The sequence below is a fragment of the Vibrio sp. 661 genome (assembly GCF_033339315.1).
Classification (GTDB): Bacteria; Pseudomonadota; Gammaproteobacteria; order Enterobacterales; family Vibrionaceae; genus Vibrio; species Vibrio alginolyticus.
Genome location: NZ_JAWOUJ010000026.1, coordinates 1 through 44,715, shown reverse-complemented (window position 1 = coordinate 44,715; position 44,715 = coordinate 1). Strand labels below are relative to the sequence as shown.

The window sequence follows — 44,715 nt, the reverse complement described above, 5'->3', positions numbered from 1 at the left end:
ATCAAAGATACAGATTTCGCGAAAGAAACGACGGCAATGACCAAATCACAAATTCTATCGCAAGCGTCAAGCTCAATCCTTGCGCAAGCGAAACAAGCGCCAAACTCAGCGCTAAGTCTGCTAGGTTAATTTCAAACCTAAGACGAGAACCTCATTGGCTCGTGGTGAGAGATGAGCGAGTAAACCCAGCTTCGGCTGGGTTTTTTTCTGTCTTTTGGGCCCCCAGGATTTCTGCGAATCACGACATTAGAGCTTCATCACATTTCAGTAAGCCAAAGAAAATAATCGCAAAAAATTGAAAATTTCTTCTAAAGGATATTCATCGGTCGCCGTTAAAGGGACTGAGAGAAATGAGATGTACCTAAGTGAGGTGAGAGACACGACGGTACATTCACTAAAGCCTTAAGGAGATCAATTATGGCGATTAACGTTAATACTAACGTTTCTGCGATGACTGCACAGCGTTACCTAAACCAGGCAGCTGACGGTCAACAAAAATCTATGGAGCGTTTGTCTTCGGGTTATAAAATCAATAGCGCGAAAGACGATGCTGCAGGTCTACAGATTTCAAACCGCTTGAATGCACAAAGCCGTGGCCTAGACATGGCAGTGAAAAACGCAAACGACGGTATTTCTATTGCACAGGTTGCTGAAGGTGCAATGAATGAATCTACCAACATCCTACAACGTATGCGTGATCTTTCGCTTCAATCGGCGAACGGCTCTAACTCAAAAGCAGAACGTGTAGCGATCCAAGAAGAAGTAACAGCGCTAAACGACGAGCTAAACCGTATTGCTGAAACTACCTCTTTCGGTGGTAACAAGCTTCTAAACGGTACTTACGGTACTCAATCTTTCCAAATCGGTGCGGACTCAGGTGAAGCAGTGATGCTTTCTATGGGTAACCTACGCTCAGACACTTCAGCAATGGGTGGTAAGAGCTACGCAGCAGAAGAGGGTAAAGACGCCTCTTGGACTGTTGGTGAGAAAACAGAGTTCAAAATGAGCTACACCAACAAGCAGGGTGAAGAGAAAGAGCTATCAATCAGCGCTAAGCAAGGCGATGATATTGAACAGCTAGCGACATACATCAACGGTCAAAACGATGATGTAAAAGCCTCTGTTGGCGAAGATGGCAAACTACAAGTATATGCTTCTTCTCAAAAAGTTGAAGGTGATGTTGAGTTTTCTGGCAACCTAGCAGACGAGATCGGCTTTGGTGGCCCGAAAGACGTAACAGTGAAAGACATCGATGTAACCACAGTAGCTGGCTCTCAAGAAGCAGTAGCGGTTATCGACGGTGCTCTTAAGTCCGTAGACAGCCAACGAGCTTCACTCGGTGCTTTCCAAAACCGCTTCAACCACGCAATCAGCAACCTAGACAACATTAACGAGAACGTTAACGCGTCTAAAAGCCGTATTAAAGATACTGATTACGCGAAGGAAACCACTGCGATGACTAAGTCGCAAATTCTTCAGCAAGCAAGTACTTCAATCCTGGCTCAAGCGAAGCAGTCTCCATCTGCAGCGCTAAGCTTGTTGGGCTAAGTGGTAAACCCAGCCTGAGGTCAACACCTTAGTGCTGGGGCACCAAAGCGATAGATTCTATCGTTAGCCCATAAGGTGGAAGGGAGATTGTAATGGATATATCCTCCTACGCATCGAACATCCAGCCTTACGGCACGCCAAATGGCACAAAGTTTGCAAATAAAAATGGCAATGATATAGGCACGTCTAGCCCAGCAAATTCAAATGGTGAGATTTCGCCGCAAAAAGCGAAAAACACCGAATACGACTTCTCTGTTCAAGCTGCGATCGAGATGGCTGAAAGCCGTCAAGAACTGAACAAAGAAGAACGTGAAAAATTGGTCGCACAAATGAATGAATTTGTAACGTCCATAAACAAAGGAGTCGCATTTCGAGTGGATGAAGAATCCGGACGAGATGTGGTGACGATTTATGAAGCCAATACCGGTGACGTGATTCGTCAAATTCCTGATGAAGAAATGCTAGTGGTATTGCGTCGCCTAGCTGAGCACACAGCCAACAGCGGGTTGTTGACTGAAAAAGTGTAAGTCGTTTTTAGAGGTGATTTGATGAGTTTAGGCCCTTTGGGGATGTCTGGCGGCATGGATATTAATTCCATGGTCAGCAAAATTGTGGATGCCGAACGCGTACCAAAGCAGCAACGCATCGACAACGAACGCACGACAATTAATGCCAGTATCAGTGCTTACGGACGACTCAGAGAATCATTGGATACGATGAAAAATCTCATGGCGAACTTTCGTCAGGAGAAAGCATTTGCCGTTCGCACTGTCGAAACGACCGATGACAATATCGTATCTGCCACGGCAACCACAGATGCTATCGCTGGCAAATATGCTATCGATGTGTTGCAGCTTGCTCAGAGCCATAAAGTCGCTTCTGACGTATTGCCAGAAGACGCAAAATTTGGCCCTGGTAAGCTGCAGATTTCGCTTGGTGATGAGCGTTTTAATATCGATGTTCGTTCCCGATCTAAGCTCATCGATGTCGTACGTGGCATCAATGGCGCTAAAGATAACCCTGGCGTTCGTGCATCTCTTATTAACGACGCCGAAGGTCCACGCCTTATCCTTGCTTCTAACCTCTCTGGTAAGGATCATCAAATCAGAGTCAGTGTGGAGGCAGAAAAAGGCAACCCTCTTAAATATTTCGAATACCAAACACTTGAAGACCGCGTCAACGCGCTTGAAGAAGCTCGTTCAGCGGCGGAAGATGTCTTAGGTCCTCTTAAATTTCCGGAACAACCAGCAGAAGAGCTGGATGCAAACGGCAATCCTCTACCTCCAGAAGAGCAAAAAGCGGCAGACGATGTACAAGATGATGCATCGCAAGCGCCAATCTCTGCGGCGGGTGCAGAAGCAGCCAAAGCTGGTCAAGAAGCCATTGATGAAGCCAACCGACGCGCGAGCTTACGCCCTGAAGACAGAATTCCAGGGTGGACAGAAACTGCGTCAGGTACTTTGTTGGACTCTTATGAAGAACCAGAGCTTGAACTCGACGAAAAGGCAATAGAGAAGGCACCAGATGTACCAGGCTGGAATAATGCCGCATCGGGCACCCTAACCGATTCTTACGTTACGACGAAAGAGGCTAAGCAGCTTCTTGAGCAAGAAAAAGCGGAAATCGAGCAAAAAATTGCGAGTGAAAAGCAAGCGTTAGACGAAAAAGTGGCACGTGGTGAACTTTCCGAAGCGCAAGCTAAGCAAATTCATCGCGCTAAACTTGATCCTCAAGAACGTGAGCGTCTGGAAAAAATTGATGAAGCAGAAGCGAAAATCGCAAAGGCACAATCTGCTTTTGAAGAATACCTTGGAATGACAGAAGTACAAGCAGGGCAAGATTCAGAAGTTCTGCTTGATGGCGTGGCAAAGCTATCTAGCCACAACAATGTGATTGAAGATGCGATCGAAGGTGTTGATTTAACACTAAAAGGCAAATCAGAACCGAATAAACCGCCTGCTGAAATTGGTGTTGAGTACGACCGTCAAAGTGTACGCAACGATATCGAAAACTTTGTGGCAGCGTATAACTCGTTTTATCAAACCTCCCAAGCGTTGGCGAGTGTGGATCCGGTAACGGGTCAAAAAGGGCCGTTGTCAGGTGACAGCACCGTACGCAGTGCAGATTCACGATTAAAATCGGTCTTTTCTACTCGAATCGATAAAGCACCTGAAAACCTAAAGTCCTTAACAGAATTTGGCATTACGACCACACGTCAAGGCACCCTAGAAATCAACTATGACATGCTAGACCGCCAGTTGAACAATAACTTCAACGAGTTAGAAAAGTTCTTCGGTGGCAACACAGGTTTTGCTAAACGAGTAGAAGATGCGATTCACGGTATCACAGGTATTACAGGCAGTATTCGTACTCGAGAAAAAAGTCTCACAGAACAAAACTACCGTTTGAGTGACGATCAAGCGGCATTAGATCGCCGCATGGAAAGCCTAGAGAAGCGTACTCATGCGAAGTTTACCGCGATGCAAGATGCGACCGGTAAAATGCAAGGCCAGTTAGGCGCTTTGATGAGTGCGTTGGGTTAATAAATGCAAAAAGAACTCATGGAAATTAGTGATATAGATCAACTAATTACGCAAGAATTAGAAAAAATTGATTTTAATGCTGAAGAAATTCTTCGCTTGGTCGATATCAGGGAACGGTTATTGCAAAACCTGTTACCAATTATTCATCAAAATCCTTTGGTTAAGCAGGATGCAGAGTGGCAAGCATTGCTAACTCGTACCAAAAGAATTGTCGAGCTGATGCAATCGGAAACGTCAAAGGTCGGAAAAGAGCTCCATAAGTTTCGTTATGGCCAGCGTTCACTTCAGCAGTACAAAAAATTTATTTAAAAGAGGATTACTATGCGCGGTTCTTTGCAAGCATACAAAAAGGTATCAGTCGACAGCCAGCTTAGCGCGGCTTCTCCGCACAAAGTCATTCAAATGCTTATGGCTGGTGCGATTGAGCGCCTTATTCAAGGTAAAGCAGCCATGCAAGCAGGCAATATTCCAGCAAAAGGTGAGCGCTTGGGTAAAGCGTTAGACATCATTATCGCGCTACGCAGCTGTCTATCTATGGATGACGGTGGTGATATTGCTTCAAACTTAGATTCACTGTATGAGTTTATGATCACGCAAATTTCTGCTGCTAACCATCAAAATGAGCCTCAGCTGATCGACGACGTTATCGACATTATCCGTGAGATCAAGTCCGCTTGGGACCAAATCCCAACAGAGTTTCATAATCTTACCGCTGCTGAAGTTGGTATTTAATAGTCAAAACAATGCGTTAAGATACTAGACGAATATATTTGTCAATTGCGCAACGAGTTGTGTAGCAAAGTTTCTATCAAGCTCACACCTCTCCATTGCTTGGTTGCCTTATTTTTATATTCAAATAAAATAGAAGCCATTAGTAGCCCTAATGGCTTTTTTGTTGCTGATTTTCCTATTTTGTCTATCGTAAATTGAGTGTGGTGGTTCTGCCTTCTTTAGCACCCAATTGCGCAAATCAAGGTTTGGCCGCAACGCACCTAAAATAAAGGCAATCATTCTTACTTATGCATGGTTTGGCAAAGCTGCTTGTAATTGATGATGACGCATCAAGTCGTTTAAATTTAAGCAATATATTGGAATTTGTTGGAGAAAATTGCGAAGCGGTCAGTTCTGATCAGCTCAGCGTTGTTGATTGGTCTAGCGTATGGTCGTGCTGTATTGTTGGTAATATTCCAGCAGGTCAAGCGGCGAGTACGGTTATCTCTCATTTAAACAGCGCTTACCACATCCCTCTTCTAGTCATGGGCCGTTTTCCTTTGCCTGTTGATGATCTTCCAAATTTTGTTGGTGAACTAGAGCTGCCGCTTAATTACCCACAGCTTAGTGAAGCGTTACGCCACTGCAAAGATTTTCTGGGGCGAAAAGGAGTGAATGTTGTTGCTAGTGCACGCAAAAACACGCTTTTTCGCAGCTTAGTTGGTCAAAGTAGAGGTATTCAAGAAGTTCGACACCTGATTGAGCAAGTATCAAACACGGAAGCAAACGTGTTGATCTTAGGTGAGTCCGGTACAGGTAAAGAAGTTGTTGCGCGTAACATCCACTATCACTCTTCATACCGCGATGGCGCATTTGTACCTATTAACTGTGGTGCAATACCGCCTGAGCTCCTAGAAAGCGAATTATTTGGTCACGAAAAAGGCGCGTTTACTGGTGCGTTAACTGCCCGTAAAGGTCGATTTGAGCTCGCAGACGGTGGCACGATCTTTCTTGATGAGATTGGCGATATGCCAATGTCGATGCAAGTAAAGTTGCTTCGTGTATTGCAAGAACGCTGCTTTGAACGTGTAGGTGGCAATAGTACCATCAAGGTAAATGTTCGAGTTGTGGCGGCGACACACCGTAATCTAGAAAATATGATTGAAGAAGGTACGTTCCGAGAAGACTTGTTCTATCGTCTGAACGTGTTTCCAATTGAGATGCCAGCGCTGAAAGAGCGCAAACAAGATATACCATTGCTGCTGCAAGAACTGATGACACGTTTAGAGGCGGAGGGCGGACAACCTATCTGCTTTACACCTCGTGCAATCAACTCACTGATGGAGCATAACTGGCCGGGCAACGTACGCGAGTTGGCTAATCTTGTTGAGCGAATGATTATTCTGTATCCAAATAGCTTGGTGGATGTAAACCATCTACCAACCAAATATCGCTACAGTGACATCCCAGAGTTCCAACCAGAGAGCAACCCATTTGTTTCGGTGGAAGAGCAAGAGCGTGATGTATTCCAAGATATCTTCTCTGAAGATTTTAGCTTTGAAGATCAAGACGACCTTGATCACAGCATGAACGCCCCGCAAGCGCTGCCACCGGAAGGGGTTAATTTGAAAGAGCTGCTGGCTGATTTAGAAGTTAATATGATCAGCCAAGCATTAGAAGCGCAGGGTGGCGTTGTAGCAAGAGCGGCCGACATGCTGGGTATGCGACGTACTACGCTGGTGGAAAAAATGCGTAAGTACAACTTACAGCGCTAGGTAAAGTGAAGTTTTAAGACGATATCTGAATAATCACTTGGGCTGGTTAACATCGTTTTTCTGGCATCCAAAACCGTTATCTCTGAGTGTCAACTTATTGTCGATAGCTTAACGTCCTGATAAATATAGAAAATAGCTTGGTACGCTAATTGCTTACCAAGCTATTTTAGTTTTAGCGGCGATATTTCGACAGGCAGTAATGGATAACAACACCAATCAATCCCATTTAGATTCCGTAGAGAATCAGGTTGAGCGCTACAAACAGGTGCTCGATGTGATGCCTGCTGGAGTGATTTTGCTCGATACGTACGGAGTAGTGCGTGAAGCAAATCCAGAAGCGCACCGAATTCTTGAGATTCCACTGGTTAACGAAAAATGGTTCAACGTTATCCAGGCGGTGTTTGACCCACGTGAAGATGATGGCCACGAAGTTTCATTACGTAATGGCCGTAAAGTTCGACTCGCCATCTCGGCGTCCACAACAGGTCAATTGATCCTGATTACCGATTTAACCGAAACCCGTTTACTTCAAGCTCGTGTCAGTGATTTACAGCGCTTATCGTCGTTAGGACGTATGGTTGCATCGCTTGCTCACCAAGTAAGAACGCCGCTGTCGAGCGCTATGTTATATGCATCCAATTTGGGAGCGCCAAATCTTCCTCCAGCGACAAAAGATCGCTTCCAAACCAAATTAATGGATCGACTGCACGATTTGGAAAAGCAGGTTAATGATATGCTGCTTTTTGCTAAAGGTGGTGATAATAAAGTCATTAAGCCATTTACGATTGCCCAGTTGGTAGCGGAATATCAGCCGATGGTCGAAACCGCGCTAAAAAACAACAGTATTGATTACTGCCTAGAAGTGGAAGAAGAACAAACTGAACTACTAGGCAATGCGAACGCCATTGCATCTGCATTGAGTAATCTGGTCATGAATGCGATTCAAATGTCTGGTAAAGAATCGCAAGTCGATATTTTTTTCCGCCCGGTAAATGGTGAGTTACGCATTTCTGTGCAAGACAGCGGACCGGGTGTGCCCGAAGAACTGCAAGCCAAAATCATGGAGCCATTTTTTACCACACGTTCTCAAGGAACTGGATTAGGGTTGGCAGTTGTTCAAATGGTTTGCCGTGCCCATGACGGTCGATTGGAGCTTATTTCAGAGCAGGGTGATGGAGCCTGCTTCACCATGTGCATTCCGCTAGAGCGAGTGCAAACAGAAGCGCAATAAGCGGCTTTTGGTAATAATAATTTCTGGAGAATCATAATGGCGCAAAGCAAAGTGCTGATCGTAGAAGACGATGAAGGTCTTCGTGAAGCCCTAGTCGATACTCTGGCTCTGGCAGGGTATGAGTGGTTGGAAGCGGACTGTGCTGAAGATGCACTGTTGAAGCTGAAATCGAATACGGTTGATATCGTCGTTTCTGATGTGCAAATGGCGGGTATGGGTGGCTTAGCTCTGCTCAAAAGCATCAAGCAGAATTGGCCTAACTTACCAGTATTGCTAATGACGGCGTACGCCAACATTGAAGATGCCGTGTCTGCAATGAAAGATGGCGCGATTGACTACATGGCGAAACCATTTGCACCAGAAGTGTTGCTAAATATGGTCAGTCGTTATGCACCGATAAAAAGTGATGACAACGGTGATGCTATCGTTGCTGATGAGAAAAGTCTGCGCTTACTCGCGTTGGCCGATAAAGTGGCACGTACAGATGCGAATGTTATGGTGCTAGGTCCGAGTGGCTCAGGTAAAGAAGTGATGTCGCGTTATATTCACAACGCGTCAAATCGTAAAAATGGTCCTTTTGTCGCAATTAACTGTGCCGCGATTCCTGACAATATGCTCGAAGCAACACTGTTTGGCTATGAAAAGGGCGCATTTACTGGTGCTGTTCAGGCATGCCCAGGAAAGTTTGAACAAGCGCAAGGTGGCACAATCTTACTTGATGAAATCAGTGAGATGGACTTGAACCTGCAAGCGAAGTTATTGCGTGTTTTGCAAGAGCGAGAAGTAGAGCGCCTAGGCAGTCGCAAAAGCATCAAGTTAGATGTTCGTGTGTTAGCGACGAGTAACCGTGATCTTAAGCAATACGTTTCAGAAGGAAACTTCAGAGAGGACTTATATTACCGCCTGAATGTATTCCCAATTGCGTGGCCTGCACTTAAAGAACGTAAAGGCGATATTGCACCGCTTGCCAAGCATCTTGCTGAGCGTCATTGCAGCAAAATGGGCATGCCAGTGCCTCAATTCTCGACCGTTGCGTTAGAAAAACTATTGCAATACCCTTGGCCGGGTAATGTTCGTGAATTGGATAACGTGGTTCAACGAGCGCTGATATTAAGTGAAAATGGCGACATCGATGCAGAGCACATTTTGCTTGAGGGCGTAGATTGGCAAGATGCCAATAGCTTGCAACACGTGGTGCAAAACGCAGATATGGTCGTGCCCAATGTTAAGCCAGTTGCTCAAGCTGAGAGTGTCAGCCGCCCAGTAACTGGTGGAGAAGGCTTAGGCAGCGAGCTGCGCGATCAAGAATACGCCATTATTTTGGAGACTTTGGTTGAGTGTAATGGTCGACGCAAAGAAATGGCGGAGAAACTGGGTATAAGCCCTCGAACCTTGCGCTATAAGCTTGCCAAAATGCGTGATGCTGGTATAGATATCCCGAATTAACACAGACAACGGCCATAAGACAAAAAGTGTAAGTAAATTGATTGCCAATGTCTTATGGCACGTTAATTGCTGTGTCAATAATCAGTTTTGTTAATAGTCAATCTTTTGGCTTAGAGGTGCTAATGAAAATTGATGGTATTCAGGCAGAAATGCGCGCCATGATGGTAGAAGCAACCAATACGGCTCCTACTGCAAGTGGGGCGAAAGTTGGAGCGGATTTTAACGATCTCCTAACTAAAGCCATCAATAACGTGAACACACTTCAAAAAGCATCTGGTGATTTACAAACCCGTTTTGATCGTGGTGATGCCGATGTATCCCTTTCTGACGTTATGATCGCTCGTAACAAGTCTAGTGTCGCTTTTGATGCGACGGTTCAAATTCGCAATAAACTCGTTGAGGCATATAAAGACCTCATGAACATGCCAGTGTAATTTAGGTAATAAGTGTGGCAGACAAGTCTACAGATTTAACCGTCACTGAAGGCGGCTCAGATGGTGCACTGGTAGCAAGTTCCGATGTGGATGTGGAAAGTCAAAATCCAGATCTAGAGGAGCGCAGTGCGTCAAAATTCGATATGGCAGTGGGCGACCTCGATTTACTTCGTCAGGTTGTGCTTGTGCTGTCGATATCCATCTGTGTTGCATTGATCGTGATGCTGTTCTTTTGGGTCAAAGAACCGGAGATGCGCCCACTTGGTGCGTATGAGACCGAAGAATTGATCCCCGTTCTGGATTATCTGGACCAGCAGAAAATCAATTATAAGCTTGATGGCAATACTGTTTCTGTTGAATCGAGTGAGTACAACTCGATCAAACTTGGCATGGTTCGTTCCGGCGTTAACCAAGCTACAGAAGCAGGCGATGATATTTTGCTGCAAGACATGGGCTTTGGTGTTTCACAACGTCTTGAGCAAGAGCGTCTGAAACTCAGTCGAGAGCGCCAATTAGCTCAAGCAATTGAAGAGATGAAGCAAGTTCGCAAAGCACGAGTGTTATTGGCACTGCCAAAGCACAGCGTGTTTGTGCGTCATAACCAAGAAGCGTCTGCGTCGGTATTTTTGACATTGTCGACAGGCACTAACCTTAAGCAGCAAGAAGTGGATTCTATTGTCGACATGGTAGCGAGTGCCGTGCCGGGAATGAAAACTTCTCGAATTACCGTCACAGATCAGCATGGCCGCTTACTCAGCTCAGGCTCCCAAGATCCTGCTTCTGCGGCGCGACGCAAAGAACAAGAATTAGAACGCAGCCAAGAGCAAGCGCTGCGCGAAAAAATTGATTCCGTACTATTACCCATTTTAGGTTATGGCAACTATACGGCGCAGGTTGATATCCAAATGGATTTCAGTGCGGTTGAACAAACTCGCAAACGCTTTGATCCGAACACCCCTGCGACCCGCAGTGAGTACGCACTCGAAGATTACAATAACGGTAACATGGTAGCGGGTATTCCGGGTGCGTTGAGTAATCAGCCTCCAGCGGATGCCTCTATTCCGCAAGATGTGGCTCAAATGAAAGATGGTTCTGTCATGGGGCAGGGGTCAGTTCGTAAAGAGTCCACGCGTAACTTTGAGCTAGATACCACCATCAGCCACGAGCGAAAGCAGACCGGGACGGTGGCTCGTCAGACCGTTTCTGTTGCGATTAAAGACCGTCGTCAAGTTAATCCTGATACGGGTGAAGTGACTTATACCCCAATGTCCGAATCTGAAATCAATGCCATTCGCCAAGTATTAATTGGTACCGTTGGCTTTGATCAAGGCCGTGGCGATTTGCTGAATGTATTGAGTGTAAAGTTTGCTGAGCCAGAGGCTGAGCAGCTAGAAGAACCACCAATTTGGGAGCACCCTAACTTCAGTGATTGGGTTCGTTGGTTCGCAAGTGCATTAGTGATTATTGTGGTTGTGTTGGTTCTGGTTCGCCCAGCAATGAAGAAATTGCTTAACCCTACCAGCGATGATGAAGACGAAATGTACGGACCAGACGGCTTGCCGATTGGTGCGGATGGTGAAACTAGCTTGATTGGCAGTGACATCGAAAGCAGCGAACTGTTCGAGTTTGGATCAAGTATTGATTTGCCAAACCTTCATAAAGATGAAGATGTATTGAAAGCGGTTCGCGCTCTGGTGGCGAATGAACCTGAACTGGCTGCTCAAGTAGTGAAAAACTGGATGAATGACAATGGCTAACGATATCGTACCTCAAGATGATAACGCTGCGGGAATGCCAGTAGAGCTGGATGTTTCAACCATTACTGGCGAAGAAAAAGCGGCAATTTTGCTATTGAGTCTTAATGAACAAGATGCAGCTGGCATTATCCGTCACCTAGAACCAAAACAGGTTCAGCGTGTTGGTAGTGCGATGGCTCGCGCAAAGGATCTCAGCCAAGACAAGGTATCTGCTGTTCATCGTGCGTTTTTGGAGGATATCCAGAAATACACCAACATTGGTATGGGCAGCGAAGACTTTATGCGTAATGCACTGGTTGCCGCTCTTGGTGAAGACAAAGCCAACAACTTAGTTGACCAGATCCTACTTGGTACGGGCTCAAAAGGTTTGGATTCTTTGAAATGGATGGACCCACGCCAAGTGGCGAGCATTATTGTCAATGAACACCCACAGATTCAAACTATCGTATTATCTTATTTAGAAGCAGACCAATCTGCAGAGATTTTGTCTCAGTTCCCTGAGCGCGTGCGTTTGGATCTGATGATGCGTATTGCCAACCTTGAAGAAGTTCAGCCATCAGCATTGGCAGAGCTGAACGAAATCATGGAGAAACAGTTCGCGGGTCAAGCGGGTGCACAAGCAGCCAAAATTGGCGGCTTGAAAGCAGCAGCGGAGATCATGAACTACCTAGACAACAACGTCGAAGGTTTGTTAATGGAGCAAATTCGCGATCAGGACGAAGACATGGCGACGCAAATCCAAGACCTAATGTTTGTCTTCGAAAACTTAGTCGAGGTGGACGACCAAGGTATTCAGAAGTTGCTGCGTGACGTACCACAAGACGTGTTGCAAAAAGCACTCAAAGGTGCAGATGACTCGTTACGTGAGAAAGTCTTCAAGAACATGTCTAAACGTGCTGCTGATATGATGCGTGATGACATAGAAGCGATGCCGCCAGTACGAGTGGCAGATGTAGAAGCCGCTCAGAAAGAAATCTTAGCAATTGCCCGTCGAATGGCGGATGCTGGTGAGCTCATGCTATCTGGCGGTGCTGACGAATTCTTATAATTTCTATTGCTTCGCAATTATCCTATTGCGGAGCCCCCTCACTTCTTAATCGAACACACAATAGGTAACCCATGGCTGGCGATAGAAAACGTGGATTTATCCGTCCTGATGAAGATGATTCGATGATCGAACCTCAACGTTGGGGGCTGCCTGATTATGGCGAGCCTAAAGCCAAACAAGCAAAACAAACCGCGTTCAACTATGACCCGGGATGGGTGCCGAATTTTGATGAGCCTGAAGAAGAGCAGCCACTTGCGCTAACCGAAGAGCAAATTGAACTGATTAAGCAAGGTGCTTATCAAGAAGGCTTACATCAAGGTCAGGAAGCTGGCTTTAAGCAAGGTTACGACAAAGGTAAAGAAGAAGGGTTGCAAGCCGGCCATGCTGAAGGTCTCGAGCTCGGAAAAGCTGAAGGGGTAACTGCAGGGCAAGAATACATTCAGCAGCAAGTTGAAACCTTTATGAACTTGGCCAATCAGTTTGCTCAACCTTTGGAGTTGATGAATGCTCAGGTTGAAAAGCAGCTAGTGGATATGGTGCTCTGTTTAGTCAAAGAAGTGGTGCACGTTGACGTACAAACCAACCCTCAAATTATTTTAGATACAGTGAAGCAGTCGGTCGAAGCACTACCAATATCAGGCCACCCTATTACCTTGCACCTGAATCCAGAAGATGTCGCGATTATTCGTTCAGCTTATGGTGAAGAAGACCTTAATTGTCGCAACTGGACGTTAGTTGCTGAGCCATCGCTCAATCGAGGTGACGTCCAGATTGAAGCAGGTGAATCAAGCATTAATTATCGCATGGAAGAACGCGTCAAAAGCGTATTGCACAGCTTTTGTGGCGCAAACCGTCATCAAGAGGGTGAGTAATCCATGCAAGCACTCGCTGACCGATTAAAAAGCTACAAAGTTGAAGGCCTTACGACGCGCCCTGTCGCCTCTGGCAAACTGGTGCGTGTGGTTGGGTTAACGTTGGAAGCGACCGGCTGTCGCGCACCAATTGGCAGTTTATGCTTAGTGGAAACCATGTCAGGTCAGATGGAAGCTGAGGTTGTCGGCTTTTCAGGTGACAACCTATTTTTAATGCCAAGCGAACAAATTACGGGCATTTTACCTGGCGCGAGAGTCACCCCTTTAACCAGTGACGCTGGTTTGCCTGTCGGCATGGAGTTACTTGGGCGCGTGATAGACGGGGTTGGGAATCCACTTGATGGACTTGGCCCTTTGTATACCGATCACCGTGCCTCTTTTAATGCCGAGCCGATCAACCCGTTGGCTCGAAAACCAATTTCTGAACCGCTCGATGTTGGCCTAAAAGCCATCAATGGTTTGTTGACGGTTGGTAAAGGTCAGCGTATCGGTCTGTTTGCAGGTTCTGGTGTGGGTAAATCGGTCACGCTTGGCATGATGACGCGAGGCACCACCGCACAGGTTGTGGTCGTCGGCCTGATAGGTGAGCGTGGACGTGAAGTTAAAGAGTTCATCGAAGAGATCTTGGGTGAGGACGGTCGTCGCCGCTCAGTGGTGGTCGCGGCGCCTGCCGATGCTTCACCTCTAATGCGCTTAAAGGGGTGCCAAACGGCATTAACGATTGCTGAATACTTCAGGGACCAAGGGTTAGATGTTCTGCTATTGATGGACTCGTTGACTCGTTTTGCACAAGCACAGCGTGAAATCGCACTTTCTGTTGGTGAGCCGCCAGCGACGAAAGGCTACCCGCCTTCTGTATTTGCCAAGCTGCCAGCGCTGGTTGAGCGAGCGGGTAATGGAAGTGCCGAGCAAGGCTCGATTACGGCGTTCTTTACCGTGTTGACCGAAGGGGATGATTTGCAAGATCCGATAGCGGATGCATCGCGAGCCATTCTTGATGGCCATATTGTTCTTTCTCGTGAAATGGCGGATGCAGGCCATTATCCGGCGATTGATGTCGAGAAGTCGGTGAGCCGTGTTATGCCGCAAATCACGACCGAAGAGCACGTTCTGATGTCAAAAGCGGTGCGACAGGTCTTGTCTATTTGTCGCAAGAATCAAGATTTGGTCTCGATTGGAGCGTACAAACCGGGTACCGATCCTGCTATTGATGGCGCATTTACTTTGAAACCGAAGTTAGACGAATACTTGCAGCAGAGCATGAAAGAATCGGTGCCATACGATATGTGCGTCAATATGCTTAGAAACATTTTGGGTGGGTGATAGCGCATGAATAATGCGATGGAGTTTCTACTTGAGCAAACTAAGGATCGTGAAGACCAAGCTGTGCTTGCACTGAACAAAGCGCGTTCTGAACTCGAAGATTATTACCGTCAGGTTGAACAAATTGAAAAGTATCGGCTTGATTATTGCCAGCAGCTCGTCGACCGTGGTCAGGCGGGCCTAACGGCAAGTCAATATGGACACTTAAATCGATTCCTTACCCAGCTAGATGAAACTTTATCTAAGCAAAAGCAAGCAGAAAGTCATTTCAAAGAGCAGGTTGAAAACTGTAAAGAATATTGGTTAACCGTGCGTAAAGAACGCAAATCCTATGAGTGGATGATAGACAAACGCGAAAAAGAGAAACAACTTGCTGAAGCTAAGCGCGAACAAAAGCAAATGGACGAGTTTTCCACCTTACTTTACAGTCGAAAACCACATCGTTTCTAAAGGTTATCGGTTCGATATTGCATTACGGTGTTGCAGTTGACTACATCTCTACCGATTCAAGTAAGGTAACTTTGATTGAGTCTTGTTCAATTAGCTCAAATACCTTCGGTCGAATCTCGCGAACCCACCACTCGTTGTATGTTTTTTCGTAGAGAACCTGGCGTGCTTGTTCATTGTCGAACTCTCTAAGCCAAACAAAATAGTCATGTCCATCATCACCAGTGTGGACGTAAGTATTCAGTACACGCATGCCTTGTGAGCGTTGATAGGGCAACAGTTCTTCCTTCATCCAACTTAGCCACTGTTCTGTTTTGCCTGCTCTGATTCTATATTGGCGTAATTCTGTGATCTTCAAAGTGATTCCTTAATTGTTAAGCCAAGTGTCTGTTTACGCTTATCGTTTTTCAAAGTCAATCAAGTAGCTGTACATCATGTTAGGAACCAGGTTATCGGATAGTATTGTTGATGTTTGTTCCATAAACATGCCATCTATTAGCTTGCCGAGAATTGGCTCAATATTGTGGTGTGATTTTTGCATTTTAGCTGTCAGTGTCGGGTCTTTTTGACCTTAGTTTGCCGCCAGTATTGCTGCCTGCCAGCGATATACTCAGAGCCACGAGAACGAGAGTTTCTAAATGAGTGTGAATTTGTCCCATGTATCTGCGACTACCAAGACGCCAGTTTCTGATGTGTCCGCTAAAGCGTCCGCAGAGAGCACTGAGAGCAAGGGATTTTTAGAAACGTTAACCGATGCGTTTGCTGGTAAACAAAAGCCCGAAAAAGTAGCAACAGAATCGACAGTGGTTGAAGAAAAAGAAAGAGCGGATGTAGGCAGTACTTCTTCTGCTAACGTCTCGGACGAATTGTTGGCGCAAGAAAGCCAAGAATCCGTCAGTGACGAGACCCATGGTTTTGATGAAATATCAGCAAACAAACCGAATGCAACCTTAAGTGAAGAAGCAAGTTTACAAAAGGCGAGTAACAGCACACCTTTGGAGAATGATGTTGAAGCTATTGAAAAAGTGAAATCAACATCAGTCGATACGAGCAACCCATCAAATACAATGGACGTAAAAAGCACGATGGGCGAAGGACAACAGCTTCTTGGTCGAATTGAACAAGCGAATCAAACCCTGAATGCGAGTAATGCATCCATCGATAGTGGCAAAGTTTTGCCTCAGAGCGCGAATTTAGTGCATTCGTTCCACGAGCAAGCAACCGTTTCGACAAACCTTGATGAGCTGGCTTTGAATGAAACGCCATCAGTTCATTCTCTTGAACAAGCACAGATGATCCCAGGGCAAGACTTAGAACCAATTTTAGATAAGAATGGTCAACCTATCGATGTCGACAAACTCTCGTCTGAGTTTGCTGCTTGGCAAGAGCTAGCGAAACAAGCCAGCCATCCGACGACTAAGAGCGCAGTCAGTGGTGAAGTAGCTAATGATCTGCCGCCGTTGTTAACAGACGTTGATGGTTCCAACATCGACGCGCTTCCACGAGTCTCCTTGGATGAACTTGAAGTTATAGATACCAAGTTGGCGCAAGGAAAACCACTGACTCAGCAAGAAGCTCAGATCATTGAAAGGTTGAAACAAGGAACGATCACGGCGGATATTCCTGAGCAAGACCTTGCCCAATTTGTTGCGCTCCCTAATGACATTAAACAGATTCTCGCAGAGCAACAAGTACAACATAATTTAACTCGCCAGGCTGGACCTATGGCAGCGTTTCAGCAAATCCAGCATACAGCGGCTCAAGTACTCCAGCCACAAACTGCTCATAGTGGAGAAAAAGTCGCATTATCTCCAACGCCCGATACGTTGATAGCAGCGCAAGTGCCGACGTCGCTTCAAGGTGTGAAAGACGGAGAGATTAGCCAGAAAGTGATGAACGCAGCATTGGCGACTGGTGCGCTAAAGGCGACTGTGGATAAACAAGATAAGTCGGACCTCCAACATGGCTTCGCTGGACAGCTTCAGGCTATGGCAGGTCAGCAAGGAATTAATGTGCAGCAACAAACGCGTATTGATGCTGCACAACAAGCTCAGCTTCCGTTGCAACTAACTAAAGAGCTAGCCAACGAGCAAGTTGCGGAAAAAGTGCAAATGATGATGTCGAAGAATCTGAAAAATCTCGATATTCGTCTTGACCCACCAGAGTTAGGTCGTATGCAAATTCGTATGACCATGAATAATGACGTTGCCAATGTACATTTTACAGTGAACAACCCGCAAGCTCGTGACATTATTGAACAGACGCTCCCTCGTTTGAGAGAAATGTTAGCGCAACAAGGTATGCAGCTGGCTGATTCTTCCGTCCAGCAACAAAACAGCGGGCAACAGCAAGGTAGATATACTGCTGAACAACATGGTCAAAGCGCGCAAAGTGGCGGTTTTTCTGGACAGTCCGAAGAGGGTTTTGAATCTGATGTCAATCTGGATTTGAATGTCGCTTCAAAGCGTGATGGAATTAGTTTTTACGCATAAAAGGCCGTTTAACGGCAATGGCATACGGTTACCAAGCAACTCACTAAAACGTCTTGGTAACTCAAAAGAACAATAAGAGACAAGAATGGCAGAAGAACAGTTACAAGGGGCCGATGCGCCGAAAGGAAAAAGCAAGTTACTTATCATCATCATCGCTGTTGTAGTATTACTACTTGGTGGCGGGGCAGCGGCATTTTTTCTAATGGGCTCTGATGAACCTGCTCAGGCTGAATCGTCTCAACAGGCTCAAGTGAAGGCATCGAATGCTGCGCCCATCGCGTATGTGAATCTTCCTCAGGCATTTGTATTTAACGTTACTGGGGATAGCCGCGATAGGTTGGTTCAAATTAAAGCGCAGTTAATGGTTCGCGGTGCAGAAAATGAAGAGTTGGCGCGGTATCATTCGCCACTGATTGAAAGCTCTATGCTATCAACGTTTGCTTCCGCGACGGTTGATCAATTGCGCTCTCCTACAGGACGAGTGGAATTGCGCGATCGTGCTTCCGAAGATATCAAAGCAGCGCTGAATGCTGCGGTCGGTAAGCCAGTGATTGAAAAAGTACTGTTTACAGATTTTGTTATTCAATAGGTAAAACGTGACCGATCTATTAAGCCAAGACGAAATTGATGCGCTATTGCATGGGGTTGACGATGTTGATGACGTCGATGAACCGATAGAAAACGACACTGAGGGTGCCGTCAATTTTGATTTCTCGTCGCAAGACAGAATCGTACGTGGTCGAATGCCGACGCTCGAACTTATCAACGAGCGCTTCGCACGGCACATGCGTATTAGTCTGTTTAATATGCTGCGTAAAACGGCAGAGGTGTCGATCAATGGCGTGCAGATGATGAAGTTTGGTGAATACCAGAACACATTGTACGTGCCAACCAGTTTGAACATGGTGCGTTTTCGTCCGTTAAAAGGCACTGCGTTGATCACCATGGAGGCTCGTTTAGTCTTTATTCTGGTAGAAAACTTCTTTGGCGGTGATGGTCGATTCCACGCCAAAATCGAAGGCCGCGAATTTACCCCAACGGAACGCCGCATCATTCAGTTGTTACTGAAAATTGTATTTGAAGATTATAAAGAAGCGTGGTCGCCAGTGATGGGGGTAGAGTTCGAATATCTCGACTCTGAAGTAAACCCAAGCATGGCAAACATTGTCAGCCCGACAGAAGTGATTGTCGTGAGTTCCTTCCATATAGAAGTTGACGGCGGTGGCGGCGATTTTCATGTCGTTATGCCTTACTCCATGGTTGAGCCTATCCGTGAACTATTGGATGCAGGTGTTCAGTCCGACAAGATGGAAACGGACGTTCGCTGGAGCTCAGCACTACGTGAAGAGATCATGGATTGTCCGGTTAACTTCCGCGTGAACTTGCTCGAAAAAGACATTTCTTTGCGTGATCTCATGGAGCTGCAACCGGGCGATATCATCCCGATTGAAATGCCAGAACATGCGACGATGTTTGTAGAAGACCTACCGACCTATCGCGTAAAAATGGGTCGTTCGGAAGACAAATTAGCGGTGCAAATTTCTGAGGAAATTGAGCGCCCACATGTCGTCAAAACAGATTTAGCTTTCTTAGGTAAAGACATCATGTCCGAGCTTGAGAGTGAAGACGATATAGACCATTAAGATACCTTATTAAACAGACATGCTATGGCATGAGTTAGGCGTAACACAGGATAGAAAAATGGAACCAAGTGACGATCAAAAGCTAGCAGACGAATGGGCAGCCGCTCTTGGCGAAGACCCGTCTGCCCCTTCTGTAGACGTAGATGAAGTATTGGCTGCGCCACTGGAAGAGCTAAAAGACACTTCAAGCCCAATTAGCGAAGATGAGCGTCGTAAACTCGACACTATTATGGATATCCCGGTGACGATTTCGATGGAAGTCGGTCGTTCTCAAATTAGCATTCGGAACCTGTTGCAGCTTAACCAAGGTTCGGTTGTTGAGTTGGATCGTCTAGCCGGTGAGTCGCTCGACGTATTGGTTAACGGTACTTTGATTGCTCACGGCGAAGTCGTGGTCGTCAACGATAAGTTTGGTATCCGTTTGACGGATGTGATCAGCCAAACTGAACGAATTAAGAAGCTGCGTTAAGATGAGTCGTTCAATCAAAATGCGATTGAAGCAAATCACTGGAGCACTGAGCTTAATGCTAAGTGCTCCTTATGCATTCGCTGCCGCACCAAATAATCTGGATCTTGCGACGACACTTGGCTCGCTTGTGCTTGTAATCGGCGTGATTCTTTTGCTGGCTTGGTTGCTGAAACGTATGCAAGTGCCAGCGATGGGACAACAAAAGGGCTTGCGTATAGTGAGTCAGTTGCCAGTGGGTACAAAAGAAAGAATCGCAGTAGTTCAAGTGGGTGAAGAACAGTTTTTGGTTGGGATTACTAGCCAATCGATCCAAACTTTAGCCAAGTTAGATAAGCCACTGAAAGAGGAAGAGTTGGCGACCAATGCTTTTGCGACTCAATTTAGCCAGCTGATCAAAAAACATGACAAAGGGTAATCCAATTCGTTTGCTCCTGAGTACGTTGTTACTTTTTGTCGGCGTGCTGTTTTCTTCATTTACCTTTGCTGAAGCAGAGGAGTCAGCGCTGCCAGATAACTTAACCGATGGAAGTGGTGTTACAGTTCAGGCTATGCAAAGTGATACTGGTGCTAGCCGTGCTATGTCCGTTTCTAGTGGCGGTGGTATTCCAGCATTCACCATGACCACGAACCCTGATGGCAGTGAAGACTACTCGGTTACACTACAAATTTTAGCGTTAATGACCATGCTTGGCTTCTTGCCTGCAATGGTGATTCTGATGACCTCGTTCACTCGAATTGTAGTGGTGATGTCGATATTGCGTCAGGCAATGGGTTTGCAACAAACGCCTTCTAATCAGGTCATTATTGGTATTGCGCTGTTTTTGACCTTTTTTGTTATGTCTCCTGTCCTGAACGAAATCAACGACAAAGCTGTTCAGCCTTATTTGAACGAGCAAGTTACGGCGCGAGAAGCGTTTGATGCTGCACAAGCGCCAATGAAAGCATTTATGCTTAAACAGACCCGAATCAAAGATTTGGAGACGTTTGTAACCATGTCAGGAGAGCAAGTCGAGAATCCAGAAGATGTGTCGATGGCGGTGTTGATTCCGGCTTTTATCACCTCAGAGCTAAAAACTGCATTCCAAATTGGCTTTATGCTCTTCTTGCCGTTTTTGATTATTGACCTTGTAGTCGCTTCGGTATTGATGGCAATGGGTATGATGATGTTGTCACCTATGATTGTTTCGTTGCCGTTCAAGTTGATGTTGTTCGTATTGGTCGATGGTTGGAACTTGATACTCTCGACACTCGCGGGCAGCTTTGCCCTTTAGATAAGCGCAGATAGAGGATAAGACATGACACCAGAAATGTTTGTCGAGCTTTTCCGTGAAGCACTTTGGATGGTGCTTATCATGGTCTGCGCTATTATCATCCCAAGCTTGCTTATCGGCCTTGTAGTCGCGATTTTTCAAGCTGCGACATCCATCAACGAACAAACATTGAGCTTCTTACCGCGTTTGATTGTCACGCTTTTGGCCCTGATGCTGTTTGGGCATTGGATGACGCAAATGTTGATGGAATATTTCTATGGCTTGATTGAACGCTTACCTCAGGTGCTTTATTAGAGGCGCCTATGGAGTACCCCACTAGCGTTGTCTTAGATTGGATCGCAAACTACTTCTGGCCCTATGTTCGTATCTCATCCATGTTGATGGTGATGACAGTAACCGGGGCCCGATTTGTTTCGCCAAGAATCCGCCTTTACCTCGGTTTAGCCATCACTTTCGCTGTCATGCCAGCCATCCCCGCTGTACCTCAAGACATTGAGCTACTCTCGTTTCGTGGCTTCATGACCATTGCCGAGCAAATGATCATCGGCATAGCGATGGGTATGGTTACTCAATTTATGATTCAAACCTTTGTCCTACTTGGTCAAATATTGGGTATGCAATCAAGTTTGGGCTTTGCTTCTATGGTTGATCCCGCAAATGGTCAGAACACGCCATTGCTTGGCCAGTTATTCATGTTCTTAACGACAATGTTTTTCCTTGCCACCGATGGACACTTAAAAATGCTGCAATTGGTGGTGTTCAGTTTTAAAACTTTGCCGATTGGCTCCGGCTCGCTCAACGCGGTTGATTTCCGTGAAATGGCAGGCTGGCTTGGTATTATGTTCCAAACGGCACTGAGTATGTCTCTATCTGGCATTATTGCGCTACTGACCATTAACTTGTCGTTTGGTGTAATGACCCGTGCCGCACCACAGCTGAATATCTTCTCGCTTGGTTTTGCTTTTGCTTTGATGGTGGGTCTATTACTTTGTTGGTACATACTGGCTGGTCTATACAGTCATTATGAAATGTTCTGGACAGTGGGTGAGGCGCAGATTTGTCGGCTTATTCGCTTGGAGTGCTAAGATTTGGCAGAATCAGACGGTCAGGAACGCACCGAAGAAGCCACGCCCCGACGGTTACAACAAGCCAGAGAAAAGGGGCAGGTCGCTCGATCTAAAGAGCTTGCATCAGCATCTGTGCTGATCGTTGGCGCCATTTCATTGATGTGGTTTGGCGAGGCGTTAGCACGTTCATTGTTTTCCATCATGAGCCGTTTATTTGATCTTCAACGAGAAGAGATTTTCGATACTGCAAAACTGTTTGATATCGCTTTGGGCGCGATGAGTGATTTGTTGTTCCCACTATTTTTGGTGTTAGCGACATTGTTTACCGCCGCCATGATTGGAGCAGCAGGTGTGGGAGGAATCAGTTTTTCTGCCCAAGCGGCCATGCCCAAGCTGTCGAAAATGAATCCGCTTAGCGGCTTAAAGCGAATGGTTGGAATGCAAAGCTGGGTAGAGTTGATCAAATCAATCCTTAAAGTGGTTCTGGTCACTGGTGTCGCCATCTATTTGATCCAAGCATCACAGGCCGATCTGATTCAATTGAGCATGGATGTGTATCCGCAAAACATCTTCCATGCTTTAGATATTTTGCTGAACTTTATTTTGCTGATCAGTTGCTCGCTATTGATTGTGGTTGCCATCGATATTCCATTTCAAATTTGGCAGCACGCCGATCAGTTAAAAATGACCAAGCAAGAAGTCAAAGACGAATACAAAGAGACTGAAGGTAAGCCGGAAGTGAAAGGCCGTATTCGTATGTTGCAAAGGGAAGCGGCTCAACGTCGAATGATGGCGGACGTTCCTCAAGCTGATGTTATTGTTACTAACCCAGAGCACTTCTCGGTAGCGCTTCGTTATAAACAGAAGACAGACCGTGCGCCAGTCGTGATCGCTAAAGGTACTGACCACATGGCGATGAAGATTCGAGAAGTCGCCCGCGAACATGACATTACGATTGTGCCCGCACCACCTTTGGCTCGTGCGTTGTACCACACGACAGAGCTCGAGCAAGAGATCCCCGATGGGTTATTTACTGCCGTCGCTCAGGTTTTGGCATTTGTATTCCAATTGAAGCAATACCGAAAACGAGGTGGACAGCGCCCGAAAATTCAAGATTATGATTTGCCAATCCCGCCCGAGCACCGTCATTGATACGAAAAGCGGTAAAGCCTTAAAAAAGCTCGTTTGATCAAAAGCTAAGCTCTATTTGAGTGTTTAGTCATTATTTTGGCGCTAATTATGGTACATAGATTGCTTAAAACGCTTTAATTATCAACCCTACCTAAACTTTTAGGCTAAAGCGGTCGCGTATTAATAGTAAGAGCTTACGTGACGCTTCAATCGATTGAGATCTCTCGCAGTATGAAGTTAAGCCTGCCGTTTGCAGATAAATTGCCACGAATCCCTCAACGTGAAATGCCAGCTATTGGTGCTCCGGTGATGGTTTTGGCCACCCTAGCGATGGTGGTACTGCCGATTCCAGCATTTTTGCTGGATATGTTCTTCACCTTTAACATCGCGCTGTCGATGGTGGTGTTGTTAGTGACCGTTTACACACGTCGCCCTTTGGACTTCGCTGCTTTTCCAACGGTATTGCTGATCGCCACGTTGCTCCGCTTGGCTTTGAACGTTGCCTCGACTCGTGTCGTCTTACTGCATGGTCATGAAGGCGGTAATGCGGCAGGTAACGTAATTGAGGCGTTCGGTAACGTCGTTATTGGTGGTAACTACGCGGTCGGCCTAGTGGTTTTCCTCATCTTAATGATCATCAACTTTATGGTGGTGACCAAAGGTGCGGGTCGTATCTCTGAGGTAAGTGCTCGCTTTACGCTTGATGCGTTGCCGGGTAAGCAAATGGCGATTGATGCCGACTTGAATGCCGGATTGATAGACCAAGAGCAGGCAAGAGTTCGTCGTTTTGAAGTGACCAAAGAAGCGGATTTCTATGGCTCGATGGATGGTGCCTCGAAGTTCGTAAAAGGTGACGCGATTGCCGGTATTTTGATTCTGTTTATCAACATCGTCGGCGGTCTGTCGATCGGTATGGCGCAGTATGGATTGGGTTTCGGTGAAGCGATTGAAATCTATACCTTACTGACAATCGGTGATGGTTTGGTCGCACAAATCCCATCGCTATTGCTGTCGATTGCAGCGGCAATGATGGTGACGCGCCAAAACACCGATGAAGACATGGGGGAACAACTGGTCTTCCAGATGTTCGACAACCCAAAAGCGCTGATGATTACTGCAGCTATTCTTGGTGTGATGGGCATCGTACCGGGCATGCCGCACTTTGCGTTTTTGAGCCTGGCAGTCGCGGCCGGTGCAGCGGCATATTTCATCGACAAACGGCAGAAGCAGAAAGCGAAAGAGCCCGCTTTACCAGCAACAGCAGATGAAGGTACAGAACCTTCCTCACAGCGCGAACTGTCTTGGGATGACGTCCAGCCAGTCGATATTATTGGCTTGGAAGTCGGTTATCGCTTAATTCCTTTGGTGGACAGAGACCAAGGTGGGGAACTGTTAGAGCGCGTAAAAGGCGTGCGTAAAAAGTTATCGCAAGATTTTGGGTTCCTAATTCCAGCGGTTCATATTCGTGACAATCTTGAGCTGACCCCAAACAGTTACCGAATTACATTGATGGGGGTTGCGGTGGGCGAGGCAGAGATTCGTCCGGATCAAGAGCTAGCGATTAACCCAGGTCAGGTGTATGGCATGATTGATGGTGAGCCAACCATTGACCCTGCTTTTGGACTGGAAGCGGTATGGATCCGAGAAGATCAGCGTGAGCACGCGCAGGCTCTGGGTTATACGGTTGTTGATTCATCAACGGTATTAGCGACACACCTAAGCCAGCTATTGACCAACAACGCATCACAGCTAATTGGCCATGAAGAAGTAGAGAATTTATTAGAAATGTTGGGACGCAGCGCGCCTAAGTTGGTCGAGAACTTTGTTCCTGACCAATTACCATTAGGTGTGGTGGTGAAAGTCCTACAAAACTTGTTAAACGAGGCCATTCCAATCCGCGATATTCGCACGATTGTTCAAACTTTGGCTGAGTATTCAAGTAAGAGTCAAGAAGCTGACATATTGACGGCAGCAGTTCGAATTAGTCTTAAACGTCTAATTGTTCAAGAAATCAATGGTATAGAGCCTGAGTTACCAGTGATTACTTTGATACCTGAACTGGAACAAATATTGCATCAAACTATGCAAGCATCAGGAGGCGAATCCGCGGGGATTGAACCGGGACTCGCTGAGCGATTGCAGTCTTCACTAAGCCAAGCGACACAGGAACAAGAACTGAAAGGCGAACCTGCCGTTCTGCTTACTTCTGGTGTATTACGCTCGACGTTGGCGAAATTTGTGAAGAACACAATACCTAATCTCCGGGTACTGTCTTACCAAGAAATCCCGGATGAAAAACAGATCAGAATTGTGCAAGCCGTGGGTAACTGATCTCACGCATCATTAATGGATTCATAGTTTGAAAATAAAGCGATTTTTTGCCAAAGACATGAGAACGGCGCTGCTCCAAGTGAAAGAGGAGTTAGGCGCGGAAGCTGTGATCATGTCAAACAAGAAAGTGGCTGGTGGAGTAGCGATTGTTGCGGCGATAGATAGTGAATCTAATCCGCCTCAAGCAAGCGCAGCGTCACAGCAAAATCGCGGTGCTTCTCAATCGAATCGCTATAACGAACATCGTCAAATGTCATCGTCTTCTGCTGATCGTTACCAAGATCGTCATTTAGATGAAGATAAAATTAGCCTGAACAGTAATAACAGTAACAATGAAAAAACAGGCTCAATGACGCAGCGATTCGCTAATATGCTTAAGCAATATAGCGGTGGTGCAGCAGATGCTGACGATCACGTAGCGGAAAATGAAGATTCGCTCTCTGCTTTGCTGCAACGCCAAAATAAGCATCGCGACGGCTACAACCAAGAAAAGCCAGCGCCATATCAACCAGATTCACCTTTGGCGAAGCTAATCGCACAGGATAATCGATTTGAACGTCCGACGCCCAAGCTGGATCCGACGCGATATGACCGACGTCGCCCAAGTGATGAGCGTGACGAATCGGCCGATGAGCTAGAAAGCATGCGCGAAGAGATGACGTCAATTCGTCGTCTGTTGGAGCACCAAGTTTCTGGCCTGATGTGGCAAGAAGTAGAACGCCGTGAGCCGCTAAGAGCAATGCTGATTAAGCGCTTAGAGCGAATGGGCGTTTCTCCGGAGTTAGCAGACCAGATGGCCTGTTACATCCCGGAAGATACAAAGCCAGCGCGAGCGTGGAAAGCGTTATTGTCGCTGGTGGCGGATCAAATCAATATTCCTAAACAGGACATTTTAAAACGTGGTGGCGTAGTCGCATTGTTGGGTCCGACGGGGGTTGGGAAAACAACAACCGTAGCGAAACTCGCAGCACGCGCAGCCATGGAATACGGTGCCGACAATGTGGCCCTTGTGACAACAGATACATATCGCATAGGTGCACATGAGCAGCTCTCAATTTACGGAAGAATCATGGGTTGTCCCGTAAGAGTTGCTAAAGATTCTAACGAGTTAGCCGATGTTATATATCAGCTAAGAAACAGAAGACTGATTTTGGTCGATACGGCAGGGATGGGGCAACGAGATGTGAGGCTTTCCGAGCAGCTCGACACTCTAATGCAAGAGAGCGGAGAAGTGATTCACAGCTACCTTGTTTTGCCGGCTACCGCACAACGTCGTGTTCTACAAGAAACGCTGGATCACTTCCGACGTATACCACTTTCGGGTTGTATTATGACGAAGCTTGATGAGTCATTAAGCCTAGGCGAATTCATCAGTGTAGTGATTCAAAACGCAATGCCAGTAGCTTACATCGCTAATGGCCAGCGCGTACCAGAAGACATTGTGATAGCGCAACCAAAATATATGCTTGCGAAAGCAAATGAACTGTTAGAGAAGTCGACAGAGAACGAACCTCACTTTTGGAACAGTGACAGTGAAGGACTCTAAGGCGGCGGACTACTATGACTGAGAATATGATACACGATCAAGCAAGCGGCCTCCGTCGCTTAACACAACCATCGTTGACCAAAGTGATTGCTGTTACTGGCGGCAAAGGTGGTGTGGGGAAATCAAACGTAACACTGGGTCTGGCGATTTGTATGGCTCGCCAAGGCAAGAAGGTGATGGTTCTCGACGCTGATTTAGGTCTGGCCAATGTGGACGTGATGCTCGGAATTCGTGCAAAACGTAATCTAGGACATGTCTTAGCGGGTGAATGTGAGCTAAAAGATGCGATTGTCGAAGGGCCTTATGGTATAAAGATAATTCCTGCAACTTCTGGCACACAGAGCATGACAGAGCTTTCTCACGCTCAGCATGCTGGACTCATCCGAGCATTTGGTAGTCTTGAAGACGAAATGGATGTCCTGCTGATTGATACCGCTGCTGGTATCTCTGACATGGTAATCAGTTTTTCGCGAGCAGCTCAAGATGTGGTTGTAGTTGTGTGTGATGAACCGACGTCAATCACAGATGCCTATGCATTAATCAAGCTGTTGAGTAAAGAACACCAAGTTCAACGCTTTAAAGTTGTAGCAAATATGGTCAGAAGCTACCGTGAAGGGCGAGAATTGTTTGCAAAGTTGACACTAGTCACAGAGCGATTCTTGAATGTTAGCCTTGAACTCGTAGCATGTATTCCATTAGATGATAAAGTACGACAGGCTGTAAAAAGACAAAAAATTGTCGTTGATGCGTTCCCACGCTCGCCTGCCGCTTTAGCTATCAGCTCACTAGCAAACAAAGCGTTGACGTGGCCACTACCGAAAACACCAAGTGGACACTTGGAATTTTTTGTGGAAAGGTTGCTAAATCGTACCGAATTCGCAGAGGACCCTTTTGGTGAATAAAGCGATAACCTATGACCAACATGGCAAATTTAATAGCCAGCAGGCGTTCATTGAACGTTATTCAGTGTTGGTTAAGCGCATTGCTCACCACCTACTAGGCCGTTTACCGCCGAGTGTTCAGGTAGAGGATTTAATTCAGGCCGGCATGATCGGTCTTATCGAAGCTCAGCAGAATTATGATGGTTCTAAAGGTGCGAGCTTTGAAACTTATGCAGGTATCCGTATTCGTGGCGCAATGTTAGATGACATGCGTAAAGGCGATTGGGTACCGCGTTCTGTTCATAAAAATAATCGAGAGATTAACCAAGCGATTGCGGAGCTGGAAGGCGAATTAAATCGAGATCCTACTGATTCTGAAGTAGCCACGCATCTCGGTATGACACTGGATCAATATCATAGTGCTCTTACCGATATCAACTGCTCAAAATTAGTCGGTATTGAAGATTTAGGCGTTTCTGATGATGTGATTTCACCCGCGGATGAAACCGATGACAGCAACCCATTCAAAGGGGTAGTTGATGAATCATTTCGAAAAGCACTGGTTGAATCAATAAAACAGCTTCCAGAGCGTGAAGCTTTGGTTCTTTCGCTTTATTATGATGAAGAACTCAATTTGAAAGAAATTGGCGATGTGTTAGGCGTAAGCGAATCTCGCGTAAGTCAAATACTGAGTCAAGCGATGCAACGTTTACGTACCAAGCTCAGTGCGTGGACACAAAATGACTAAAAACACTGATTTTACGATTCAGTGGAGGCAATTTTGAATAAAAACATGAAGATCCTTATTGTTGATGATTTCTCAACAATGCGCCGTATTGTTAAAAACCTGCTTCGTGACTTGGGTTTCAATAACACTCAAGAAGCGGACGATGGTTTAACCGCATTACCAATGCTGAAAAAAGGTGACTTCGATTTTGTTGTAACTGACTGGAACATGCCAGGTATGCAAGGCATCGATTTGCTTAAACACATCCGCGCGGATGCAGAACTTAAGCATCTGCCAGTTCTAATGATCACGGCTGAAGCGAAGCGTGAGCAGATCATTGAAGCTGCTCAAGCAGGTGTAAACGGCTACATTGTTAAGCCATTTACTGCTGCAACATTAAAAGAAAAATTAGATAAAATTTTCGAGCGTTTATAACTCTCTCTTTCTCTTTGTTATTCGAGTCATTCATACCAATTATTAAATACCTATTAAATGACTCGTTTAGCGTTTTCAAAGTGATAAGAAGAACTAAACGTAAAAGGGTCTATTCAGAATGATCTCACTAGAGCAGGCGAAGTCACTCGTTCAAATGCTAGAAAACGGGGAACAAGACCAAGCCAATATGCTTGTTGCCTCGATCTACGAAGGTGCCGATAACCCAATGCTGCAAGAAATTGGAGCGTTAACTCGAGACCTTCACGAATCACTCAAGCAGTTCAGTCTCGATCAGCGCATGACCGAAATTGCGAAAGACGAAATCCCTAACGCTAGGGATCGTCTCAATTATGTGATCGAGAAGACAGAGCTTGCAGCCAACAAAACAATGGATGCGGTCGACTGCTGCCTTCCTATCGCTGATAACCTGCATGATTGCCTTCTAAAAGTTCGTCCTCAATGGAATGAACTCATGCACGGGCGCATAGAATTAAGCGAATTTAAAGCACTGTGTCACCGAATCGACGGGCTATTAGTGCAAGTCGAAGGTGACAGCACTGAATTGCGCGGCCAATTGACCGAAATTCTCATGGCGCAAGACTTCCAAGACCTAACTGGCCAAATCATTCGCCGCGTAATTACGTTGGTTAATGAAGTTGAAGGCCGCTTAGTGGAAATCCTAACCGTATTCTCTGGAAATAAACTTGAAGAACATATTCAAGTTTTGTCAGAACCGGCAGATAAAAAGAATACACAAACAAGCGAAGCCGAAGGCCCGATTCTTCATCCAGAACTGAGAGAAGATGCGGTTTCATCGCAGGACGAAGTCGATGACTTGTTGTCCAGTCTTGGATTTTAAAGGTAACGTATGAGCTACGATTTAGACGAAGATATTCTTCAGGACTTTCTCATTGAGGCTGGGGAAATTCTCGAGCTGCTTTCTGAGCAGTTGGTTGAATTGGAAAATAACCCAGAAGACAAAGACTTACTTAATGCTATTTTCCGCGGGTTTCATACCGTAAAAGGCGGTGCCGGCTTCCTTTCATTGGCAGAGCTAGTCGATACTTGTCATGGTGCGGAGAACGTGTTCGACGTTTTACGAAACGGTCAACGCACGGTAACGCAAAACTTAATGGATACGATGCTAAAAGCCTTGGATACGGTTAATACCCAGTTCCAGGCTGTTCAAGATCGTGAGCCGTTAGAAGCTGCGGACCCTGAGCTTCTTGAAGAACTTCATCGTCTATGCAAACCTGAGTCAGAAGATGAAGTAGCGGCAACCGTAGTTGAAGAACCAGTGGCTACTCCAGAGCCTATTATTCCCGAGCCTATCATCGAAGAACCTGCTGCGCCGTCAGCACCATCAAGTGTCGGCTCTGTTGATGAAATTACCCAAGACGAATTCGAAAAGCTACTTGATGAGCTTCATGGTAAAGGTTCAGCGCCAGGCGCCTCAATGTCTGCGACATCTACAACGCCATCTGAACCGCCTCAATCGAGTGCGCCATCAGTTGAAAGTGGTGATATCACTGATGATGAGTTTGAACGTTTACTCGATGAACTGCACGGTGTAGGAAAAAGCCCTTCTACGGCAGAGGCTGCTGCATCTGCATCCGTACCAGTAGAGCCACCTAAAGCGGCAGAGCCTTCCGTTCCAGTGTCATCTTCATCAAATCAAGACAGTGACTTAATGACGGACGAAGAGTTCGAAAAGTTACTCGATGAGCTACATGGTTCAGGTAAAGGTCCAACGCTAGAAGAATTGGATATGGCAACGAAGCCTGCTTCAGCAAACGTAGAGCAAAGCCCTGCGAAACCTGAGCCTGTTGCTAAGCCAGCACCCGTTCAAACAGCGCCAGCACCAAAGCCAGAATCTAAACCAGTCGCCGTAAAAGAAGAAGCTAAAGCACCAGCGGTTAAAAAACCTCAGGCTGAAGCAACCGTTCGTGTTGATACCTCGACGCTTGATACCATCATGAACATGGTGGGTGAGCTCGTATTGGTTCGAAACCGCCTATTAAGCCTTGGTTTGAATAGCGACAACGAAGAGATGTCCAAAGCGGTCGCTAACCTTGATGTGGTAACTGCGGATCTACAAGGCGCGGTAATGAAAACGCGTATGCAGCCAATTAAGAAAGTGTTTGGCCGTTTCCCGCGCGTTGTCCGTGACTTGGCTCGTAACCTAAATAAAGACATCGTGCTAGAAATGCGCGGTGAAGAAACCGATCTCGATAAGAACCTTGTAGAAGCATTGGCCGATCCGTTGATTCACTTGGTACGTAACTCGGTTGATCACGGTATTGAAATGCCAGACGCACGCGCGAAGGCCGGCAAATCACGCACAGGTAAAGTGATTTTGTCAGCATCGCAAGAAGGGGACCATATTGAACTATCCATCGTAGATGATGGTGGCGGTATGGACCCGAACAAACTGCGTGGCATCGCGGTGAAGCGTGGCATGATGGATGAAGATGCGGCGGCACGTTTAACAGATAAAGAGTGCTTCAACCTTATCTTCGCACCTGGTTTCTCAAGTAAAGATAAAATTTCTGACATCTCTGGTCGTGGTGTGGGTATGGACGTGGTTAAGACGGCGATCAATACCTTAAACGGTTCAATCGATATCGATTCTGAGCTAGGCAAGGGCACTAAGATCACGATCAAAGTACCACTAACGTTAGCGATTTTACCGACTCTGATGGTTGGTGTTGGCGGTCATCCGTTTGCTCTACCACTGGCTTCGGTGAGTGAAATTTTCCACTTAGATCTTAGCCGTACAAACGTGGTAGATGGTCAGCTGACGATCATTGTACGTGAGAAATCTATCCCGCTATTTTACTTACAAAACTGGTTAGCATCCAAATCGCAAAACGTCCAAGAGCGTACTGGTCACGGTCACGTGGTGATTGTACAGATTGGTAACCAACGCGTTGGTTTTGTTGTGGATACGCTTATTGGTCAAGAAGAAGTGGTTATTAAGCCACTCGATAATCTATTACAGGGCACTCCAGGTATGGCTGGTGCGACAATTACTAGCGATGGCCACATTGCATTAATTCTAGATGTGCCTGATTTACTTAAGCGATACGCTGCGGCTTCACGCCTTTAAGCAAAGCTGACGTTATTAAAAGGAATAAGATGGCGATTAAAGTACTAGTCGTTGATGATTCGAGTTTTTTCCGACGTCGCGTGAGCGAAATCATCAACTCAGAATCGCGCCTAGAAGTGATTGACGTTGCGGTAAATGGTAGAGAGGCGGTTGAGAAAGCCAAATCTCTCAAACCTGACGTCATCACGATGGATATTGAAATGCCAGTGATGGATGGCATTACAGCTGTACGTGAAATAATGGCCGCTGCTCCAACGCCAATTCTAATGTTTTCGTCCCTGACCCACGACGGGGCGAAAGCTACGCTTGATGCGCTAGATGCGGGCGCATTGGACTTCTTACCGAAAAAGTTTGAGGACATTGCGCGTAACCGTGAAGAAGCGGTGTCATTACTTCAACAGCGTGTGATTCAGATTGCCTCGAAGCGCGCTTTCATGCGTCGACCTATCGCTCGCCCAACAGCGAGTACCAGCACGACTACTCGATCATTAGGTTCAAGAACGGCTTCACCTGTGACTCCAACACCAACTCGACCTGCTGCGACAAAGTACCGTGCTTCTGGTAAGAAATATCAATTGACGGCAATTGGCACATCAACAGGTGGCCCCGTTGCTCTACAAAAAATTCTGACGCGCTTGCCGATGAACTATCCGCATCCGATTGTATTGATTCAACACATGCCAGCAACGTTTACTGCTGCGTTTGCCAGCCGTTTGAACACCTTGTGTAAGATTCAAGTGAAAGAAGCACAAGATGGCGATGTGTTACAGCCCGGTGTGGCATACCTTGCACCAGGTGGGAAACAAATGATGGTGGATGGACGAGCGGGCGCTGCTCGTCTTCGCATTATTGATGGCGGCGACCGCATGAACTACAAACCATGTGTGGATGTGACTTTTGGTTCTGCCGCAAAAGTATATGGCGACAAAGTGCTCTCTTTAGTGTTGACAGGCATGGGTGCAGACGGTCGTGAGGGCGCTCGCATGTTGAAGTCTTCAGGCTCAACAATTTGGGCACAAGATGAAGAAAGTTGTGTTGTTTATGGCATGCCCCAAGCGGTTGCTAAAGCAGGCATTTCTTCAGAAGATTTACCGCTTGACCGCATTGCTGAACGCATGTTGGTGGAAGTTGGCCTAGCTTAGGATTCATCATGATTGTTTGGAGTGTAGCTAACCAGAAAGGAGGCGTGGGTAAAACCACCTCAACAGTGACATTGGCGGGCTTATTGAGCCAGAAAGGCCATCGAGTATTGATGGTTGATACTGATCCTCACGCCTCACTGACTACTTATCTCGGTTATGATCCTGATGCAGTAACTTCGAGCCTATTTGATTTATTCCAGTTGAAGAAGTTTTCTCGTGAGACGGTTAAACCGTTGATTTTAGAAACAGAGCTGGAAGGAATGGATATCATTCCCGCGCATATGTCCCTTGCCACGCTTGATCGCGTAATGGGTAATCGCAGTGGTATGGGATTAATCTTAAAACGGGCGCTGCAAACTGTCTCACAAGATTATGACTATGTGTTGATTGACTGTCCGCCAATCCTTGGCGTGATGATGGTGAACGCGTTGGCAGCCAGTGACCGAATTTTGATTCCTGTTCAAACAGAGTTTTTGGCGATGAAAGGTCTAGAGCGCATGATGCGTACGCTAACCATTATGCAAAAATCTCGCCCGGGCGGTTTCAAAGTGACTATCGTCCCAACCATGTACGATAAGCGCACGAAAGCGTCATTGCAGACATTGATGCAACTGAAAAAAGATTACCCAAATCAAGTGTGGACCTCAGCGGTGCCTATAGATACCAAGTTCCGCGATGCCAGTTTAAAGCACTTGCCAGCTTCGCACTTTGCATCTGGTAGCCGTGGTGTGTTTGCCTATAAACAGCTACTGATTTACCTGGAGAGGTTGGCGTTCGATGAGCAGTAATGATGTGCTGTCCAGTGAACAAGCACTTGATGACTACTTTAATGCATTACTGGATGATGAAACTGAAATAACGACTATTGAGGAAGACCTTGACCTGTTGGCTCAAGAGGTATCATCTGCAGAGCCAGAGCCAGAGCCAGAGCCAGAGCCAGAGCCAGAGCCAGAGCCAGAGCCAGAGCCAGAGCCAGAGCCAGAGCCAGAATTACAGCTACAATACTCGGAGCCAGAAACGTACCAGTTTCAAGAAACATATCCGCCAGAGTTGGAAGCTCCAAACCTGGAAGATGTTCAAAGGCTATTAAGTCAGCTTGAAGCAAGCAACCCAGTGGCTGAGTTGGATATTGATAGTATTCTTGAACAAAATACGATTGATATTGCAGCAGAGATAAAAGCGGCTGAGCCTGAGGTACAAACCTTTAGTGAGGTGCCTGAGCTTCAGGGTGTTGAGGAAATACAGGACTGGGTGATTGATGAGCCAGTTTTTGAGGATGCGCAACCAGAGGTGGATGAACCTCACGCAGTGATCGAACAAAGTATCAATATAGAAGCGAACGTCGATACTGAACTCGAAACACAAGCAGATTCCGATATACCAACGGTCTGGGAAAGCACGAAGCGAAGTGAGGACTTCCAAGTTCTTTACTTTGATGTGAATGGTGTCACGTTTGCTGTACCTCTTGATGAGTTAGGTGGTATTCATCGCATTAGCGAGCTTAACCATTTGATAGGAAAACCCGCCTGGTATTTGGGGCTACAAACAAATCGCGAGCAGCAGTTTGATGTCGTCGATACCGCGAAATGGGTGATGGCAGATAAGCTTCGTGATGATAGCTATAAAGATAACTACCAATATGTCGTCATGCTTGGTGAGAGCATGTGGGGGTTGGCCAGTAACCAATTAATGGGGACTGAAACGCTTAATATCGACAAGGTTCGCTGGCGTGAGCAGGCGGGTAAACGCCCTTGGCTAGCGGGCATGGTAAAAGAAAAAATGTGTGCCTTAATTCATGTCCAGGCGCTCATTGACATGCTAAACGCCGGTTTAGATGTCAAATCACTGAATTAGATTTAAGTCGGGAACGACATTAACGAGGATTAACTATGTCTCAAGCTTTTGAAGTAGAAGTGAAGAAAGATGCATCGAATGACGAAGTTCTTCAGTGGGTGACGTTCCAGCTAGAAGAAGAAACGTACGGCATCAACGTAATGCAAGTTCGTGAAGTACTTCGTTATACTGAAATTGCCCCTGTTCCAGGTGCACCAGATTATGTACTTGGTATCATCAACCTACGCGGTAATGTAGTTACTGTTATCGATACACGTTCACGTTTTGGCCTGATGGAAGGCGAAGTCACCGACAACACTCGTATTATTGTGATCGAGTCTGAGCGTCAAGTGATTGGTATCTTAGTAGATAGCGTGGCAGAAGTCGTTTATCTGCGTTCTTCTGAAATTGATACGACGCCTTCAGTTGGTACCGACGAGAGTGCGAAGTTCATCCAGGGTGTGAGCAACCGTGACGGCAAGCTTCTTATCCTTGTGGATTTGAACAAGCTGCTAACAGATGACGAGTGGGACGAGATGGCTCACCTTTAATGGCTGAATGATGATGGCTGAAGAGACTCTTTTATCTGCCCCATTCCTTGCGGGTGGCGTTGCTTTTATCGTGTTGGTATTGGTTGTTTTGCAACTGCGGATTCGCTCGGGGTTACAAAAGCAGTTAGATCAACAACGAGCTCAATCTCGACACGCAGATAAAGAAGTGCAAAAGTTGAGTAAGCAGTTACTCGAAGTGCGCTCGGTTGTTGTTGGTCTTGGACAAAAAGTGACCGAGCAACAAGACATTATTCAGCACTTAAACGAGAGAATTCGCGAACTCGAACACGCTGATACTGATGGTCGCTTGTACAGTCGCGCTTCTAAAATGGTACAGCTTGGCGCTGATATCAACGAGCTGATTGAAGAGTGCGAACTACCAAAAGCCGAAGCTGAGTTGATGCTTTCACTGCAGAAGAAACTGGCGGGGAAAGAGAAGATTCCACCATTAAGTGGTCAGCCATCAGATGATGCAGAATATCCAACGCGTGGACGTCGTCGACGCTAAAGGTTATCAAGCGATAAAAAAGAGGCGTTATTACGCCTCTTTTTTTGTTTTTAGCCGCTAATGCTCTTCTTCAATACAACCCTAGATAACCTTCAGTCGTTCTTGCTCTTAGCTCTGGCCTCTCAAATTCAAAATGAGCGCTTATAACTACTTATAGTTAATTTTATTAAAGTGTGATGATTAATTAACAAAAATACATGAACTTACATGTAACCTAGCCCTCTTATCCTGTTTTGTCATAACTAAGCTGTGCTAATATAGCGGCTCGTTCATTTTTTAGTTGAAGCTCTATGTTAGAAGTGTCTAACCTGACAGCAATCCGTGATGAAAGGGTTCTGTTTGAAAACCTGCAGTTTGAAATTAAGCCTGGTGAATTGGTCCAGATCGAAGGGCGTAATGGTACTGGTAAAACTACATTGCTACGGATTGTGACAGGGTTAGGTGATAGAGAAGAAGGTGTCATTAAATGGAAAGGCGAAGAGGTTGAAAAATCTCGTGATGTTTTCCATCAAGATCTGCTTTTCTTAGGACATCAAACAGGAGTGAAACGAGAGCTTACCGCATTAGAAAACTTACGTTTTTATCAATCTATTCAAAATAATCGCTCTTCAGACGAAGAAATCTTTATCGCTTTGACTCAAGTAGGATTAGCTGGTCGAGAAGATGTGCCTGTAGCACAACTTTCCGCAGGTCAGCAACGACGAGTCGCATTGGCAAGGTTATGGCTCAGTAAGCAAATTTTATGGATTTTAGATGAGCCGTTGACTGCCATTGATAAGCAAGGCGTCAAGGTGCTTGAATCTTTGTTCGCAAGTCATGCTGATAATGGCGGTATTGTTGTGTTGACGACGCATCAAGATATGTTTGCGGACAGCCCGAAACTTAGAAAAATAAAGCTGGGTGACTGATATGATTTCCTCGATGACCACCATCATTCGTCGTGAGCTCCTAATCGCATTTCGCCGTCAGGCAGACATTCTAAACCCGCTGTGGTTCTTTATTATTGTCATTACTCTCTTTCCTCTGAGTATTGGACCAGAACCTAATTTGTTAGCACGTATTGCAGCGGGCATCGTTTGGGTTGCCGCATTGCTGTCCGCCTTATTATCATTAGAGCGTCTATTTCGTGATGATTTTCAAGACGGTGCACTAGAACAAATGATGCTAATGCCGATTCCATTGCAACTTGTAGTGGTTTCAAAGGTCATAGCACATTGGTTGTTAACAGGGTTACCTCTGATTTTAATTAGCCCATTATTGGCGGTTTTACTTTCGCTCGACTTCAATACTTGGCTATCGGTTGTATTAACCTTGATGATCGGTACACCAACACTAAGTTTTATTGGCGCCATTGGTGTGGCGTTGACTGTTGGGTTGCAAAAGGGTGGCGTTCTTTTGAGTTTGCTTATTCTTCCGCTCTACATCCCAATTTTGATTTTCGCAACATCGGCAATTGATGCTGCCGCACTCGGTATGGCGTATAACGGTCAACTAGCGATTTTAGGTGCGATGCTAATGGGGGCGATGACATTAACGCCTTTTGCCATCAGTGCCGCATTGCGAGTTAGTGTTAACTAACTCAATAAAGTGCCAATGAAGCGGCGCTTGATCAAAGAATTATTATTAAAGCACTGCTACGGTCTCAACCCTTTAGACAGTGTCCCTGAAGTAAGAGTGAGAACAAAACATGTGGAAATGGCTACATCCTTATGCCAAGCCAGAAGCAGCTTATCGTTTGAGTGGTAAGTTTCTGCCTTGGTTTTCTGTATTGGCCCTCGTATGCTTATCGGTTGGTACGGTTTGGGGGCTTGCATTTGCGCCTTCAGATTACCAACAAGGTGACAGTTTCCGAATCATCTACATTCATGTCCCATCAGCTATTTGGTCTATGGGCGTTTATATGTCGATGGCGATCGCTGCATTTATTGGCCTAGTATGGCAAGTTCGCCTATCTGATATGGCGGCACTTGCGATGGCTCCGATTGGTGCAGTATTTACTTTTATTGCTCTACTTACAGGTGCTGTTTGGGGCAAGCCTATGTGGGGCACTTGGTGGGTATGGGATGCCCGTCTTACATCTGAATTGATTCTTCTATTTCTCTACCTTGGTGTGATTGCGCTTTACCATGCGTTTGACGATCAAAAAACCGCTGCAAAAGCCGCTGGTATCTTAGCGATCGTAGGCGTAGTAAACCTACCTATCATTCACTTTTCCGTGGAATGGTGGAACACGCTTCATCAAGGTGCGACGATCACGAAATTTGAACAACCTTCTATTTCATCCGACATGCTTTGGCCGTTATTGCTGAACATCTTTGGCTTTGCGTTCTTCTTTGGTGCCGTGACGATGGTCCGTTTCCGTAACGAAATCATCAGTAAAGAAAGTCACCGCCCTTGGGTGCGCAAACTCGCAACAGAACAAACTCAGTGAGGTAACTGATTATGCATTTTGAATCTCTGAGCGACTTTTTTGCCATGGGTGGCTATGCATCATACGTATGGAGTGCGTTTGGTATTACTTTCTTATCCATGCTGATTCTTCTGATCACTAGCCTTCGCCGCGGTGATGCATTATTGAAAGAAGTGAAAGCAAAAATTGACCGTCAAGCTCGTATCGACGCAGCGAAGAACATGGAGAACACCTTATGAACCCGAGACGTAAAAAGAGGCTAGGTATTGTACTAGCGATCTTTATCGGTATTAGTGCCACCATTGGTTTGATACTTTATGCGCTTAATCAAAATATGGACCTTTTCTATACTCCAACGGAATTGGTTAATGGTAAGCCAGATGGCACCAAGCCAGAAGTAGGCCAGCGTTTGCGTATCGGTGGAATGGTGGTTGTGGGCTCAGTTCGTCGAGATCCTAATTCTTTGAAAGTGAGTTTTGACCTGCACGATGTCGGTCCGAAAGTGACGATTACCTATGACGGTATTCTTCCTGACTTGTTCCGTGAAGGGCAGGGTATTGTTGCTCAAGGTGTACTGAAAGATGCCACGACAGTTGAGGCATTTGAGGTCCTAGCGAAGCACGATGAAGAATACATGCCACCAGAAATTGCAGAAGCGATGAAGAAAACGCATGAACCGCTTCAATACAGCACCGAACAAAAACAAGGAAGCGGCCAATGATTGCTGAAGTCGGTCACTTTGCTCTCATTCTTTCGCTTGCAATGGCAGTGCTGTTGAGCGTATTGCCATTGTGGGGAGCAGCGAATAACAACACCATGCTCATGAACACAGCGCGACCGCTATCTTGGTCTATGTTCCTGATGCTGTTGTTCTCTTTCGCCATTTTATGTTGGGGATTTTATACCAACGACTTCACGTTACAGTATGTAGCGAGCAACTCGAATAGTCAGCTTCCTTGGTACTACCGTTTAACCGCAGTATGGGGTGCACACGAAGGTTCACTGTTGCTATGGGTGTTAATCCAAGCTGCTTGGACTGTCGCTGTAGCGACGTTTAGTCGTGGTATGCCGCAAGAGTCGGTTGCACGTGTACTTGCTGTTATGGGCATGATCTCAGTGGGTTTCCTACTGTTTATCATCCTAACGTCGAACCCATTCCTACGTACGTTACCGTTCTTTCCGGTTGACGGACGTGACTTGAACCCTCTGCTTCAAGACCCTGGTTTGATTGTTCACCCGCCAATGCTTTACATGGGCTATGTTGGTTTCTCGGTTGCATTCTCTTTTGCGATCGCATCCCTAATGACCGGACGCCTTGATACGGCTTGGGCTCGTTGGTCTCGTCCTTGGACAACCGCAGCATGGGTATTCTTAACACTTGGTATCGCACTAGGTTCTTGGTGGGCTTACTACGAACTTGGCTGGGGTGGCTGGTGGTTCTGGGACCCAGTAGAAAACGCATCATTCATGCCTTGGTTAGCGGGTACCGCATTAATGCACTCTCTTGCCGTGACAGAAAAACGCGGCACATTTAAAGCGTGGACGGTACTATTGGCAATCTCTGCATTTTCGTTGAGTTTGTTGGGCACCTTCTTAGTCCGTTCCGGTATTTTAGTATCGGTGCACGCGTTCGCGTCTGACCCGTCGCGCGGTATGTTTATTCTAGGCTTCCTCGTTTTTGTTATCGGCGGCTCTTTATTGCTGTTTGCCGTAAAAGGGGCAGCAGTGCGTGTACGAGGTAACTTCGACTTAGTCTCACGTGAAAATGCGCTCTTAGCCAACAACGTATTACTTATCGCCGCTCTTGTTGTGGTGTTAGTGGGGACACTGTTGCCGCTCGTACACAAGCAGCTTGGTTTGGGGTCGGTCTCTATCGGTGCGCCATTCTTTGACATGCTATTTGCGTGGTTAATGATGCCATTTGCTTTTCTGCTTGGTATTGGTCCTCTTATTCGCTGGAAGCGAGACAGTTTATCTAAACTTGTGAAACCAATGCTCGTTTCAGGTGTGCTTGCTTTCGCCTTGGCCGCGCTATGCGTGTACCTGTTTGCCGATTTCTTCTCAACCATGGCTTACATTGGTTGGGTGATGGCGATTTGGATTATTGCGATGCATGGCTTTGAACTGTACGAGCGCGCAACGCACCGTCATAGCTTTAGTGAAGGTGTTCGCAAGCTGCAACGTAGCCACTGGGCAATGATGTTGGGTCATGTTGGTCTGGCGGTATCTGTTATCGGTATTGCGATGGTACAGAACTACAGCATCGAGCGTGATGTACGTTTAGCACCTGGCGAACACTTCCAAATTCAAGGCTATGATTTCTACTTCTCAGGCTTGCGTGATAAAGATGGTCCAAACTACGATGGCTACATCGCAGACTTTGAGATCACACACGATGGCAAATACGTGAATACGCTTCACGCAGAGAAGCGCTTCTACCGTACGGCTAAGTCTATGATGACTGAAGCAGCCATTGACCGTGGTATTAGCCGCGACTTATACATTGCAATGGGTGAACGTTTAGACGACAACCGATCTTGGGCTGTTCGTATTTACTATAAACCGTTCGTTCGTTGGATTTGGGCTGGCTCTTTGATTATGGCATTAGGCGGCGCACTAGCGATTTCTGATAAACGCTACCGCTTCCGTAAATCGCCGAAGAAAAACGCGAAGTCAAAAGAGCAGGAGGCATAACATGAATAAGAAAATCTTATTTATTCCGCTTGTCGCTTTCATGATTCTAGCGGGCATTTTCGCAACCCAATTAATGCGTAACCAAGAGGGCGATGATCCAACTAAATTGGAGTCGGTTTTGGTTGGCAAGCCAGTTCCTGAATTTCATTTAGAAGACCTGGCTGAGCCTGGAAAACAGTACGACCAATCAATTTTTAAAGGTGAACCGTTGCTCTTGAACGTTTGGGCAACGTGGTGCCCAACGTGTTATGCAGAGCATAAATACCTAAACGAATTGGCGGGTAAGGGCGTTAAGATCATCGGTATGAATTACAAAGATGATCGTAATAAAGCAATAGGTTGGCTGAATGATCTCGGCAACCCGTACTTGATCAGCCTATTTGATGGCAGTGGTATGCTTGGCCTTGACCTTGGCGTTTATGGTGCTCCAGAAACATTCATTATTGATGCAAATGGTGTGATTCGCTATCGCCATGTAGGGGATGTAAACCCACGTAATTGGTCAGAAACACTGGAGCCGCTTTACAACAAATTGGTTGAGGAGGCGAAGCAATGAGAAAGCTAATTCTTGCCGTTTTTGCTGCGATGACATTATCTCTTGCTGCTCATGCGGCCATTGAAGTGTACGAGTTTGATAATTTGGAACAAGAACAGCAGTTCAAAGAGTTAAGCCATACGCTCCGTTGCCCTAAATGTCAGAACAACACGATCTCGGATTCTAACGCTGAACTTGCTCAGGACTTACGCCATAAGGTGTACGAAATGACCAAAGAAGGTAAGTCCAAAGATGAGATTGTTGATTACATGATCGCCCGTTACGGTAACTTCGTGACTTACAACCCACCATTTACGGTCGCGACTGCGATTTTGTGGCTCGGGCCACTCGCTGTAGTACTGGGTGGTTTTGGTTTGATTGTACTGCGTAGCCGTAAATCTAAAGTTAAGGCAAAAGCGAGCAGTGACGAGCAATGGGATGAGCAAAAAGAAGCTCGTTTAAAAGCATTGCTTGAAGAAGAGAACAACGGAGATAAGAAGTAATGACACTATTTTGGATTTCCACCGTTGCTCTCACGCTTATTGCTTGTGCGCTGGTGGCTTTGCCGCTGATTAAACAAAAAGCGAACAATGATGATGTGTTACGCGATGAGCTCAACAAGGCATTTTATAAAGACCGACTATCTGAGCTTGCAGAAGAAACTGACGAAGGTCTGGTTGAAAGTGAAGACGAACTGATTTCTGATCTAAAGCAATCACTGCTTGACGATATCCCTGGTGATAAAGCGCAAAAAGAAACCAAGGTTTCTCCAATCGCGGTTTTAGTTCCATCGGTAATTCTGACGGTGGTGCTGAGCTATGGTTTGTATTATAAATTTGGCGCGTCAGACGATATTGTTCAATGGCAAGAAGTGTCTGCAAATCTACCTGAGTTATCGAAAAAGCTGATGTCGGCTTCTTCTGAGCCGCTGAGTGACGATGAAATGGCGGATTTGACCCTTGCGCTTCGAACTCGCTTACATTACCAGCCGGAAGACTCGACAGGTTGGTTACTGCTAGGTCGTATTGCGTTAGCAAATCGTGATGTCACCACGGCTATCGATGCGATGGAAAAATCATACCGCCTAGAGCCCAAAGATCCTGATGTGATGTTGGGTTATGCACAAGCTCTGATGCTGTCTCAAGAGGAAATGGATCAAGCGACGGCTCGCTCATTACTCGGCAAGCTGATGCAGCAAGACTATGTCGACCTGCGTGTGTTTTCTTTGTTAGCGTTCGATGCGTTTGAGCGTCAAGACTTCCCGGCAGCCATCAAGTATTGGGGAATCATGCAGCAAATGATTGGTCCAGAAGATAGCCGCTACGAGATGTTGTCACGCAGTATTGAGAGTGCTCGTAAGCAAATGGGCGAAGCGGTTTCACCGGATAAGAGTGTAGCTGTGACAATTAATGTGACACCAAATGCTCAGTTGGATCCAAACGCAGTTCTGATTGTGTCAGTACATCGTTCAGATGGCTCTCCAATGCCTGTGGCTGCTGCTCGTTATCCGCTAGGTACTTTCCCTCGCACAGTCGTATTAGATGATGGCAATGCCATGATGCAAGGGCAAAAGTTATCTTCACTCGATAAGCTAATCGTCCGTGTGCGTGTAGATTCTGACGGTAACGTAGCAACGCGTGATCAAGATTGGCACGGAGAAAGTGACGTCGTTGAATTTGGCGCACCAGTAGAAGTGACCATTGATCAGCAGTATTAATTGTTAACATCTGTCTCTGAAACATGACAACGAGGTAGAGTCAGTTGCCTTTAGTGGTATGACTCTAAACGATCGAGTAGAATACCGAAGGCCAGCGATTGCTGGCCTTTATTTATTCCCATATCTGAGTCATCTTTACTATGTATCCTGCTCAACATACGTACTATGGTTAATCGGGGTGACTTAGGTACATTAATAGTCGTTATGGAAAATAAAATGTATAACAAGGGTAAATCTACCTTCTTGTTGCTGTTAGCCGTTGGACTGGTTGGCTGTTCAAGTGCGCCTGATGAAGCAGTAACAGGACAAGAAACAAATCAAACGACTTCTGATGTGTATGACCCGTTGGAAGGCTTTAACCGAACCATGTGGGAACTCAACTACGAATATTTAGATCCGTATTTGGTTCGTCCTGTATCACTTGCGTATGTAGAATACACGCCAGTTCCTATTCGTTCTGGTATTGCTAACTTCTTATCGAACTTAGATGAGCCAGCAAGCATGGTTAATAACTTAATCATGGGTAATGGTACGAAAGCCGTGGACCACTTTAACCGTTTTTGGATTAACTCGACGTTCGGTATTTTCGGTTTATTCGATATTGCAAGTGCCGCGGGTATTACGAAGTACGACGAGAAAGCGTTCAGTGATGCAGTAGGCCACTATGGTGTTGGAAATGGTCCTTACTTCATGGTTCCAGGTTATGGTCCGTATACCTTACGTGAAGTGACAGATACCGTAGATAGTACGTATTTACCCCTCTCTTATCTCAACTTCTGGGCGAGTTTGGGTAAGTGGGCGTTTGAAGGAATGGAGAAGCGTGCTTTATTAGTACCGCAAGAAGCGCAGCTAGACTCGTCGCCGGATCCATATATTCTAACTCGCGATGTTTATATCCAACGTCAAAACTTTAAAGCAGAAGTTGAAACGGTAGAAGAAGTTAACATCGAAGAAGAAGAGTATTTAGATGAATATCTAGAAGACTTTTAAGCGTTGTTCTTCACAATAGAGTGACCCGTCCTGATATGGGTTGACACTTTTTAACTAAAACGCTCGATGTACTTCATCGGGCGTTTTGTATTTTAAAG

General features: G+C 46.1%; 47 protein-coding genes. 46 read left to right on the top strand and 1 reads right to left on the bottom strand.

Translation table 11 applies throughout. From position 1 onward, the window contains the following. The 15 genes from R7P69_RS23410 to fliJ all read left to right on the top strand — a co-directional run. A partial coding sequence (locus R7P69_RS23410) for a flagellin (protein ID WP_267363462.1) occupies positions 1-129 on the top strand: 129 nt, incomplete at its 5' end. A 288-nt stretch (positions 130-417) separates the two neighbouring features. Further along, entirely contained in the window at positions 418-1,548 is a 1,131-nt protein-coding gene (locus R7P69_RS23405; RefSeq protein ID WP_238952077.1) for a flagellin, read from the top strand. Between the two features lie 92 nt (positions 1,549-1,640). After that, complete coding sequence (gene flaG, locus R7P69_RS23400) at positions 1,641-2,075, top strand: flagellar protein FlaG (protein ID WP_005384493.1); 435 nt, start codon at positions 1,641-1,643, stop codon at positions 2,073-2,075. Positions 2,076-2,096: 21 nt separating this feature from the next. Next, the gene (gene fliD, locus R7P69_RS23395; protein ID WP_238952076.1) at positions 2,097-4,091 is read left to right on the top strand and encodes a flagellar filament capping protein FliD; all 1,995 of its coding nucleotides are present in this window, start codon (positions 2,097-2,099) and stop codon (positions 4,089-4,091) included. 3 nt (positions 4,092-4,094) lie between these two features. Beyond that, complete coding sequence (locus R7P69_RS23390) at positions 4,095-4,400, top strand: flagellar protein FliT (protein ID WP_005380456.1); 306 nt, start codon at positions 4,095-4,097, stop codon at positions 4,398-4,400. 12 nt (positions 4,401-4,412) lie between these two features. Further along, complete coding sequence (fliS, locus tag R7P69_RS23385; protein WP_005380457.1) at positions 4,413-4,823, top strand: flagellar export chaperone FliS; 411 nt, start codon at positions 4,413-4,415, stop codon at positions 4,821-4,823. A gap of 287 nt (positions 4,824-5,110) precedes the next feature. Next, entirely contained in the window at positions 5,111-6,577 is a 1,467-nt protein-coding gene (locus R7P69_RS23380; protein ID WP_053304424.1) for a sigma-54 dependent transcriptional regulator, read from the top strand. Between the two features lie 199 nt (positions 6,578-6,776). Next, entirely contained in the window at positions 6,777-7,808 is a 1,032-nt protein-coding gene (locus R7P69_RS23375; protein ID WP_005380459.1) for a sensor histidine kinase, read from the top strand. A 36-nt stretch (positions 7,809-7,844) separates the two neighbouring features. Next, positions 7,845-9,254: a sigma-54-dependent transcriptional regulator gene (locus R7P69_RS23370; protein ID WP_005394318.1), complete on the top strand. Its 1,410-nt coding sequence runs from the start codon at positions 7,845-7,847 to the stop codon at positions 9,252-9,254. Between the two features lie 122 nt (positions 9,255-9,376). After that, on the top strand, positions 9,377-9,688 hold the full coding sequence (gene fliE, locus R7P69_RS23365) for a flagellar hook-basal body complex protein FliE (protein ID WP_005384482.1): 312 nt from the start codon (positions 9,377-9,379) through the stop codon (positions 9,686-9,688). Positions 9,689-9,702: 14 nt separating this feature from the next. Beyond that, positions 9,703-11,445 carry a flagellar basal-body MS-ring/collar protein FliF gene (fliF, locus tag R7P69_RS23360; RefSeq protein WP_005380462.1) on the top strand — a complete coding sequence of 581 codons (1,743 nt, stop codon included), beginning with the start codon at positions 9,703-9,705 and terminating at the stop codon, positions 11,443-11,445. Then, complete coding sequence (gene fliG, locus R7P69_RS23355) at positions 11,438-12,493, top strand: flagellar motor switch protein FliG (RefSeq protein WP_005380470.1); 1,056 nt, start codon at positions 11,438-11,440, stop codon at positions 12,491-12,493. The genes fliF and fliG overlap by 8 nt, the downstream gene beginning before the upstream one ends. A 71-nt stretch (positions 12,494-12,564) precedes the next feature. Further along, the gene (gene fliH / locus R7P69_RS23350; protein ID WP_238952075.1) at positions 12,565-13,365 is read left to right on the top strand and encodes a flagellar assembly protein FliH; all 801 of its coding nucleotides are present in this window, start codon (positions 12,565-12,567) and stop codon (positions 13,363-13,365) included. Positions 13,366-13,368: 3 nt separating this feature from the next. Beyond that, entirely contained in the window at positions 13,369-14,688 is a 1,320-nt protein-coding gene (gene fliI, locus R7P69_RS23345; RefSeq protein WP_005384474.1) for a flagellar protein export ATPase FliI, read from the top strand. Between the two features lie 6 nt (positions 14,689-14,694). After that, on the top strand, positions 14,695-15,138 hold the full coding sequence (gene fliJ, locus R7P69_RS23340) for a flagellar export protein FliJ (RefSeq protein ID WP_005380474.1): 444 nt from the start codon (positions 14,695-14,697) through the stop codon (positions 15,136-15,138). Between the two features lie 40 nt (positions 15,139-15,178). On the opposite strand, the gene R7P69_RS23335 is transcribed toward fliJ, so the two are convergent. Continuing rightward, a complete protein-coding gene (locus R7P69_RS23335) occupies positions 15,179-15,493 on the bottom strand; it encodes an NIPSNAP family protein (RefSeq protein WP_213876293.1) in 315 nt (104 codons plus the stop codon). A gap of 280 nt (positions 15,494-15,773) precedes the next feature. On the opposite strand from R7P69_RS23335, the gene R7P69_RS23330 reads away from it, so the two are divergent. From R7P69_RS23330 to R7P69_RS23180, 31 genes are all read left to right on the top strand, one after another. Beyond that, the gene (locus tag R7P69_RS23330; RefSeq protein WP_238952074.1) at positions 15,774-17,627 is read left to right on the top strand and encodes a flagellar hook-length control protein FliK; all 1,854 of its coding nucleotides are present in this window, start codon (positions 15,774-15,776) and stop codon (positions 17,625-17,627) included. 85 nt (positions 17,628-17,712) lie between these two features. After that, entirely contained in the window at positions 17,713-18,216 is a 504-nt protein-coding gene (gene fliL / locus R7P69_RS23325; protein ID WP_104975528.1) for a flagellar basal body-associated protein FliL, read from the top strand. Positions 18,217-18,223: 7 nt separating this feature from the next. After that, entirely contained in the window at positions 18,224-19,270 is a 1,047-nt protein-coding gene (gene fliM / locus R7P69_RS23320; protein ID WP_005380478.1) for a flagellar motor switch protein FliM, read from the top strand. A gap of 58 nt (positions 19,271-19,328) precedes the next feature. Next, the gene (gene fliN, locus R7P69_RS23315; RefSeq protein ID WP_005380479.1) at positions 19,329-19,739 is read left to right on the top strand and encodes a flagellar motor switch protein FliN; all 411 of its coding nucleotides are present in this window, start codon (positions 19,329-19,331) and stop codon (positions 19,737-19,739) included. 1 nt (position 19,740) lies between these two features. Further along, positions 19,741-20,154: a flagellar biosynthetic protein FliO gene (fliO, locus tag R7P69_RS23310; RefSeq protein WP_005380480.1), complete on the top strand. Its 414-nt coding sequence runs from the start codon at positions 19,741-19,743 to the stop codon at positions 20,152-20,154. After that, positions 20,141-21,010 carry a flagellar type III secretion system pore protein FliP gene (gene fliP / locus R7P69_RS23305; RefSeq protein WP_053306691.1) on the top strand — a complete coding sequence of 290 codons (870 nt, stop codon included), beginning with the start codon at positions 20,141-20,143 and terminating at the stop codon, positions 21,008-21,010. The genes fliO and fliP overlap by 14 nt, the downstream gene beginning before the upstream one ends. A 24-nt stretch (positions 21,011-21,034) precedes the next feature. Next, complete coding sequence (gene fliQ, locus R7P69_RS23300; RefSeq protein ID WP_005380488.1) at positions 21,035-21,304, top strand: flagellar biosynthesis protein FliQ; 270 nt, start codon at positions 21,035-21,037, stop codon at positions 21,302-21,304. A gap of 8 nt (positions 21,305-21,312) precedes the next feature. Then, positions 21,313-22,095: a flagellar biosynthetic protein FliR gene (fliR, locus tag R7P69_RS23295; RefSeq protein ID WP_005384463.1), complete on the top strand. Its 783-nt coding sequence runs from the start codon at positions 21,313-21,315 to the stop codon at positions 22,093-22,095. A 3-nt stretch (positions 22,096-22,098) separates the two neighbouring features. Continuing rightward, positions 22,099-23,229, top strand: a complete 1,131-nt coding sequence (gene flhB / locus R7P69_RS23290) for a flagellar biosynthesis protein FlhB (protein WP_005380490.1) — start codon at positions 22,099-22,101, stop codon at positions 23,227-23,229. A gap of 210 nt (positions 23,230-23,439) precedes the next feature. Then, positions 23,440-25,539, top strand: a complete 2,100-nt coding sequence (gene flhA, locus R7P69_RS23285; RefSeq protein WP_025998722.1) for a flagellar biosynthesis protein FlhA — start codon at positions 23,440-23,442, stop codon at positions 25,537-25,539. Positions 25,540-25,567: 28 nt separating this feature from the next. Further along, on the top strand, positions 25,568-27,085 hold the full coding sequence (gene flhF, locus R7P69_RS23280) for a flagellar biosynthesis protein FlhF (RefSeq protein ID WP_017635950.1): 1,518 nt from the start codon (positions 25,568-25,570) through the stop codon (positions 27,083-27,085). A gap of 14 nt (positions 27,086-27,099) precedes the next feature. Then, positions 27,100-27,987 (top strand): MinD/ParA family protein, encoded by an 888-nt coding sequence (locus R7P69_RS23275; protein ID WP_005380498.1) that lies wholly within the window; start codon positions 27,100-27,102, stop codon positions 27,985-27,987. Continuing rightward, positions 27,980-28,714, top strand: coding sequence for an RNA polymerase sigma factor FliA (locus R7P69_RS23270; protein ID WP_005380499.1), 735 nt, complete (start codon positions 27,980-27,982; stop codon positions 28,712-28,714). The genes R7P69_RS23275 and R7P69_RS23270 overlap by 8 nt, the downstream gene beginning before the upstream one ends. 45 nt (positions 28,715-28,759) lie before the next feature. Beyond that, complete coding sequence (gene cheY / locus R7P69_RS23265; RefSeq protein WP_017635949.1) at positions 28,760-29,128, top strand: chemotaxis response regulator CheY; 369 nt, start codon at positions 28,760-28,762, stop codon at positions 29,126-29,128. Positions 29,129-29,246: 118 nt separating this feature from the next. Beyond that, positions 29,247-29,987 (top strand): protein phosphatase CheZ, encoded by a 741-nt coding sequence (locus R7P69_RS23260; RefSeq protein ID WP_005380502.1) that lies wholly within the window; start codon positions 29,247-29,249, stop codon positions 29,985-29,987. A gap of 9 nt (positions 29,988-29,996) precedes the next feature. Further along, on the top strand, positions 29,997-32,237 hold the full coding sequence (locus R7P69_RS23255) for a chemotaxis protein CheA (protein ID WP_025767173.1): 2,241 nt from the start codon (positions 29,997-29,999) through the stop codon (positions 32,235-32,237). A 29-nt stretch (positions 32,238-32,266) separates the two neighbouring features. Beyond that, on the top strand, positions 32,267-33,379 hold the full coding sequence (locus R7P69_RS23250) for a protein-glutamate methylesterase/protein-glutamine glutaminase (RefSeq protein WP_005380504.1): 1,113 nt from the start codon (positions 32,267-32,269) through the stop codon (positions 33,377-33,379). Positions 33,380-33,387: 8 nt separating this feature from the next. Further along, positions 33,388-34,167, top strand: coding sequence for a ParA family protein (locus R7P69_RS23245; RefSeq protein WP_137282297.1), 780 nt, complete (start codon positions 33,388-33,390; stop codon positions 34,165-34,167). Then, positions 34,157-35,233, top strand: a complete 1,077-nt coding sequence (locus R7P69_RS23240) for a chemotaxis protein CheW (protein ID WP_238966884.1) — start codon at positions 34,157-34,159, stop codon at positions 35,231-35,233. The genes R7P69_RS23245 and R7P69_RS23240 overlap by 11 nt, the downstream gene beginning before the upstream one ends. 35 nt (positions 35,234-35,268) lie before the next feature. Beyond that, the gene (locus R7P69_RS23235; RefSeq protein ID WP_005380507.1) at positions 35,269-35,763 is read left to right on the top strand and encodes a chemotaxis protein CheW; all 495 of its coding nucleotides are present in this window, start codon (positions 35,269-35,271) and stop codon (positions 35,761-35,763) included. 13 nt (positions 35,764-35,776) lie between these two features. Further along, a complete protein-coding gene (locus R7P69_RS23230) occupies positions 35,777-36,271 on the top strand; it encodes a DUF2802 domain-containing protein (protein ID WP_031777229.1) in 495 nt (164 codons plus the stop codon). Between the two features lie 290 nt (positions 36,272-36,561). Further along, on the top strand, positions 36,562-37,179 hold the full coding sequence (ccmA, locus tag R7P69_RS23225; RefSeq protein WP_005380511.1) for a cytochrome c biogenesis heme-transporting ATPase CcmA: 618 nt from the start codon (positions 36,562-36,564) through the stop codon (positions 37,177-37,179). A gap of 1 nt (position 37,180) precedes the next feature. Then, complete coding sequence (gene ccmB / locus R7P69_RS23220; protein ID WP_005380512.1) at positions 37,181-37,849, top strand: heme exporter protein CcmB; 669 nt, start codon at positions 37,181-37,183, stop codon at positions 37,847-37,849. Positions 37,850-37,958: 109 nt separating this feature from the next. Continuing rightward, positions 37,959-38,702 carry a heme ABC transporter permease gene (locus R7P69_RS23215; RefSeq protein WP_005380513.1) on the top strand — a complete coding sequence of 248 codons (744 nt, stop codon included), beginning with the start codon at positions 37,959-37,961 and terminating at the stop codon, positions 38,700-38,702. Between the two features lie 11 nt (positions 38,703-38,713). After that, positions 38,714-38,920, top strand: coding sequence for a heme exporter protein CcmD (gene ccmD, locus R7P69_RS23210; protein WP_005380515.1), 207 nt, complete (start codon positions 38,714-38,716; stop codon positions 38,918-38,920). Continuing rightward, positions 38,917-39,402: a cytochrome c maturation protein CcmE gene (ccmE, locus tag R7P69_RS23205; RefSeq protein WP_005380516.1), complete on the top strand. Its 486-nt coding sequence runs from the start codon at positions 38,917-38,919 to the stop codon at positions 39,400-39,402. Before ccmD ends, ccmE begins: the two co-directional genes overlap by 4 nt. Further along, positions 39,399-41,375: a heme lyase CcmF/NrfE family subunit gene (locus R7P69_RS23200; RefSeq protein WP_005380517.1), complete on the top strand. Its 1,977-nt coding sequence runs from the start codon at positions 39,399-39,401 to the stop codon at positions 41,373-41,375. The genes ccmE and R7P69_RS23200 overlap by 4 nt, the downstream gene beginning before the upstream one ends. A 1-nt stretch (position 41,376) precedes the next feature. Further along, positions 41,377-41,931: a DsbE family thiol:disulfide interchange protein gene (locus R7P69_RS23195; protein WP_005380518.1), complete on the top strand. Its 555-nt coding sequence runs from the start codon at positions 41,377-41,379 to the stop codon at positions 41,929-41,931. After that, a complete protein-coding gene (locus R7P69_RS23190; protein ID WP_005380519.1) occupies positions 41,928-42,413 on the top strand; it encodes a cytochrome c-type biogenesis protein in 486 nt (161 codons plus the stop codon). Before R7P69_RS23195 ends, R7P69_RS23190 begins: the two co-directional genes overlap by 4 nt. Then, positions 42,413-43,627, top strand: a complete 1,215-nt coding sequence (ccmI, locus tag R7P69_RS23185) for a c-type cytochrome biogenesis protein CcmI (protein ID WP_005380521.1) — start codon at positions 42,413-42,415, stop codon at positions 43,625-43,627. Before R7P69_RS23190 ends, ccmI begins: the two co-directional genes overlap by 1 nt. A gap of 216 nt (positions 43,628-43,843) precedes the next feature. Next, complete coding sequence (locus R7P69_RS23180) at positions 43,844-44,617, top strand: VacJ family lipoprotein (protein WP_005380523.1); 774 nt, start codon at positions 43,844-43,846, stop codon at positions 44,615-44,617. The last annotated feature ends 98 nt before the right edge of the window (positions 44,618-44,715 follow it).

Coding starts and splice junctions, on each gene's coding strand:
- R7P69_RS23405 (WP_238952077.1), top strand. CDS start 418: ATGGCGATTAACGTTAATACTAACGTTTCTGCGATGACTGCACAGCGT.
- flaG (WP_005384493.1), top strand. CDS start 1,641: ATGGATATATCCTCCTACGCATCGAACATCCAGCCTTACGGCACGCCA.
- fliD (WP_238952076.1), top strand. CDS start 2,097: ATGAGTTTAGGCCCTTTGGGGATGTCTGGCGGCATGGATATTAATTCC.
- R7P69_RS23390 (WP_005380456.1), top strand. CDS start 4,095: ATGCAAAAAGAACTCATGGAAATTAGTGATATAGATCAACTAATTACG.
- fliS (WP_005380457.1), top strand. CDS start 4,413: ATGCGCGGTTCTTTGCAAGCATACAAAAAGGTATCAGTCGACAGCCAG.
- R7P69_RS23380 (WP_053304424.1), top strand. CDS start 5,111: ATGCATGGTTTGGCAAAGCTGCTTGTAATTGATGATGACGCATCAAGT.
- R7P69_RS23375 (WP_005380459.1), top strand. CDS start 6,777: ATGGATAACAACACCAATCAATCCCATTTAGATTCCGTAGAGAATCAG.
- R7P69_RS23370 (WP_005394318.1), top strand. CDS start 7,845: ATGGCGCAAAGCAAAGTGCTGATCGTAGAAGACGATGAAGGTCTTCGT.
- fliE (WP_005384482.1), top strand. CDS start 9,377: ATGAAAATTGATGGTATTCAGGCAGAAATGCGCGCCATGATGGTAGAA.
- fliG (WP_005380470.1), top strand. CDS start 11,438: ATGGCTAACGATATCGTACCTCAAGATGATAACGCTGCGGGAATGCCA.
- fliH (WP_238952075.1), top strand. CDS start 12,565: ATGGCTGGCGATAGAAAACGTGGATTTATCCGTCCTGATGAAGATGAT.
- fliI (WP_005384474.1), top strand. CDS start 13,369: ATGCAAGCACTCGCTGACCGATTAAAAAGCTACAAAGTTGAAGGCCTT.
- fliJ (WP_005380474.1), top strand. CDS start 14,695: ATGAATAATGCGATGGAGTTTCTACTTGAGCAAACTAAGGATCGTGAA.
- R7P69_RS23330 (WP_238952074.1), top strand. CDS start 15,774: ATGAGTGTGAATTTGTCCCATGTATCTGCGACTACCAAGACGCCAGTT.
- fliL (WP_104975528.1), top strand. CDS start 17,713: ATGGCAGAAGAACAGTTACAAGGGGCCGATGCGCCGAAAGGAAAAAGC.
- fliN (WP_005380479.1), top strand. CDS start 19,329: ATGGAACCAAGTGACGATCAAAAGCTAGCAGACGAATGGGCAGCCGCT.
- fliO (WP_005380480.1), top strand. CDS start 19,741: ATGAGTCGTTCAATCAAAATGCGATTGAAGCAAATCACTGGAGCACTG.
- fliP (WP_053306691.1), top strand. CDS start 20,141: ATGACAAAGGGTAATCCAATTCGTTTGCTCCTGAGTACGTTGTTACTT.
- fliQ (WP_005380488.1), top strand. CDS start 21,035: ATGACACCAGAAATGTTTGTCGAGCTTTTCCGTGAAGCACTTTGGATG.
- fliR (WP_005384463.1), top strand. CDS start 21,313: ATGGAGTACCCCACTAGCGTTGTCTTAGATTGGATCGCAAACTACTTC.
- flhA (WP_025998722.1), top strand. CDS start 23,440: ATGAAGTTAAGCCTGCCGTTTGCAGATAAATTGCCACGAATCCCTCAA.
- R7P69_RS23275 (WP_005380498.1), top strand. CDS start 27,100: ATGACTGAGAATATGATACACGATCAAGCAAGCGGCCTCCGTCGCTTA.
- cheY (WP_017635949.1), top strand. CDS start 28,760: ATGAAGATCCTTATTGTTGATGATTTCTCAACAATGCGCCGTATTGTT.
- R7P69_RS23260 (WP_005380502.1), top strand. CDS start 29,247: ATGATCTCACTAGAGCAGGCGAAGTCACTCGTTCAAATGCTAGAAAAC.
- R7P69_RS23255 (WP_025767173.1), top strand. CDS start 29,997: ATGAGCTACGATTTAGACGAAGATATTCTTCAGGACTTTCTCATTGAG.
- R7P69_RS23250 (WP_005380504.1), top strand. CDS start 32,267: ATGGCGATTAAAGTACTAGTCGTTGATGATTCGAGTTTTTTCCGACGT.
- R7P69_RS23245 (WP_137282297.1), top strand. CDS start 33,388: ATGATTGTTTGGAGTGTAGCTAACCAGAAAGGAGGCGTGGGTAAAACC.
- R7P69_RS23240 (WP_238966884.1), top strand. CDS start 34,157: ATGAGCAGTAATGATGTGCTGTCCAGTGAACAAGCACTTGATGACTAC.
- R7P69_RS23235 (WP_005380507.1), top strand. CDS start 35,269: ATGTCTCAAGCTTTTGAAGTAGAAGTGAAGAAAGATGCATCGAATGAC.
- R7P69_RS23230 (WP_031777229.1), top strand. CDS start 35,777: ATGGCTGAAGAGACTCTTTTATCTGCCCCATTCCTTGCGGGTGGCGTT.
- ccmA (WP_005380511.1), top strand. CDS start 36,562: ATGTTAGAAGTGTCTAACCTGACAGCAATCCGTGATGAAAGGGTTCTG.
- ccmB (WP_005380512.1), top strand. CDS start 37,181: ATGATTTCCTCGATGACCACCATCATTCGTCGTGAGCTCCTAATCGCA.
- R7P69_RS23215 (WP_005380513.1), top strand. CDS start 37,959: ATGTGGAAATGGCTACATCCTTATGCCAAGCCAGAAGCAGCTTATCGT.
- ccmD (WP_005380515.1), top strand. CDS start 38,714: ATGCATTTTGAATCTCTGAGCGACTTTTTTGCCATGGGTGGCTATGCA.
- ccmE (WP_005380516.1), top strand. CDS start 38,917: ATGAACCCGAGACGTAAAAAGAGGCTAGGTATTGTACTAGCGATCTTT.
- R7P69_RS23200 (WP_005380517.1), top strand. CDS start 39,399: ATGATTGCTGAAGTCGGTCACTTTGCTCTCATTCTTTCGCTTGCAATG.
- R7P69_RS23195 (WP_005380518.1), top strand. CDS start 41,377: ATGAATAAGAAAATCTTATTTATTCCGCTTGTCGCTTTCATGATTCTA.
- R7P69_RS23190 (WP_005380519.1), top strand. CDS start 41,928: ATGAGAAAGCTAATTCTTGCCGTTTTTGCTGCGATGACATTATCTCTT.
- ccmI (WP_005380521.1), top strand. CDS start 42,413: ATGACACTATTTTGGATTTCCACCGTTGCTCTCACGCTTATTGCTTGT.
- R7P69_RS23180 (WP_005380523.1), top strand. CDS start 43,844: ATGTATAACAAGGGTAAATCTACCTTCTTGTTGCTGTTAGCCGTTGGA.